Source organism: Rhizobium sp. 268 (assembly GCF_036571585.1).
Taxonomy (GTDB): domain Bacteria; phylum Pseudomonadota; class Alphaproteobacteria; order Rhizobiales; family Rhizobiaceae; genus Rhizobium; species Rhizobium redzepovicii.
Genome location: NZ_JAPPSO010000012.1, coordinates 114,489 through 171,969 on the forward strand (window position 1 = coordinate 114,489; position 57,481 = coordinate 171,969).

50 protein-coding genes and 1 riboswitch (2 of these 51 only partly in view) are annotated in these 57,481 nt (G+C 62.9%); of the genes, 20 read left to right on the forward strand and 30 right to left on the reverse strand.

Annotated elements, in window-relative coordinates:
• On the forward strand, nt 1–289 hold the end of the coding sequence (locus OS035_RS23385; RefSeq protein WP_097627861.1) for a Gfo/Idh/MocA family protein. The gene continues 809 nt to the left of window position 1, outside the view; the window shows 289 of its 1,098 coding nt (coding positions 810–1,098); its start codon lies beyond the left edge, outside the window; its stop codon occupies nt 287–289.
• Between the two features lie 18 nt (nt 290–307).
• Nucleotides 308–718: a VOC family protein gene (locus tag OS035_RS23390; protein WP_047622188.1), complete on the forward strand. Its 411-nt coding sequence runs from the start codon at nt 308–310 to the stop codon at nt 716–718.
• Nucleotides 719–815: 97 nt separating this feature from the next.
• Here the strand turns inward: OS035_RS23390 and atzF are convergent, their stop codons facing one another.
• From atzF to OS035_RS23430, 8 genes are all read right to left on the reverse strand, one after another.
• Entirely contained in the window at nt 816–2,621 is a 1,806-nt protein-coding gene (atzF, locus tag OS035_RS23395; protein WP_097627862.1) for an allophanate hydrolase, read from the reverse strand.
• A gap of 1 nt (nt 2,622) precedes the next feature.
• Nucleotides 2,623–6,162, reverse strand: coding sequence for an urea carboxylase (gene uca, locus OS035_RS23400; RefSeq protein ID WP_097627863.1), 3,540 nt, complete (start codon nt 6,160–6,162; stop codon nt 2,623–2,625).
• Between the two features lie 3 nt (nt 6,163–6,165).
• A complete protein-coding gene (locus OS035_RS23405; protein ID WP_018516560.1) occupies nt 6,166–6,816 on the reverse strand; it encodes an urea amidolyase associated protein UAAP2 in 651 nt (216 codons plus the stop codon).
• A gap of 12 nt (nt 6,817–6,828) precedes the next feature.
• Nucleotides 6,829–7,650: an urea amidolyase associated protein UAAP1 gene (locus tag OS035_RS23410; protein ID WP_097627865.1), complete on the reverse strand. Its 822-nt coding sequence runs from the start codon at nt 7,648–7,650 to the stop codon at nt 6,829–6,831.
• Complete coding sequence (locus OS035_RS23415) at nt 7,647–8,477, reverse strand: ABC transporter ATP-binding protein (protein WP_097627866.1); 831 nt, start codon at nt 8,475–8,477, stop codon at nt 7,647–7,649. Before OS035_RS23415 ends, OS035_RS23410 begins: the two co-directional genes overlap by 4 nt.
• A complete protein-coding gene (locus tag OS035_RS23420; RefSeq protein WP_097627867.1) occupies nt 8,474–9,292 on the reverse strand; it encodes an ABC transporter permease in 819 nt (272 codons plus the stop codon). The genes OS035_RS23415 and OS035_RS23420 overlap by 4 nt, the downstream gene beginning before the upstream one ends.
• 65 nt (nt 9,293–9,357) lie before the next feature.
• Entirely contained in the window at nt 9,358–10,431 is a 1,074-nt protein-coding gene (locus OS035_RS23425) for a putative urea ABC transporter substrate-binding protein (RefSeq protein WP_097627868.1), read from the reverse strand.
• Between the two features lie 74 nt (nt 10,432–10,505).
• A riboswitch (guanidine-I (ykkC/yxkD leader) is annotated at nt 10,506–10,614 on the reverse strand.
• 211 nt (nt 10,615–10,825) lie between these two features.
• Nucleotides 10,826–11,746, reverse strand: a complete 921-nt coding sequence (locus tag OS035_RS23430) for a helix-turn-helix domain-containing protein (protein ID WP_097627869.1) — start codon at nt 11,744–11,746, stop codon at nt 10,826–10,828.
• Between the two features lie 86 nt (nt 11,747–11,832).
• Here OS035_RS23430 and OS035_RS23435 point away from each other — a divergent pair, with 86 nt between their 5' ends.
• The 5 genes from OS035_RS23435 to OS035_RS23455 all read left to right on the forward strand — a co-directional run bounded on the left by OS035_RS23435 (nt 11,833) and on the right by OS035_RS23455 (nt 18,029).
• Entirely contained in the window at nt 11,833–13,107 is a 1,275-nt protein-coding gene (locus OS035_RS23435; RefSeq protein ID WP_097627870.1) for an extracellular solute-binding protein, read from the forward strand.
• 83 nt (nt 13,108–13,190) lie between these two features.
• Nucleotides 13,191–14,051 (forward strand): carbohydrate ABC transporter permease, encoded by an 861-nt coding sequence (locus tag OS035_RS23440; protein ID WP_017992298.1) that lies wholly within the window; start codon nt 13,191–13,193, stop codon nt 14,049–14,051.
• Nucleotides 14,048–14,884, forward strand: a complete 837-nt coding sequence (locus tag OS035_RS23445; RefSeq protein WP_097627871.1) for a carbohydrate ABC transporter permease — start codon at nt 14,048–14,050, stop codon at nt 14,882–14,884. Before OS035_RS23440 ends, OS035_RS23445 begins: the two co-directional genes overlap by 4 nt.
• A gap of 20 nt (nt 14,885–14,904) precedes the next feature.
• Nucleotides 14,905–15,987, forward strand: coding sequence for an ABC transporter ATP-binding protein (locus OS035_RS23450; RefSeq protein ID WP_097627872.1), 1,083 nt, complete (start codon nt 14,905–14,907; stop codon nt 15,985–15,987).
• Between the two features lie 38 nt (nt 15,988–16,025).
• Nucleotides 16,026–18,029: an aldo/keto reductase gene (locus OS035_RS23455; protein WP_097627873.1), complete on the forward strand. Its 2,004-nt coding sequence runs from the start codon at nt 16,026–16,028 to the stop codon at nt 18,027–18,029.
• Between the two features lie 42 nt (nt 18,030–18,071).
• Here OS035_RS23455 and cydX read toward each other — a convergent pair whose 3' ends face one another.
• From cydX to OS035_RS23490, 7 genes are all read right to left on the reverse strand, one after another.
• Nucleotides 18,072–18,194 (reverse strand): cytochrome bd-I oxidase subunit CydX, encoded by a 123-nt coding sequence (gene cydX, locus OS035_RS23460; RefSeq protein ID WP_017957645.1) that lies wholly within the window; start codon nt 18,192–18,194, stop codon nt 18,072–18,074.
• A gap of 100 nt (nt 18,195–18,294) precedes the next feature.
• Nucleotides 18,295–19,449 (reverse strand): cytochrome d ubiquinol oxidase subunit II, encoded by a 1,155-nt coding sequence (cydB, locus tag OS035_RS23465; RefSeq protein WP_097627874.1) that lies wholly within the window; start codon nt 19,447–19,449, stop codon nt 18,295–18,297.
• A 6-nt stretch (nt 19,450–19,455) separates the two neighbouring features.
• The gene (locus OS035_RS23470) at nt 19,456–21,036 is read right to left on the reverse strand and encodes a cytochrome ubiquinol oxidase subunit I (RefSeq protein ID WP_097627875.1); all 1,581 of its coding nucleotides are present in this window, start codon (nt 21,034–21,036) and stop codon (nt 19,456–19,458) included.
• Nucleotides 21,037–21,110: 74 nt separating this feature from the next.
• Nucleotides 21,111–22,799: an amino acid ABC transporter ATP-binding/permease protein gene (locus tag OS035_RS23475; RefSeq protein ID WP_331814105.1), complete on the reverse strand. Its 1,689-nt coding sequence runs from the start codon at nt 22,797–22,799 to the stop codon at nt 21,111–21,113.
• Nucleotides 22,796–24,526, reverse strand: coding sequence for a thiol reductant ABC exporter subunit CydD (cydD, locus tag OS035_RS23480; RefSeq protein WP_183781257.1), 1,731 nt, complete (start codon nt 24,524–24,526; stop codon nt 22,796–22,798). The genes OS035_RS23475 and cydD overlap by 4 nt, the downstream gene beginning before the upstream one ends.
• A 4-nt stretch (nt 24,527–24,530) precedes the next feature.
• A complete protein-coding gene (locus OS035_RS23485; protein ID WP_097627878.1) occupies nt 24,531–25,109 on the reverse strand; it encodes a GbsR/MarR family transcriptional regulator in 579 nt (192 codons plus the stop codon).
• Nucleotides 25,110–25,396: 287 nt separating this feature from the next.
• Nucleotides 25,397–25,996 carry a HupE/UreJ family protein gene (locus tag OS035_RS23490; protein WP_331814107.1) on the reverse strand — a complete coding sequence of 200 codons (600 nt, stop codon included), beginning with the start codon at nt 25,994–25,996 and terminating at the stop codon, nt 25,397–25,399.
• A gap of 269 nt (nt 25,997–26,265) precedes the next feature.
• Here OS035_RS23490 and OS035_RS23495 point away from each other — a divergent pair, with 269 nt between their 5' ends.
• Nucleotides 26,266–27,297 (forward strand): hydroxyacid dehydrogenase, encoded by a 1,032-nt coding sequence (locus OS035_RS23495; RefSeq protein WP_097627879.1) that lies wholly within the window; start codon nt 26,266–26,268, stop codon nt 27,295–27,297.
• Nucleotides 27,298–27,317: 20 nt separating this feature from the next.
• On the opposite strand, the gene OS035_RS23500 is transcribed toward OS035_RS23495, so the two are convergent.
• Both OS035_RS23500 and OS035_RS23505 read right to left on the reverse strand, forming a co-directional pair.
• Nucleotides 27,318–28,325: a Tim44 domain-containing protein gene (locus tag OS035_RS23500; protein ID WP_097627880.1), complete on the reverse strand. Its 1,008-nt coding sequence runs from the start codon at nt 28,323–28,325 to the stop codon at nt 27,318–27,320.
• Nucleotides 28,326–28,408: 83 nt separating this feature from the next.
• A complete protein-coding gene (locus OS035_RS23505; RefSeq protein ID WP_054184262.1) occupies nt 28,409–28,867 on the reverse strand; it encodes a YbaK/EbsC family protein in 459 nt (152 codons plus the stop codon).
• A 344-nt stretch (nt 28,868–29,211) separates the two neighbouring features.
• Between OS035_RS23505 and OS035_RS23510 the strand changes: the two genes are divergently transcribed.
• The 7 genes from OS035_RS23510 to OS035_RS23540 are packed head-to-tail and all read left to right on the forward strand — an operon-like array spanning nt 29,212 to nt 36,395.
• The gene (locus OS035_RS23510; RefSeq protein WP_097627881.1) at nt 29,212–30,558 is read left to right on the forward strand and encodes an extracellular solute-binding protein; all 1,347 of its coding nucleotides are present in this window, start codon (nt 29,212–29,214) and stop codon (nt 30,556–30,558) included.
• Nucleotides 30,559–30,617: 59 nt separating this feature from the next.
• Entirely contained in the window at nt 30,618–31,919 is a 1,302-nt protein-coding gene (locus tag OS035_RS23515; protein ID WP_097627882.1) for a carbohydrate ABC transporter permease, read from the forward strand.
• Nucleotides 31,920–31,921: 2 nt separating this feature from the next.
• Entirely contained in the window at nt 31,922–32,764 is an 843-nt protein-coding gene (locus OS035_RS23520; protein WP_003595691.1) for a carbohydrate ABC transporter permease, read from the forward strand.
• A complete protein-coding gene (locus OS035_RS23525; protein ID WP_097627883.1) occupies nt 32,764–33,819 on the forward strand; it encodes an ABC transporter ATP-binding protein in 1,056 nt (351 codons plus the stop codon). Before OS035_RS23520 ends, OS035_RS23525 begins: the two co-directional genes overlap by 1 nt.
• Nucleotides 33,819–34,598, forward strand: coding sequence for a glycerophosphodiester phosphodiesterase (locus OS035_RS23530; RefSeq protein ID WP_097627884.1), 780 nt, complete (start codon nt 33,819–33,821; stop codon nt 34,596–34,598). The genes OS035_RS23525 and OS035_RS23530 overlap by 1 nt, the downstream gene beginning before the upstream one ends.
• Entirely contained in the window at nt 34,582–35,586 is a 1,005-nt protein-coding gene (locus OS035_RS23535; RefSeq protein ID WP_097627885.1) for a LacI family DNA-binding transcriptional regulator, read from the forward strand. The genes OS035_RS23530 and OS035_RS23535 overlap by 17 nt, the downstream gene beginning before the upstream one ends.
• Nucleotides 35,586–36,395, forward strand: coding sequence for an inositol monophosphatase family protein (locus OS035_RS23540; protein ID WP_097627886.1), 810 nt, complete (start codon nt 35,586–35,588; stop codon nt 36,393–36,395). The genes OS035_RS23535 and OS035_RS23540 overlap by 1 nt, the downstream gene beginning before the upstream one ends.
• A gap of 74 nt (nt 36,396–36,469) precedes the next feature.
• Here the strand turns inward: OS035_RS23540 and OS035_RS23545 are convergent, their stop codons facing one another.
• The 11 genes from OS035_RS23545 to OS035_RS23595 all read right to left on the reverse strand — a co-directional run bounded on the left by OS035_RS23545 (nt 36,470) and on the right by OS035_RS23595 (nt 49,415).
• Nucleotides 36,470–38,128 (reverse strand): tetratricopeptide repeat-containing diguanylate cyclase, encoded by a 1,659-nt coding sequence (locus OS035_RS23545; protein ID WP_097627964.1) that lies wholly within the window; start codon nt 38,126–38,128, stop codon nt 36,470–36,472.
• A 128-nt stretch (nt 38,129–38,256) separates the two neighbouring features.
• Nucleotides 38,257–39,120 carry a glycerophosphodiester phosphodiesterase gene (locus tag OS035_RS23550; RefSeq protein WP_179867144.1) on the reverse strand — a complete coding sequence of 288 codons (864 nt, stop codon included), beginning with the start codon at nt 39,118–39,120 and terminating at the stop codon, nt 38,257–38,259.
• Nucleotides 39,121–39,191: 71 nt separating this feature from the next.
• Nucleotides 39,192–40,286 (reverse strand): aminotransferase class V-fold PLP-dependent enzyme, encoded by a 1,095-nt coding sequence (locus OS035_RS23555; protein ID WP_097627888.1) that lies wholly within the window; start codon nt 40,284–40,286, stop codon nt 39,192–39,194.
• Between the two features lie 11 nt (nt 40,287–40,297).
• The gene (locus tag OS035_RS23560; protein WP_097627889.1) at nt 40,298–41,077 is read right to left on the reverse strand and encodes an ABC transporter ATP-binding protein; all 780 of its coding nucleotides are present in this window, start codon (nt 41,075–41,077) and stop codon (nt 40,298–40,300) included.
• Complete coding sequence (locus OS035_RS23565; RefSeq protein WP_183781260.1) at nt 41,074–41,868, reverse strand: ABC transporter ATP-binding protein; 795 nt, start codon at nt 41,866–41,868, stop codon at nt 41,074–41,076. The genes OS035_RS23560 and OS035_RS23565 overlap by 4 nt, the downstream gene beginning before the upstream one ends.
• The gene (locus OS035_RS23570; protein WP_097627891.1) at nt 41,865–42,698 is read right to left on the reverse strand and encodes an ABC transporter permease; all 834 of its coding nucleotides are present in this window, start codon (nt 42,696–42,698) and stop codon (nt 41,865–41,867) included. Before OS035_RS23570 ends, OS035_RS23565 begins: the two co-directional genes overlap by 4 nt.
• On the reverse strand, nt 42,695–43,684 hold the full coding sequence (locus OS035_RS23575) for an ABC transporter permease (RefSeq protein WP_097627892.1): 990 nt from the start codon (nt 43,682–43,684) through the stop codon (nt 42,695–42,697). Before OS035_RS23575 ends, OS035_RS23570 begins: the two co-directional genes overlap by 4 nt.
• 40 nt (nt 43,685–43,724) lie before the next feature.
• Entirely contained in the window at nt 43,725–45,335 is a 1,611-nt protein-coding gene (locus OS035_RS23580; protein ID WP_331814113.1) for an ABC transporter substrate-binding protein, read from the reverse strand.
• 122 nt (nt 45,336–45,457) lie between these two features.
• A complete protein-coding gene (locus tag OS035_RS23585) occupies nt 45,458–46,855 on the reverse strand; it encodes an LLM class flavin-dependent oxidoreductase (RefSeq protein ID WP_097627894.1) in 1,398 nt (465 codons plus the stop codon).
• Nucleotides 46,856–46,872: 17 nt separating this feature from the next.
• Nucleotides 46,873–47,934, reverse strand: coding sequence for an ABC transporter permease (locus OS035_RS23590; protein ID WP_097627895.1), 1,062 nt, complete (start codon nt 47,932–47,934; stop codon nt 46,873–46,875).
• Nucleotides 47,931–49,415 (reverse strand): sugar ABC transporter ATP-binding protein, encoded by a 1,485-nt coding sequence (locus OS035_RS23595; protein ID WP_097627896.1) that lies wholly within the window; start codon nt 49,413–49,415, stop codon nt 47,931–47,933. The genes OS035_RS23590 and OS035_RS23595 overlap by 4 nt, the downstream gene beginning before the upstream one ends.
• Nucleotides 49,416–49,650: 235 nt before the next feature.
• On the opposite strand from OS035_RS23595, the gene OS035_RS23600 reads away from it, so the two are divergent.
• Nucleotides 49,651–50,697: a substrate-binding domain-containing protein gene (locus OS035_RS23600; protein WP_097627897.1), complete on the forward strand. Its 1,047-nt coding sequence runs from the start codon at nt 49,651–49,653 to the stop codon at nt 50,695–50,697.
• 80 nt (nt 50,698–50,777) lie between these two features.
• On the forward strand, nt 50,778–51,986 hold the full coding sequence (locus OS035_RS23605) for an acyl-CoA dehydrogenase family protein (protein ID WP_097627898.1): 1,209 nt from the start codon (nt 50,778–50,780) through the stop codon (nt 51,984–51,986).
• Between the two features lie 79 nt (nt 51,987–52,065).
• Here OS035_RS23605 and OS035_RS23610 read toward each other — a convergent pair whose 3' ends face one another.
• Complete coding sequence (locus OS035_RS23610; protein ID WP_097627899.1) at nt 52,066–53,283, reverse strand: SfnB family sulfur acquisition oxidoreductase; 1,218 nt, start codon at nt 53,281–53,283, stop codon at nt 52,066–52,068.
• A gap of 322 nt (nt 53,284–53,605) precedes the next feature.
• Here OS035_RS23610 and OS035_RS23615 point away from each other — a divergent pair, with 322 nt between their 5' ends.
• Nucleotides 53,606–54,943, forward strand: a complete 1,338-nt coding sequence (locus tag OS035_RS23615) for an LLM class flavin-dependent oxidoreductase (RefSeq protein ID WP_097627900.1) — start codon at nt 53,606–53,608, stop codon at nt 54,941–54,943.
• A 6-nt stretch (nt 54,944–54,949) separates the two neighbouring features.
• Here the strand turns inward: OS035_RS23615 and OS035_RS23620 are convergent, their stop codons facing one another.
• Nucleotides 54,950–56,008, reverse strand: coding sequence for a substrate-binding domain-containing protein (locus OS035_RS23620; protein WP_097627901.1), 1,059 nt, complete (start codon nt 56,006–56,008; stop codon nt 54,950–54,952).
• 135 nt (nt 56,009–56,143) lie between these two features.
• Here OS035_RS23620 and OS035_RS23625 point away from each other — a divergent pair, with 135 nt between their 5' ends.
• Both OS035_RS23625 and OS035_RS23630 read left to right on the forward strand, forming a co-directional pair.
• Complete coding sequence (locus tag OS035_RS23625; protein WP_097627902.1) at nt 56,144–57,178, forward strand: Gfo/Idh/MocA family protein; 1,035 nt, start codon at nt 56,144–56,146, stop codon at nt 57,176–57,178.
• Between the two features lie 11 nt (nt 57,179–57,189).
• Nucleotides 57,190–57,481 carry the 5' end (the start) of a sugar phosphate isomerase/epimerase family protein gene (locus tag OS035_RS23630; RefSeq protein WP_131711321.1) on the forward strand. Its footprint extends 611 nt past the window's final position, so 292 of the gene's 903 nt are visible here — the first part of the coding sequence; its start codon is at nt 57,190–57,192; the stop codon falls past the right edge of the window.

Sequence of the window (57,481 nt, forward strand, 5' to 3'; positions counted from 1 at the left end):
CGTCGCCGGGACAGAGGAACATCAGGCGCGGATCGACGAAGTGCTCGCCGCCTATGTGCCTGGCGAGGATGGCTACACCCGTCAGTTCGAGCTCTTCCACAAGGCGATCGTCGAGGACACCGACCCACCGGTGACATTGCAGGATGCCCGCAATTCGCTGGAACTGGTAACGGCCGCCTATTTCTCGCAGCGAACCGGACAACCGACGCCGATGCCGATCGCCGCCGATCATCCGCTCTATCGCTCCTGGCTGCCGGCAGGGGAATGGCGTGCTGCGGCTACCGTCTGAACTGGGAAGGGCATTCCCATGCTGAAATCCTTCGAGCATGTCGGCATGACGGTCAGCGACATGGACCGCACCGTCGATTTCTACTGTGGCCTGCTCGGACTCAGCCTGGTGCTGCGCAAGACGATGGCGAATGGCATGCAAGTAGCATTCCTCGATGCCGGCGGCGGCATGCTGGAGGTCTTTGCGCCGCCCGGCGGCGCGTCGAGAGCGGTCGACGTGCCTGAAGATACGGCCGGCGTCCGCCACCTCACCTTTCATTTCGACAGTGTCGACGAGGCCTTCGCCCGCCTTGAACAGGCGGGCGTCGAGATCAAGGAGCGGCCGCGCTTCGCCGTCCACTCCGAGATGCTGAACAAGATCGCCTTCGTTCGCGATCCCGATGGCATCATCGTCGAGCTTGCCGAACGCTCTCAGAACCGCCAGGGCTGACACAGGCGCTGCCGATCGCTTCGCTGCGGGCGGTCAGACCGTACCGCAGCAGATCGATCAGGCGCCTGACAAGTTTTGCCGCCATGCAAAGCTCTCCTCAGCTCGCCAGCTTGGCGCTGATGTAGTTGCGCCAGCCGCCAAGCGCGGTGATTTCCTCCGCACCTTTCACCGCATGGGCCTCGCAGACGAAGCCGGAGACGCTGGAACCGTCTTCGAGCGTCAGCTTACCGATGCCGAGGGGTGCCGGAATCTTCTGGACGAACCTGCCGAAAGCATCGGCCGGCAGTGCCCAGACCTCGACCTCCAGCCCCTGACCCTTGTGGCCGGGTTCGCGCAGCAGCCCTGGTTTCGCTGGCGTGGTATTGGGCAAGACGAAGAGGCGATAATCGCCGGCCGTGCGGCAGGTCTTGACCAGACGCCCGCCGGCGCCTGCCAGTTCGTGATTGAGCGGCATGCCGGTCAGATGCGCACCGACGACCGCGATTTCGATGAAACCGTCATCGCCAGGCACAACACGGCTTGCTTCGGGGATCGCCGCCTGCCGGTCGATGCCCATGCCGGAACCCGCTGCGCGGTGCAGCGCATCGGCAAGCGGCGCCAGCGCATCGTCGGTGAAAGCGGGTGCGATGACGGTGACGCCACCCGGCAAGCCGCCTTTCCCGAAGCCGGCCGGAACGGCGATTGCCGCGCAATCGAGCAGGTTGACGAAATTGGTGTAGCGGCCGAGGCGGCCGTTGAGCACGACGGGATTGGCCAGCATGTCGGCGACCGTATAGGTGGTTGGCGCGGTCGGCAGCAGCAGAACATCAGCCTTTTCCCATTCGGCCTCGGTCTTGCGGCGCAGCTCCTCCAGCCGGTAACGGCCGTTGAAGGCCTCGACCGCGGTCTTGCCCTTGGCGCCTTCGATGATCCCTCTGACCGTCGGATCGAAATCGGCGGCGTTGGTGGCGAGGAAATCCTCGACCGCCGCCAGACGTTCGGCAACCCACGGCCCGTCATAGAGAAGGGCGGCAGCCTCGCGGAACGGCGTGTAATCGAAGGGCACGATGGTCGCTCCGAGCGCTTTTGCCCGCTCGATCGCCTGATCGTAGAGCGCCTCCACCTCCTTGTCCCCGAAGAATTCCCGTTCGGCGCCGGCCAGGACGCCGATGCGCAGGCCCGATACCGGCAGCTTCGCCGGCTTGGCGGGGCGCGAGAAGGGATCTGCGGCATCAAAGCCTTCGGCGACTTTGCGGATCGCAACGCCATCGCCGACGGTTGCGGCAAAGATCGTGATGCAGTCGACGCTCTTGCAGGCCGGAACGGCGCCGGTATTCGGCAAGAGGCCCGGCGTCGGCTTGATGCCGACCAGATTGTTGAAAGCAGCCGGCACGCGGCCGGAGCCTGCCGTATCCGTGCCGAGCGCGAAGGCCGCCAGGCCCGAAGCGACCGTAACTGATGATCCGGAGCTCGAACCGCCTGAAATATAGGCCGCATCGAAGACCGAACGCGGCGCTCCATAGGGCGAGCGCGTGCCGTTGAGACCGGTGGCGAACTGGTCGAGATTGGTCTTGCCGATGATGATGGCGCCGGCTGCCTTCAACCGAGCAACGACCGTGGAGTCCGCCTCCGGCCGATACTCATAGGCCGGGCAGGCGGCCGTCGTCGGCAGGCCAGCGGCGTCGATATTGTCTTTCACGGCGAAGGGCACGCCCCAGAGCGGCAGGCTGTTTGCCTCAGGCGCGCGTGCCATCAAGGCTTTGGCGGCAGCGCGCAGCTCCTCATCCGGCACCGGAGTGATGAAGATTGCCGCATCTCTAGAGGCGGCGCGGCGGGAGATCACCTCTTCGATGGCATCGAGCGGCGTCAGGCCGGATTGATAGGCGGCGCGAAGGGTTGAGAGATCGAGAATGGTCGGCAGCATGTCAGCATTCCTCCAGGACGACGATAATATCGCCGGCTTTGACGTTTCTTCCCGGCCCGGCGCGCAGGTCGCGAACGCGGCCTGCCGCATGGGCGGTGACGTTGATTTCCATTTTCATCGATTCGATGATGGCGAGTGTATCGCCGGCCGCAACCGGGGAGCCCGGCTCGACCAGCAATTTCCAGATATTGCCGGGCACGGCGCTGGCAACACCGAAGCAGCCGTCGGGAATATCCCCATCGGGACTTTCGCCCGTGCCTTCGTCGGTGACGAAACTGTCGAGCCCGGCGTCCTTCCAGCGCTGGCGTTCGGCATCGAAGGCAGCCTGCTGCGTTGCCTTGAAGCGGCTGATCGACGCCGAATTCGCCTGCAATTCCCTCTCATAGGCGGCATAGGAGAATTCCGTCTCCTCGATCCTGATGGGATAACCTCCATGCGGAAAGGCGGCCCGCGCCTCCGTCAACTCCTGGTTACTGACTGGGAAGAAACGGATCTGGTCGAAGAAGTTCAGCAGCCAGGGTTTGCCCCTGGTAAAGGCCGGCGTCTCCCGCCATGTGTTCCACACCTGGATGGTGCGGCCGAAGAGCTGGTAGCCGCCCGGTCCCTCCATGCCGTAAATGCACATATAGGCGCCGCCGATGCCGACGGCATTCTCCGGCGTCCAGGTGCGGGCGGGATTATACTTCGTCGTCACGAGGCGATGGCGTGGGTCGGTCGGGGTCGCAACCGGCGCGCCGAGATAGACGTCACCGAGACCCAGCACGAGGTAGCTTGCGTCGAAGACGATATCGCGGACGGCCTGTTCATCGGGAAGACCGTTGATGCGGCGGATGAACTCGATATTCGAGGGGCACCAGGGCGCATTCGGTCGCACGAGCTCCTGATATTTGCGCATCGCAAGCTCGGCATCCGGATCGTTCCAGGAAAGCGGCAGGTGCACGATGCGGCTCGGCACCTTGACCTCCTGCGCTGCCGGAAGCGTCGCCTCGATCTCGGAGAGCAGCCCAAGCAGGCGCCGGCGCGTCAACTGCGTGCCGTCGTAATGGATCTGCAGCGAGCGGATACCGGGGGTGAGGTCGACGACGCCAGGGAGGCGGGCCTTCACGACCGCCTGCATCAGCAGGTGCACCCGCAGCCGCAGCGCGATATCGAGCGTCATCGGCCCATATTCGACGAGCAGATTGTCGTCGCCTTGGCGGCGATAAACGACAGAAACCGGGCCATCCTCGCTGATACCGAGGATCGGCGAACCTGTTTCTTCCGAGGGCCGCCGCACCGCCGGGCCGGCGATCGGGTCTTCCGGCCGAGCCAGCGCATGAAAACGGATTCTGTCGCCGGGCTTGAACTGGCCCATCTTCCACTGCTCTTCGCGGGCGATCACCGCCGGGCAAGCGAAGCCGCCAAGGCTTGGACCATCGGGCCCCAGAATGATCGGCATATCGCCGGTGAAATCGATCGCCCCGATCGCATAGGCGTTGTCGTGCAGGTTGGAGGGATGCAGCCCCGCCTCACCGCCGTCGCTTCGTGCCCATTGCGGGGCTGGGCCGATCAGGCGCACCCCGGTGCGGGCACTGTTGAAATGCACCTCATAAGCCGTCGAAAACAGCGTCTCGATATCGCTGTCCTGAAAGAAATCGGGAGCCCCGTGCGGGCCATAGACGACGCCGACATCCCATTCGCGCGTCAAGGCGGCTGGCTCCGTCGCCGGTCTCACCGGTTCGGCCGGTACCTGTCGGGCAAAATGCAGCACGTGCCCTGTCTTCAGTGTGCCGGTGGCGTTACCGCCGAATTGGCCAAGGCCGAAGGTCGCGCGCGAGCCGAGCACAACGGGAGCGGCTAAACCACCGGCGACGGCGAGATAGGCGCGCTGTCCCGGTCCTTCGATGGTACCGATCGACAGAACCTGACCGGCGCGGATTGTCACCGGGGCGTCATGCGGCAATTTTACGCCGTCGCATGTCATTGGCATCCGCGCGCCAGCAAGCGCGATCGTCTGGTCGGCATAAAATCGCAATGTCGGACCGGAAACGGTCAACTCCAGCGCAGCCGTCACATCGGCATTGCCGACCAGCCGATTGGCATGGCGGAAGGAGCGCTCGTCCATCGGCCCACTCGGCGGCACGCCGACATGCCAGAGGCCGAGCCGGCCCGGAAGTTCCTGGATGCTTGACTGCGCCCCGGGCGCGAGAACCTCGACGACATCGGGAACGAAGGCGAAGTCGCGTAGAGCCGTCGTTGCCACCTTGGCGCTGGCCAGCAATTCGGAAGCGGCGATCGCCCTCAGGTAAGCGAGATTGGTCTCGATGCCCGATATCGATGTTTCGGCGAGTGCCGCCTTAAGCTTCTCGATCGCCGCCGGCCGGTCTGCCGCCGCCACGATCAGCTTGGCAAGCATCGGGTCGTAGAAGGGCGTGACCTCGGTTCCCGTCTCGATCCAGCCGTCGACGCGGGTGCTTTCCGGAAAAATGACTTCGGTCAAAAGGCCGGCACTCGGGCGGAAATCGGCATGCGGCATCTCGGCATAGATCCGCATCTCGATCGCCGCACCCTTCGGCGTCAGACCCCCAGCACCCGAGAGCACATCCTCGCCGGCCGCCTGACGGATCATCCATTCGACGAGGTCGATGCCGAAGACAGCTTCCGTGACGGGATGTTCGACCTGCAGGCGGGTATTGACCTCGAGGAAATAGAATTCCTGGCGCTGGGGATCATAAATGAACTCGACAGTGCCGGCCGATTCATAGGAGACCGAGCTTCCCAAGTCGACCGCCGCCTTGTGCAGCCGCGCCCTTGTCTCCGCAGAAAGGCCAGGCGCAGGCGTCTCCTCGACGACCTTCTGGTTCCGCCGCTGCAGCGAGCAGTCGCGTTCGCCGAGCGCGATCACGCCGCCCTTGCCGTCGCCGAAGATCTGCACCTCGACATGGCGCGCTTCGGCAACGAAACGCTCGATGTAGACGCGCGCATCGCCGAAGCTGGCGCGCGCGGTCCGCTGCACGCTTTCGAAGGAAGCCTTGAGGCCGGCCGCATCGGCGCAGAGCTGCATGCCGATACCGCCGCCGCCGGCCGTGCTCTTCAGCATGACGGGATAACCGACGGTCTCGGCAGCCGAAAGCGCCTCGTCGACGCTCTGCAAGAGATCGGTGCCGGGCAGTAGCGGCACGCCGCTCGCTTTCGCCAATTCGCGCGCCGTATGCTTCAAGCCGAAGGCCGACAGATGCTCTGGGCGCGGGCCGATGAAGGCGATGCCTTCAGCGGCGAGCCGCTCGGCAAAGCCGATATTCTCCGAGAGGAAGCCGTAGCCTGGGTGCACTGCCTCAGCGCCCGTCGCCTTGCAGGCGGCAATGACGGCGTCGACATCAAGATAGCTTTCGGCAGCGGGCGCCGTGCCGAGGCGCATGGCCTCATCGGCGGTCAGTGCCGGCTTCGAGAATCGATCGACATCGGAATAGACGGCAACGGAGGCAATGCCCATCCTCTTCAATGTGCGGATGACGCGGACGGCGATTTCGCCGCGATTGGCGATAAGGACTTTGGTGAACATCGATCAGTCCTCGCCGTCCCAGATCAGCACCCGGATCGGCGTGGGATCGAAGCCGTTGCAGGGATTGTTGATCTGCGGGCAATTGGAGATGACGCAGAGCACGTCCATCTCCGCCACCAGTTCGACATAATCGCCAGGCGCGGAAATGCCGTCGACGATAGTCATCTCGCCGTTCGGCTTGATCGGCACGTTCATGAAGAAATTGATGTTCGGCACGATGTCGCGCTTGCTCATGCCGTGTTTTGTCACCTCGATCACGAAATTGTCGCGGCAGGCATGCAGGTATTTGGTTCCGTGGCCGAAACGCACCGTGTTGCTCTCGCAGGAGCAGGCGCCGGCTGATGTATCGTGGCGGCCGCAGCTATCGGCCGTCATGACCAGCATGACGTTGCCCTCGTTCGAAATGATCTTCGTGCCGGTGCCGATATAGGCGCCGCCTTGTGCCCGCATCGTATCCTGGTTGGAATAACGCTCGGCAAAGTCATCGGCGCGATAAAACAGCGTATCGATTGCCTGTTGGCCGTAGCTGTCCTCGATGCGGATGGTCTGACCCTTGCGCACGATGCCGGACCACGGCGCTTCGGCCGGGATGAAATGTTCCTGCACGGCGTTTTCGAGGCTGCGCGAAGCTGAAGTCTTGATGAAATCGGTCATCGTCATTCTCCCTCAGGCCAGCATCGAGGCGTTGTTCTCGAAGCCGCGAAGGGCTTCGGCGGTTGCTGTGCGCGAGAGATCGTCCACTGCGGGTGCGGGCGCGCGAAAGCGCGTGACGATCACCGGCTTCGGCGCATAGACCGGGTCGGGATCGAGCGGATGCGGGCAATTCGAGAAGCCGACGATCATGTCCATCTCGGCGCGCAGTTCGGCATAATCGCCGCTGTTGGAGAGTTTGCCGCGCCAGTGGAAGCCACCGTTGTCGTCGACGCGAACCGGGGCGAAGAGATTGAGAATCGCAGGAATATCGCGTCTGGTGAGACCAAGCTTGCCGGCGACGAGCACGAGATTGTCGCGAGTGTTGCGGGTCTTCACGCCAGGATATTTTGCGGCGTTCGAAGCTGCCGTCGAACCACCCATCAGGCAGTCATGGGCGCCGGAACTGTCCTCAATCAGCGAAAACATCACCCGGCCCATATCTGAGAAGATGACGCGGCCCTTGCCGAGGGCGGTCGTCCACTGAACCTTGACCGTATCGACCAGATTGAGCCGTTCGCTTGTATCAGTGGCGTTCCAGGCAACGAGCACCACAGTCGATCCGCCTTCGCCCTGATCGATGCGGAGCGCCTCGCCGCGCTTCAGCGCGGTCGACCAGTACCAGCCGCCGGGGATGGTTTCCTGATGGATGATCGCAGCCGCATCGATGCCGGGGGCGGGCAGGGGGCTCGGCGCCGGTAGGGCCTTCGGCGCGAATTCCAGCCCCTTTTTCTGATGTTCCTCGTAACGCTGCCGGTTGGCGGCGATCTCTTCGGGCGAACGTCTGACATGCATCATGGCTTTTCTCCTGACGGACTGGAAGCCGGGTCGTCCCGGCGAAGGCCCAGAGAAATGACCGGGCCGTCCCGGTCGGGGCTGAAGATGGTGGGCGCGCCGGCAAGCCTCGGCGGCCAGATCGAAATGTCCTTGGTGATCGTCGCGCCGTAGCGCTCCTTTTCCTCCGGGCGGTCACGCTTGCGCTCGAAGGCGACGACCCGCGTCGCCAGCGTGAATGCCTCGCGCATGTCGTGCGTCACCATGACGACGGTCATCTGCGTCTCGTGCCAGAGCCGCTTCATCAATGTGTGGATTTCGGCGCGGATGCCGGGGTCGAGTGCGCCGAATGGCTCATCGAGCAGCAGCACCTTCGGTTTCATGATCAGCGCCTGCGCCAGCGCAAGGCGCTGCTGCATGCCGCCTGATAGTTGCGCCGGATATTTGTCCTCGGCGCCGGAAAGGCCGACTTCGCCGATCAGCCGCCGAGCTTCGTCGACGGCATCGCGGCGGGCAGCGCCAAAAAGCTTGGCCTTGTAGCGGGACGCCGAGAGTTCGCGCCCGAGCAGCACGTTTCCGAGGACCGTCAGATGCGGGAAGACGGAGTAGCGCTGGAAGACGACGCCGCGATCCGGGCCTGGCTCCTGCGGCAGCGCTTCGCCGTCGAGCAGGATCGTGCCCCGCGTCGGCCGCTCCTGGCCGAGCAGCATGCGCAGGAACGTCGACTTGCCACAGCCGGACGGTCCGACAAGGGCCACGAAGGCGCGCGCGGCGACAATCAGCGACACATCTTCGAGGACGATCTGGTCGCCATACTCTTTCCAGACCTTTTCGATCACCAACTCGCTCATGCCTGCTTCTCCAGCTCCGACCAGGGGAAGACGGCGATGCGGATGCGATCGAGGATATAGTTCATGATCACGGCGAGCAGCGTGATCCAGACGACATAGGGAAAGATGACGTCCATCGAGAGATAGCGGCGGACGAGGAAGATGCGGTAGCCGAGACCGGAATCCGACGAGATCGCTTCTGCCGCGATCAGGAATAGCCAGGCAGGACCGAGTTGAAGCCTGAGGCAGGTGATCAGCCGCGGCAAGATCTGCGGCAGCACGACACGAAGGCCGATCTGCCAGGAGGAGCCGCCGAGCGTTTCAGCCTTGACGATCTGCTCACGCGGCAGCTCCAGCGCCTTCAGCGCAAGGTCGCGGATCATCGTTGGCGCAACGCCGATGACGATGAGCGCGATCTTCGAGGCTTCGCCGAGCCCCATGGCGATGAACAGGATCGGCAGCAGCGCCAGCGGCGGCACCATTGAGATAACGGCGACGAAAGGGGAGAGCAGCGCCCTCATATAAGGCAGCATGCCGATCAGCATGCCGATGACGAGCGCGGTGATAGTGGAGATGCCAAGGCCGGCAAACAGGCGCACCAGGCTCGCTCCGGTATCGGACCAGAGCAGGTATTCGCCGGTGCGCGGATCGGCGATGAAGGCCAGGCGATCGATCGCATCGGCAAAACCGGCAAGACCGGGCAGCAGTTTGTCGTTGGCATTTTCCGCCAGCCGCGCCGCCGAGCCGAACGTGTAGGCAACGACCAGCAGCACGAAGGGCAGCAGCGTCAAGGCAAGCTGCGCGCCCCGGCTCGGCTTCGTGTTGATCCAGCGCATAGGGAAAGCTCCGCTGATGAAGGATGGGCGGCGCAGGGAAGGCCGCGTCGCTGCTTAAAAATCGCTCAGAGCGAACCGTCAGCGGCCGCCTTCATGTAGGTCTCGGTGAACCGCAGCTTGACGTTGCCGCTATCGCCGAGGATCTTGCCGTCCGGCATTTCGATGCCGATGACGTCGGCGGACGGCGCGCCATTGCCGAGCAGGCCTTTTTCGAACAGGAAGTTGCGGACGAGATCCATTGTCTTCGGCAGGCTGCCCGAGGCAGTGAAGGCAACGGCATCGGCCGGCTTGGCAAACAGCTTGGTGGCTGCGAGTTGGGATTCGAAACCCTTGAGATCGGTGCCCGATGCCTGGCCCATCGCCTCGCGGGCGGCCTTGCCGTCGGCACTGTCTGATGTCAGCAGTGCTGCGGTTTCATACCAGATGCCGGCGAGCGCCTTGCCGAAATTCGGGTTGTCCTTCAGCACGCCTGAATTGGCGACCATCAGGTCGATGATTTCGCCCGGCACCTGCGAACTGTCGAAAACCTTCTTGGCCGTGGGATCTTCGAGGATGGTCGAGACCAGCGGATTCCACGTGACGACAGCCGTTACGTCAGCCGTCTTGTAGGCAGCGACCATGTCGGCATCGGAAGTGTTGACCACTTTGACGTCGCGCTCGGTCATCTTGATGCTTTCGAGCGCCCGGGCCAGCAGATAGTGCGAGACGGAGAATTCGACGAGATTGACGTTCTGGCCCTTGATGTCGGCAAGGCTCGCCTTGTCTTTCAGGATGACCGCATCATTGCCGTTCGAAAAGTCGCCGACGATCACGGCTGTGGTATCGACGCCGCCGGCGGCCGGGATCGACAGTCCGTCCATATTGGTCAGCGTCACGGCATCGAAGGCACCGGCCGTGTACTGGTTCATCGATTCGACGTAGTCGTTGAACTGGGTGACCTCGATTTTGATGCCGTATTTGTCAGCCCATTTCTTGACGATGCCGTGATCGGCCGCGTATCCCCACGGCATCCAGCCGACATAGATCGACCAGGCGACCTTGAAATCGGTCTTCTGTTCGGCTTTCGCGATGGAGCCGACGCCCAGCGCCAAGGATGCCGTCAGTGCGGTGATTGAAAGAAGCTTCGAAAAAGTCTGCATTGAAATTCCCCTTTTGCTTTTCGTCAAAAGGGATCGGCAATGACCATCGTGCCGCCAATCCCTTGGCTTACGAGGTCTCCCGGGCTTTTGTCCCGCCGTGCACCCGGCGGGATGTCTCCCCCGCCGGTGGCAGCTCTCGGACCAGCCGCGCCCTGCGACGCCGGAACCCTAGCCACCAACTCTGCAGCTATCGAAGCAAAGGGCGTGCCAAACTATAAATTGTTGAATTCATTGACGGTGAACAGGCTGTCTTTCGCCCGCAGCCTGAATAGTGCATGCACTTGCACAGTAAATGCGCACTTTCTGCCACCATCTTAAGCGCCGACGTCTTTCTGCTCAGAGGAAAGGCAAGCGGCAGAACAGGTAAAACGCCGAAGTGCGACACGTCCCCGATCTAGTTCCGGAAGGCGCCGGCGGGGACCGTCGTCACCAGCCGGATATCGCGGCGGAAGTCCGATGGGGACATGCCGGCGATATGGCGAAAGGATTTGTTGAACGCGCTGATCGAGCCGAAGCCGCTGTCCATCGCCACCTGCAGCACGTTGGCGCCTTCGCTCATCAGCATCGCCTGGGCGCGCGACAGCCTGAGCAGCGTCACATATTTGCTCAGCGTCATGCCGGTCGATCGCTTGAAGAGGTTCATCGCATATTTCGGATGCAGGTCGGCGGCGCGGGCAATGTCGACCGAATCGATGTCCTGCAGGAAATTGGCGGCGATGAAATCGCACATGCGTGCAACGTTGCGCGAGGAATTCGGATGCGGCTGATCGCCTTCAAGGCTGGCGACCGTCTTCGATGTCGTCATCGAATAGGGTTCGAGCGCGATACGCTCGATGCGCAGCAGCAATTCGTCGACCGCGTGCTGAGCCTTGGCGGAATCACCGGACTTGGAATAGCGGAACCAACGGGCGAAATTCTCGTTGTCGGCAGCATCGGTCGCCGAGGTCAGCAGCGTCTCGCCCTTCATCAGCCGGCTGGAAATGCTGATCGGCAGGCGCAACCGGAAGAAATAAATGAGCGGCAGATGGGCGCCGGCATAGAGCGAATCATCCGAGGATTCATCCATCTGATGCGGCTGGCCACCCCAGAAGAGGCACATTTCGCCGGCGTTCAGCCGAAATTCGTGGTCGCTCATCCGATAATGGACAGTGCCGCGCATGACGAAGTTGACCTCAACCTGCGCATGCCAGTGCGGCATAGCCATGACCAGCGGATGGTCATGAAACATCTGCAGCGCCGTCGGCGAACCCTCTATGCTGCTTGCGCCGGGCTGATAGATTGCACTCGTGCCGACCTTACTTTCCGCCAAATCCATGTTCCCTTTTTAGGAGACAGCCGCTCCCTTGCGGATAGTCTAACCGCGTTCGTGAAAAATCGGCAATTGAAAAGGGAGGATTTTCAATGCGCTTCAAACTTCTCGCTGCGACCGCAGCTGTCGCACTGCTTGCTTCCGGCTCCGCATTCGCTGAGTCGGCCAATCTGACCATCTGGAGCTGGAATGTCGCCGCATCGGCATTGAAGTCCACGCTTCCAGGCTTCAACAAACAGTTTCCCGATATCAAGATCACCGTCGAGGACCTCGGCAACAGCCAGGTCTTCGACAAGACGCTGGCTGCCTGCGCCGCCGGCGGCGACGGCCTGCCTGACATTGTCAGTATCGAAAATTTCGAGGCTGAAATCTTCTGGAGCCGTTTCCCGGATTGCTTCGCCAATCTGAAGGAGCTCGGCTACACGCCCGAGATCCAGGCGAAATTCCCTGATTTCAAGCGCACCGAGCTTGAAGTCGGCGATGTCGCCTATGCCATGCCGTGGGATTCCGGTCCTGTCGCCGTCTTCTACCGCCGCGATCTGTACGAAAAGGCCGGCGTCGATCCGAGCACGATCAGCACCTGGGACGATTTCATCGCTGCCGGCAAGAAGATTTCCGCCGCCAACCCCGGCGTCGTCATGGCGCAGGCCGACTTCAACGGCGACAGCGAATGGTTTCGCATGATCGCCAACGAACAGGGCTGCGGCTATTACTCGACCGACGGTCAGAACATCACCATCAACCAGCCGGCCTGCGTCGCCTCGCTGCAAAAGGTGAAGGAGATGAAGGATGCCGGGACGCTGACGTCGGCCAACTGGGACGAAAAGATCCAGGCCAATACCGCCGGCAAGGCCGCAAGCCAGCTGTATGGCGGCTGGTATGAGGGCACCGTGCGCTCGACCTCTCCCGATCTCAAGGGCAAGTGGGGCGTCTACAGAATGCCGAGCCTGACCGCCGATGGCCCGCATGCGGCCAATCTCGGCGGTTCGTCGCTCGCCATTTCGGCGACATCCGCGAATAAGGAAGCCGCCTGGAAATTTGTCAATTACGCCCTCGGCACGGATGAGGGTCAGATCACCATGCTGAAGGAGTTCGGTCTGGTTCCGTCGCTGCTTTCGGCTGAGAAGGATCCCTTCGTCAATGAGCCGCAGCCCTATTGGGGCGGCCAGAAGGTCTGGGCGGATATTCTGGCGACACTGCCGAAGATCGTACCGAGCCGCGGCACCGCCTTCCAGAGTGATGCGGAAGCCATTTTCAAGGCGACGCAGACGAAGTTCTTCGCTGGCGGCTATCCCGATGCGAAGGCGGCTCTCGACGACGCCGCCAAGCAGATCGCTTCGGCGACCGGCCTCCCTATCGCGCAATGAATGACGATGCCGGGCGCTTCAGGCGCCCGGCTTTCCCCCGGTTTGCAAAGCGGCCGGTCATTCATTCGTGAGGAGGAGGCTTGATGCCGTTCAGAACCCGGAGCGCCTACGCGTTCCTCGCCCCCTATCTGCTGGTCTTTGCCACCTTCTGGGTCTGGCCAATCATCAATTCGTTCCTGATTTCGTTTCAGAACACGCGAATCAATCCGTGGAAATTCAGTTTCCAGGCCAATTGGGGCCGGCTCTTCTATGACCCGGCCTTCTACAATGCTCTTTACAATACGCTGATCATCCTGCTGATTCAGGTGCCGGTGATGATCGCACTCGCGACGGTCATGGCGGTAATGCTCAATTCGCCGCTGCTGAAAGCGCGGCCGCTCTTCCGCTTCGCCTTCTTTGCGCCCGTCGTCGTCGGCGAGGTCGCCTATGCTGCCGTCTTCCGGCTGATGTTCAGCCTCGATTTCGGCATCATCAACAAGCTGATCTCGGCCGTCGGTCTCAGCCCGGTCTCCTGGTTCGACAATGCAAATGCCGCCATGGCGCTGATCATCCTTGCCGTCACATGGCGCTGGGCGGGCTACAACGCCATCATCATCCTCGCCGGCCTACAGTCGATTCCTGACGATGTCTATGAGGCGGCGACACTCGACCGGGTGAGCAAGATCCAGCAATTCTTTCATATCACCCTGCCGCTTCTGAAACCGATCATCCTCTTCTGCGTGGTTCTTTCAGTGATCGGCACCATGCAGCTCTTCACCGAGCCCTTCCTGATCACCAATCGTGGCGGTCCCGGCGGCGGCACCGAGACGCTCGGCCTGCTACTTTATCGCCAAGGCTTCACCTCGCTGAACTTCGGCTATGCCTCGGCGATCGCCTATACGATGGCTGCCCTTGCCGTGGCGATCTCGCTTCTCAATCTCTGGGTCGGGAGGGATCCGAAATGAGATCCAAATCGCAATCCCTTCTGCTGCGTCAGATCGCGCTGCATGCCGCACTGGCACCGCTTGCTCTGATCTGGCTGTTTCCGCTGTGGATGATGTTCGTCTTCTCGACGATGCCCGACAACGGCATCTTCAGCCCTGACATCGTGCTCTGGCCATCGACCAACTTCATCGAGAATTTCAAGAACCTGCAGGCCGATACCGATTTCATCGGCGCCATGGTGATCTCCGTCGGCGTCGCGCTCATCTATACGGTCCTGTCGGTACTGCTGACCTCGATGGCGGGCTGGGCGCTGGCGCGGTACCGTTTCGTCGGCCGCTCCATCGTCATCGCCATCATCCTCGGCACAATCACGCTGCCGTTTTCGGTGGTCGTCATCCCGCAGTTCATCATGGTGGCACGCGAATTCAAGCTGGCAAACACCTGGGTGGCGCTGATCGTGCCGCCGCTGTTCAATTCGCTCGGCGTTCTGTTCATGCGGCAATCCTTCTCGATGATGCCAGGCGAGCTCTTTGATGCCGCTCGGGTCGAAGGCGTCAAGGAATGGCAGATCTTCCTGCGCATCGCCCTTCCGCTGGCGCGTCCGACCATGGCGGCACTGTCGATCATCCTCTTCCTCGCCTCGTGGAACAACTACCTCTGGCCGCTGCTGATCAATTCCAAACCGGGAATGATGACGGCGCCGGTGGCATTGGGAACGCTGATCGGCCTCACCAAGGTCTCCTGGGGCGGCATCATGGCCGGCGCGGTGCTGCTGACAGCGCCGATCCTTGTCGTCTTCGTGGCTCTCCAGCGCCATTTCATCGCCGGCATCGCGGCCGGCGCAATCAAATAATCGAACAATAGGGAGGCTGCATGGCAAAGCTTTCACTCAGCAATATCGTCAAGCGCTTCGGCGGCTTCGAGATCATCCATGGCGCCGATCTGGAGGTGAAGGACGGCGAATTCGTCGTCTTCGTCGGCCCCTCCGGCTGCGGCAAGTCCACGCTGCTCAGGATGATCGCAGGTCTCGAGGACATCACCTCAGGCGAGCTTCGGATCGGCGGCAGGGTCGTCAACGACGTCGAACCGGCCGATCGCGGCATCGCCATGGTCTTCCAGTCCTATGCGCTCTATCCGCACCTCACCGTCGAGGAGAATTTGAGCTTCGGCCTGCGGATGAACGGCAACCCGAAGGCCGATACCGAGCGGCGTGTGCGCCACGTCGCCGAGATCCTGCAGATCACCGAGCTGATGAAGCGGCGGCCGAAGCAGCTTTCCGGCGGCCAGCGCCAGCGCGTCGCAATCGGCCGCGCCATCGTGCGCGAACCGGAGGTTTTCCTGTTCGACGAGCCTCTGTCGAACCTCGACGCCGAACTGCGCGTCCAGATGCGCGTCGAAATCTCCAGGCTGCACAAGCAGCTCGGCACGACGATGATCTACGTCACCCACGACCAGACCGAGGCGATGACGCTTGCCGACAGGATCGTCGTGCTGCGCGCCGGCAATATCGAACAGATCGGCGCCCCGCTCGACCTCTATGACGATCCCGCCAACCAGTTCGTCGCCGGCTTCGTCGGCTCGCCGAAGATGAATTTCCTCAAAGCCGTGGTGGTCGAAACGCAGCCGGGCGGGGCGGTGATCGCGCTGGAAAGCGATGCCAATATGCGCCTGCCGCTGCCCGTCACCGAACCCATCGAAGCCGGCACGAAGGTGACGCTCGGCATCCGTCCCGAACATTTCGTCGATGCAGGCATGGGTGACGCCGATCTCACCGTCGCCATCGACGTCGCCGAACATCTCGGCAACACCAGCTACATCTATGCCGCCATCGGCAGCGAGCAGCTGATCATCGAGCGGCCGGAATCGCGCACCGCCGGCAATCGCGAGACGCTGACCGTCGGCCTTCCTGCACGCCACACATTCCTTTTCGACGGCGTCGGCAAACGGCTTCGCTAAACCACAAATCCCAAGGCAGAAAGACGAGAGAGGTTTCCATGACTTCCGATCAACCGATCCGCTGGGGCATCATCGGCCCCGGCACCATCGCCCGCACCTTTGCAGACGGCGTCGCTCATTCGCGCACCGGCAAACTGGTGGCGATCGCCACCCGCGACCCTTCAAAGCCGGGACTGGCAGAAAACTTCCCCGGCGCCCGCATCGTCAACGGTTATGAGGCGCTGCTTTCCGACCCCGAGATTGATGCGGTCTATATCTCCGTGCCTCATACCGGTCATGCCCAATGGGCGATCAAGGCCGCGCGCGCCGGCAAGCATATCCTTGTGGAAAAGCCGATCGCGCTTTCGGCCTATGATGCCGAAGCCGTTTATTACGAGGCCAAGAAGGCCGGCGTCTTTGCCGGCGAGGCCTTCATGTACCGCGTGCATCCGCAGACGGAGAAGCTGGTCGAACTGATCAAGAGCGGTGTCATCGGCACGCTGCGCATCATTCGCTCGAGCTTCGGCTTCAATATGGGCAGCTACAGGCCGGAGCACCGGCTGTTCGCCAACGATACCGCCGGCGGCGGCATTCTCGATGTCGGCGGCTACCCGGTCTCGATGGCAAGGCTGATCGCCGGCGCCGCGGACGGCAAGGCCTTCCTCGACCCGGAGAAGGTTTCGGGCGTCGCCCATCTCGGCCAGAGCGGCGTCGATGAATGGGCCTCCGCCGTGCTCAAATTCCCGAACGAGATCATTGCCGAGGTCTCCTGCTCGATCATGGCGCAGCAGGACAATGTGCTGCGTATCATCGGCTCCGAGGGCCGGATCGAAGTCGCCGACTTCTGGTTCGCCTCCGGCCATAAGGGCGGCGTGGGCAAGATCGAGATCTTCAAGGGCGGCAGCCGAGAAACCGTCGAACTCAGGGAGGATCGCTGGCTCTATTCCTTTGAGGCAGATGCGGCGGGCGATGCCATCCGCGCCGGCAGAACCGAGTTCAGCTCTCCCGGCATGAGCTGGGCGGATTCGATCGGAAACCTGCGCGTGCTCGACCAGTGGCGCGCCTCGGTCGGCCTCGAATACGGCGTCGAGAAAGCGGCAAAGCGAACGGCCAACATTGCCGGCGGTGCTGTCACGCGCGGCAACAGCATTCCGCAGCGTGAGATACCCGGCATTTCCAAGCCGGCCTCGGTCGTGACACTCGGCTTCGAATTCTTCCCGAACTTCGCCGCCGCCTCGCTGACGCTCGACGCCTTCTACGAGGCCGGCGGCAATGCCTTCGATACGGCCTTTGTCTATGGAGCCGGCAAGACGGAAGCCATCTTCGGCGACTGGCACATGAGCCGAAAGGTCCCGCGCGAGGAGATCGTGCTGATCGGCAAGGGCGCGCATTCGCCCCTCTGCTATCCCGACATGATCGCCAAGCAGCTCGACCAGTCTCTCGACCGGCTGAAGACCGACTATGTCGACATCTACTTCATGCATCGCGACAATACCGACGTGCCCGTCGGCGAGTTCGTCGATGCCATGGATGCCGAGGTCAAGCGCGGGCGCATCCGTGGCATCTTCGGCGGATCGAACTGGACGCGGGCGCGCTTCGACGAGGCGATCGCCTATGCCGAAAAATCAGGCAAGGCGGCGCCGGCGGCTCTCTCCAACAACTTCTCGCTTGCCGAGATGCTCGATCCGATCTGGGCCGGCTGCGTCGCCGCTTCCGATGACGACTGGAAAAAGTGGCTCAACGAGAAGCAGATTCCGAACTTCGCCTGGTCGAGCCAGGGTCGCGGCTTCTTTACCGACCGCGCCGGCCGCGACAAGAGAGATGACGAGGAGATCGTCCGGGTCTGGTATTCCGAGCGCAATTTCGGACGCCGCGACCGCGCCATCGAGCTTGCCAACAAGCTTGGCCGCAATCCGATCCACATCGCGCTCGCCTATGTGATCGCCCAGCCTTTCCCGGTCATTCCGCTGATCGGGCCGCGCACCGTCGCCGAGCTGGAAGACAGCCTCTCGGCGCTCGACATCAAGCTGACACCTGATCAGGTGAAGTGGCTGGAAGGCTGAAGCAATAGAGAGGGCGCGGTTCAAACCGCGCCCTTTGCTTTTCTACTTGCGCGGCTCGGAAGCTTTCTTCCTGGCCGCATCGTCCATCAACTCGTACCACATGGCGTTGAGGACAGCGAAGGCCGCGGCCAGCGGCAGGCCGAGGATCCATGCAAAATACCACATCGTTTGGTCTCCCTCAGAGCAATTCCAGGAAAAGTGCGAAGCGGTTTTCCGTCCGGAATTGCGTAGAAACAAAAGGTTAGAGCGGTTCTCCTGAATCGCTCTAGTAAGCGTGACTGTTCTTGTCGGTGATCGACTTCTCATCGACCTTGCCCCACAGAACCTTGTAGACCCAGGCTGTGTAGGCGAAGATGATCGGCAGGAAGATCACCGTCACCACAAGCATGATGAACAGCGTCATGTGGCTGGAGGATGCATCCCAGACCGTCAGGCTCGATCGCGGATCGAGCGAGGAGGGCAGGATGAACGGGAACATCGACAGGCCGACCGTCGAGATGATGCCAAAGATCGCCACCTTGCTGAAGAGCAGCGTCATGACCTCGCGCCTTGCCCGCATGGCAATGAAGGCCAGTGCCGCGCCGACGAAGCCGAGGACGGGCGCGATGATCATCCACGAGTGGGTGGTGTAGTTGGTGAGCCACGCGCCTTTCTCCAGCGCCACGGTCTTCAGCAGCGGATTGGAGGGACCGATCGGGCTGATATCGCTGGTGATGCGATAGCCACCGACGCCGATCCACAGGAAGAGGCCGCCGAGTGCGAAAAGCACGATAACGGCAAGGGCGGCGATGCTGCCATAGCTTCTGGCACGCACCGCGACCGGGCCACTCGACTTCAACACCAGCCAGGCCGCACCATGCATCGTCAGCATGGCTAACGAAAGCAGGCCGCAGAGCAGCGCATAGGGGTTGAGCAGGGCGAAGAACGAGCCCTCGTAGAAGATCCGCATATCGTCGGCAAAGCGGAAGGGCACGCCCTGCAGCACATTGCCGACGGCGACGCCGAAGATCAGCGACGGCACGAAACCGCCGACGAAGAGCGCCCAGTCCCAGCCGTTCCGCCAACTGGCGCTTTCCCGCTTCGAACGATATTTGAAGCCGACCGGGCGCAGGATGAGCGCGAAGAGGATCGCGAACATCGCTAGATAGAAGCCCGAGAAGGACACCGCATAAAGCGGCGGCCAGGCGGCGAAGATGGCGCCGCCGCCGAGGATCAGCCACACTTGGTTGCCCTCCCAGGTGGCGCCGATGGTGTTGATCGCCACGCGCCGTTCCGTGTCGGTCCGGGCGACGAAAGGCAGAAGGGTGCCGACGCCGAGATCGAAACCGCCTGTTGTCGCAAAGGCGATCAGCAGCACGCCGAGCAGCAGCCACCAGATGAGACGCAGGGTTTCATAGTCGATGAGTTCGTGAAGGATCATGGCAGGTCACTCCGCGGCCGAGACGAGGGTTTCGGAAATCAGAACCGCTTCCGGCTCGTCGTCCGGCTCCGGTCCTTGCTTGATTGCCTTGATCATCAGGCCCATCTCGATGACGATCAGCGTCGTGTAGAGTGCCGCAAATCCGATGATGGTCAGAAGCACGGTGCCGGCGCCAAGGCTGGAGACGGCGGCGGCCGTCGGCAACACGCCTTCGATCACCCAGGGCTGGCGGCCGAACTCGGCGACGACCCAGCCGAGTTCAATGGCAACCCAGGGCAGGGGGATCGCCAGCACGGCAATCTTCAGAAGCAACGGATATTTGTCGAGATGGCGGCGCGCCGACAGCCAGAAGAAGGTGGCGGTCAGCAGGATGAAGAAGATACCGAGGCCGACCATGATGCGGAAGGACCAGAAGAGCGTCGGCACGTGCGGGATGGTATCGCGCGCGGCCTGAACGATCTGCTCGTCGGTCGCCTGGCGAGGATCGTCGACGTAGCGTTTCAGAAGAAGAGCATAACCAAGATCATGGCCGAGATCCTCGAAGGAGCTGCGCACTTCCAGCGCAACCTGATCCTGCGCCGGTGCCGAACGGATCTGCATCAACGCGTCGTAAGCCTTGATGCCATCGCGGATGCGGGTTTCGGCCTGCTGTTCGAGCTTGTCGATGCCGGGGATTTCGGTGGTCAGCGACCGCGTGCCGATCAGGCCCATGACCCAGGGAATGTGCACGGCAAAATGCGTTTCGCGGGCTACCTGGTCGGGGAAGCCGAAGGCGGTGAAGGCGGCCGGCGCCGGTTCCGTCTTCCACATGCCCTCGATTGCCGCGAGCTTCATCTTCTGGTTCTCGGTCGCGAGATAACCGCTCTCATCGCCAAGGACGACGACCGAAAGCGCCGAAGCGAGGCCGAAGGAGGCGGCGACCGTCATCGAACGCTTGGCAAGCTCGATATGCCGGCCCTTGATTATATACCAGGCCGAGACGCCGAGCACGAAGATCGAAGCGCAGACGTAACCTGCCGATACCGTATGGACGAATTTCGCCTGGGCCACCGGGTTGAAGACCACATCGAAGAAGCTTGTGATCTCCATGCGCATCGTTTGCGGATTGAGCGCCGATCCCACCGGGTTCTGCATCCAGCCATTGGCAATCAGGATCCACAGCGCCGAGAAGTTCGAGCCCAGCGCCACCGCCCAGGTGGCGACGAGATGGCCGACCTTCGACAGCTTGTCCCAGCCGAAGAAGAACAGGCCGACAAAGGTCGCCTCGAGGAAGAATGCCATCAAGCCCTCGATCGCCAGCGGCGCACCGAAGATGTCGCCGACATAATAGCTGTAATAGCTCCAGTTCATGCCGAACTGGAATTCCATGACGATGCCGGTGGCGACGCCGATCACGAAATTGATGCCGAAGAGCGTGCCCCAGAATTTCGTCATCTGCCGCCAGATCTGGCGGCCGGTCATCACATAAACCGTTTCCATGATCGCCAGGAGCACGGACAGGCCGAGCGTCAGCGGTACGAACAGAAAGTGGTAAAGCGCCGTCAGCGCGAATTGGAAGCGCGAAAGTGCTACGATATCTAGTTCCATTGTCTTTCTCCCACGGTCCCACGGGGCCGGAGCGTTCCTCAAGCGCCGGATGGCGTGAGGGCATGCGGTTTCGCTCAATCCGGCCGAAGCCGGTCGAGTGCCTTTTCGAACGCCGCCTCTCCACGGCGCGAAACCTCTGTGATGCGGCCGCCTTCGATGACGGCGATGCGGTCTGCGATGGCAGCCTCGCGGCGGATATGGGTGGCGATGACCAATGAGCGGCCGGCCGCCATTGCCGACAGGCGGCCAAGCACATCGCGGGCGGTGGCGCCATCGAGGCCCTCTGTGGGTTCATCTAGCAGCCAGAGCGGCGTGTCCCGCAGGAAGAGCCGGGCAAGCGCCACCCGGCGCGACTGGCCGCCGGAAAGACCGAGCCCGCCTTCACCGAGCGGCGTATCGATCCCACGCGGCATGGCCTCGATATCGGCAAGCAGACCGGCAGCGGCGAGCGCGTCTCGAAGGCGGGCCTCGCTCGCATCCGGGTTGGCCAGAGCGAGATTGCCGCGCAGGCTGTCCTCGAAGAGTTCCGTCCGCTGTGTCAGCAAGGTCGCTCTTGTCGCCGCAACACGCCCCGCGCTCGCCGGCAATTCGCCGGAAAGCAGGGCGAGCAGGCTCGACTTGCCGGCGCCGCTGCCGCCGACCACGGCCAGCCGCTCGCCTGGCCGGAGCATCAGGTCGATGGTTTGGAGTGCCGGCACGGCGGAATTTTCATGGAAGGCGGAGACATCCTTCAGCGATAAAGTATATCCCGGCAACGCCGCCGCCAATGGCTCGGGTGCCCGCGCGACGGCAAGCCGCGGCGCGACCCGCTTTGCCGCAAGCAGCGTCCGCCCAAGTTCCAGGGCGCCGCGGCGCAGTGCCGCGAACGGTTCGGTCGCCGCGAAGGCAACCAGCAGGCCAAGCGCTGCCACGGGAGCGGTAATCGCCTTCGTCTCCGCAAGAGCGGCGACGGCAAGCAGCGATGCCGTCAACAGCAGGGTGGAGACCAGGCCGAAGCCAAAGGTCAGGCCGGTCTCGACGCGGTTCAACCGATCGTCGGCGCCGGCGGTGTAGTGGTCTGCCGCAGCGATGGCCTGCCTTTGCGCCGCAAGCCGTCCGGCCATCAGCAGGTCGGTCTGGCCGGCGACGAGATCGATCGTCCGCGACCGCAGCGCCTCGATGCCATGGGTGCGCCGGCGTGCATATTTGCGCGCCGCCCGGGCGGCGATCAAGGGCAGACCGAGGCCGGCACCAATGAGAAAGAGACCGGAGAACAGGCCGAACAGGGGATGCATAAACCCCAGCACCAGGCTTGCCGCGAAGGTAGCGCCGAGCGCTACCGCCCCCGGCACGAGGATCCTGAGATAGAGGCTGTCGAGCGCATCGATGTCGGCCGTCAGACGGAAGAGCAGCCGTGCCGGACGATGCAGAAGCATGCGCGCCGCGCCCGGTTCGGCGAAGCCGCGAAACAGTCTTTCGCGCAAGGCTGCGAGCACGCCGAGCGTCGCATCATGGGTCGCAAGCCTTTCCCCGTAACGCGCCGCGGTTCGGACGATGGCGAGCAGGCGGATGCCGGCCGAGGGCGCAAAGACATCGAAGGTGATGGCTGCGGCGGAAAGGGCGGCAAGCGAGGTGGCGGTGATGAACCAGCCGGACAGGCCCAGCAGGGCGATGCCCGCCGTCACCGTCGCCGCCGAAAGTGCGGCGCCGAGCAGCAGAGCGCGCCGGCGCTCAGCCAAAAACAGACGCAGGATCGGCTTGAGGTCTGCAGCAAATGTGCTCATTCGGCGGCCTCCCTGATCATGATGTCGGCGTCGATGCGGATGCTGCGCTGCATGCGCGCGGCCAGCCGCGGATCGTGGGTGGCAACGATCAACGTCCGCCCCCTCGCGAGCGAAAGCAGGCTCTCGGTCACTTCGGCGGCGGTGGCGGCATCGAGATGCGCGGTCGGCTCGTCGGCGAGGATGATCCTCAGATGCGGATTACAGGCCGCTCGCGCGATCGCCAGCCGCAACGCCTCGCCGCCGGAAAGCCCGATACCGCCTTCGCCGAGGGACCGGCCGCCATAGGCCTCGGCCGCCTTTCCGAGTCTCGCGGCATCCAGTGCGTCGGTCACATCGCCGCGCAGCACGCCGGGTCTGCCAAGCGCGATATTCCCCGTTATGGTGCCGGCAAAAATATGCGGCTTCTGACCGATCCACGCCATACCGTCCCGCAGGTTGGCGGCAGTCTCATCCGCGAGCTCGACGCCGCCGATGACGATGCGGCCGCCGGTGCAGGGTGCCAGCCCCGCCATCAGCGACAGAAGCGTCGATTTGCCGGAGCCGCTGGCACCGAGAAACGCCAGATGTTCCCCGGCAGCGATATCGAGGTTGAAACCGTCATAGATCAGCGGTTCGTCGGAGCCATAGCGAAAAGCGAGATTTTCAAGGCGGATGGCCGGCGCCTCCGTACCGGCAGCTGTCGCGGCTTCGGCCGACCCTCGGATGGGCAGGCCACCGGCGGCAAGGGCATCCAGCGCTTTCAGCGCCGCTTCGCCGGCCGCCCGGTCGTGCCAGACGGCCGAAAGCTCGCGCAATGGCTCGAAGAAGGCCGGCGCCAGCAGCAGGATGAACAATCCCTCAGTCAGGTCGAGTCGGCCTGCCCAGGTGCCGAAGCGGATTTCGCCAAGCAGGCTGAAACCGACATAGACGGCAATCATAGCCACGCCGAGTGCGGCGAAAAGCTCGAGCACGGCCGAGGAGAGAAAGGCGATCTTCAGCACCGCCATGGTTCGCAGCCGCAGCGATTCCGCCTCGCGGCGCAGTCTGAGCGCGGTGGCATCCACCGCGCCGAGCGCCCGGATCGTCGCCAGTCCGCGCAGCCGATCGAGCAGGAAGCCATTGAGGCCACCGGTCGCAACAAGTTGTTTTTCGCTGGCTGCCTGGGCGCGCCAGCCGATCAGGGCCATGAAGATCGGGATCAGCGGCGCAGCGAACAGCAAAACCAGCGCGGCGATCCAGGAAACCGGAAGGACGAAGGCAAGGATGACGAGCGGCACGAGGCTCGCCTTCATCCGCGCCGGCTGGAAACGGGCGAGATAGGGCACGATCAGTTCGGCCTGCTCGCCGATGACGCTTGCGGCTTTGCCGGACGCCGGCCGGCCGCGATCGATCGGCGACGACAGGGAAAGGGCGGCGACGGCGGCCTGCCGCCTGCGGCTGAGCTCGGCGCGCGCCACATGAAAGGCCAGGCGGCCGCCAGCCGCGTCGAGACAGCTTCTTGCCAATCCGAGGAGGAGGATGCCGAAGGCCGGCCAAAGCACGTCGTGCAATCCGCCGCCATCGGCAATGCGGCCGACCGAGATGGCGAGCAAGCCGGCCTGTGGGATCCAGATGGCGGCGGCTAGCGCCTGCAGTATCGCCGCCCTGCGCAGTCCAACAATCGCCGCGTCACTGCGAGGCGAAACGGCATCGCCGTCCAGCGACCGCGTTTCTTGTTTGTCTGTCGCGTCGAAGAAAGCATTGCCCATGGCGCTAACTCTTGCTCGCAGGATTCGGCCGGCGGCTGCGGCCGAGCGAAACGACCCGGTCCTTGGCCTCCAGAAGCTTTGTCACTTTCGCGCCCAACGAGAGTAGCGTTGCGAGCCTTTCGGTTTCAAGTTGTTTTACGTCTTCATACCAATGGGTCAGTTGCTCGATCAACGTGTGCATTTCGCTCATGCGCTGCTGCGCATGGCGTTCGGCCTCGCTGGCGGGGCGCTGCATCAGGATTTCGCGCAGAACCGACAGCGTCGGATCGACTTCACGCTTCTTTCGTTCCTCGGCAAGCGTCCGCAAGATCAGCCAGACATCATCCGGCGTCGTGAAGAAATCGCGGCGATCGTCCGGCTTGTGTTTGAGAAGGACAAGGTTCCAGGCCTGCAATTCTCGCAGGCTCATCGACACGTTGGAGCGGGAGATGCCGAGCGACTCGGCGATCTCCTCGGCGCAGAGCGGCGCCGGCGAGACGAAGAGCAGAGCGTAGATCTGGCCAACCGTGCGGTTGATTCCCCAGCGCGATCCCATTTCGCCGAAATGGAGGACGAAGGACTGGACGAGAGGCGGAAGGTTCATCGTTGTTTCCGTTGTGTCTGTGATTTCATAAATTTCTGAAATCACTATACTGACTTTCGCGCCTCGCCGACAATCGGCAAGGCGGCCCTGCGTCAATTTGGATGTCCGTTCGTTGATCGTGGGTCGGATATAGCCCGCCGCAGCATGGCTGGATTTGATTTGGATCAAGTCCGCCGCACTTTGCCGCGATGACGCAGAAAGGCCCGGTTATGGGTTACCGGGCGTTCTGATCGGAATGCGATGATAGATAGGATACCGCTTTCGCAGGCGGCTCAGATATTGTCGGCTCAAATCAAGTCGGCCAGGATACCGACGCCTGCAATGGCGGCAACACTGCCAGCCGCGCGCGTTACGAAGGCGCCCTGACGTTCACCGGCGCGGCCGATGATATAGCCGAGGGCGAGGCCGGCGGCATGCAGCAGCGCGGTCGCGACCATGAAACCAGCGACATAGGCGGCGCCGCTCGCATCTTCCGGCATTTCGGCGCCGTGCGCATGACCATGAAAGACGGCGAAGAGGTCGATGACGCCGAGCGCTGCGGCAAGCGGCGCCTTGACATCAAGGGCAATGACGGCGCCGAGAACGACGACGGAAAGCGCAATGCCGGTCTCAACGAAGGGAAGATCAGTCCCGGCAACGCCGAGAGCGCCGCCGAGCGCCATGACCAGAACGAAGGTCGCCGGCACGAGCCAGGTGGCGCGACCGCCGAGCTGAAATGCGAAAACGCCGACCATCACCATCGCGAGGATATGATCGACGCCGGACATCGGATGGGCAAAACCATGGCTGAAGCCCGCAGCCTCGCCGGTCGCGGGATGGGCGTAGGCTACGGCTGGAAGCGCGGTGGCAGCCAAAGCAAGCAGGCCGCTCTTGAGTGCTGATTTCATGCTCATCCCTCGTAAGTTTTCGAATATCCTGCGGCCGTCGAAGACCGCCGCGATTTCAAGCTGCGCGGATCACGCTAATTCAAGGAGCCCGTTCCGTCAACGTAAATGCCATAAAATAGCAAGGCAATTCAATTGCTTATCTGATAGGCAAATGCCGTTTTCGATAGCTTCTTCCATTGCTCCAAGATCCGCCTGGAAACCTCCCGGCACAGGGGCTATCAATCATCCGGCGGAGCCAGCGCAAATCGCCCGCAATGGAGGAGACGCCCATGACGAACAACGAGCGGCCGCTGGCGATCAGCGCGCCCGAACCGCGCACGCTCGATCTGATCTTCAGCGATCAGGCGCGCGCCGAGCTGCATGCGAAATACGATATCGTCGAGGCCGACCCCGACAATATCGCCGGCCTCGGCGACCAAATCCTCGGCAAGACCCGTTACATTATCGGCCAGCCACCGCTTTCGAGGGAAACGCTCGCGAGAATGCCGGCCCTGCGCTCGATCCTTAACGTCGAGAGCAATCTTCTCAATAATATGCCTTATGAGGTGCTTTTTGAGCGCGGCATTCATGTCGTGACGACAGGCCAGGTCTTTGCCGAGCCGGTCGCCGAAATCGGTCTCGGCTTCGCACTGGCCTTGGCGCGCGGCATCGTCGATGCGGATGTCGCGTTCTGCCAGGGAGACGAACTCTGGGGCGGGGAGGGCAATGCGGATGCGCGGCTGATCGCCGGCTCCGAGATCGGCATTGTCGGCTTCGGCGATCTCGGCAAGGCGCTGCGCCGGCTGCTCTCCGGCTTCAGGGCCCGCATTAGGGTGTTCGATCCCTGGCTGCCCCGCTCGATCCTCGAGGAAAACGGCGTCGAACCCGCAAGCCTGGAGGAGGTGCTGACGAAGAGCGATTTTGTCTTCGTCGTCGCGGCCGTCACCAGTGAAAACAAGGGATTCCTCGGCGCCGATGCCTTCGCCGGCATGCGCAGGGGCGCCGCCTTCATCCTGCTCAGCCGCGCCGACGTCGTCGATTTCGAAGCGCTGATGGCAGCCGTCTCGTCCGGTCATATTGTCGCGGCAAGCGACGTCTACCCGGAAGAGCCGCTGCCGCCCGACCACCCGGTGCGGAGCCTGAAAGGCTTCATCCGCTCGGCGCATCGGGCCGGCGCGCTCGACAGCGCCTTCAAGAAGATGGGCGACATGGTGCTCGAGGACATGGACCTGATGGATCGCGGCCTGCCGCCGATGCGCTGCAAGCGGGCGGAACGCGAAACGGTTTCGCGCATGCGTTCCAAGCCTGTCGCAGTGAATTAAGCCGGCAGACGCGCGCCGCCTCAGGCGGCGCGCTGCTCGCTTCCCTGGATCGCGGCGAGCTTCCAGTCGGCGCCGGGCTTGCGCACGAAGGTCCAGACCTCGATGCTTTCGCTCGGGCGGCGATCGTCGCCGGAAACGACGCGACCGCTGTCGCGTTCGACCATGGCATCGATCGAGGAGTAGCGCATGGCAAGCGTCGCATACTCCTGGCCGTCTTCGCGCCAGGCCTCGGCAATGTCGCCCTGCAGCAGCTTGACGTCGGAGACTCGGTTGCGCACGCCGTTGGTGGCGTTTTCGCCGAGTTCCTCGGCAAGATAAGACATCGCCTCAGGCGTCGTCAGCCGGCGCAACGCGGCGTAATCTTCGGCACCGTAAGCGGTCTGAATGCTGGTCAGCAATTCCTCGAACTGATCGAGATCGGCCTGCGCCAGCCCAATCTCGTCGCTCGGCCGGTGGCCGCGTGAGGACGCCCCTGAACCGGCACCCGAACCGATCGCCGGGATATGGAAGGACGAATTGTTGGCGGGCGACATGTTGTAGGACCGGCTGAAGGAGCCGCTCTGGCCGCCGGCGCCGTAGGAGGGCTGGCGGCGATTGGCGAAATAACGCATGGCGAGCATGACGGCGCCGCCGATCAGCGCGATCTGCAGCAGCATGCCGAGAAAGCCGAAGCCGCCGCCGAAACCGTGACCGAGCAGCATGCCGAGGAGGCCGCCGGCAATCAGGCCGCCGATCATCGAACGGCCGAAGCCGCCGAAGAGACCGGGGCGCTGGGCGCCGAAGGACTGCTGCGCGGTCGCTGGTGCCGTGGTCTGCGGGCGCGGCGTCATCGACCGTTCGATCGGCGCGGCGGGGCCGGGCGCCGTGCTGGTGACAGGCGGAGCCTGGAAGGTGCGGGTACCGCGGCTTCCGAAACCGCTGCTGCCGGCCCGGCGCGCTTCTGCATCGTCAAGGGAAGCAAAAACGGTAGCGCCCGTCAGAGCGGCAATTGCCGCGAACTTGGCAAAACGCGAAATGGCACTCGGCATTCCTGATCTCCTGTCATGCGCAGTCACGGCATGTCGGGAAAGAATATAGGTACTCTTTCCGCCGTTTGAAGTTCTTTTGCCGCTTACTGGCAGACATCGACCCAACTGGCGCCGGTCAGCTCGGCCAGCCGTCCGGTTTCGATGCGCACGGCCGAATTCGTCGAGCCGGCCGCCGGCACGACTTCATCGAAGCGTTTCAGCGAGATATCGCAATAGATGGGTAGCGGCGAGGGCAGGCCGAACGGGCAGACGCCGCCGACCGGATGGCTGGTGACCGCCACGACCTCCTCGGCGTCGAGCATGCGCCCCTTGGCGCCGAACGTGTCCTTGAACTTGCGATTGTCAAGCCTTGCCGTGCCGCCGGCAACGACCAGCATCATCTGCTCGCCGACACGCAGACAGATCGTCTTGGCGATCTGGGCCGGCTCGACGCCATGGGCCTCGGCAGCAAGCGCCACCGTCGAGGAGCTCTCGGCGGTTTCGATGATGTCGATATCGGGTGCGTGCGCACGCAGGAAAGCGCGGACAGATTCAAGGCTCATGGCGACATGCTAGCGCATCGGCCCAAAAATCGGAACCGCTTTTCGGAAGGGACGCGAGGATCGAAAGCGTGGAAGCCTGCTTTGCGCGTCTCGAAAGACATGCAGGTCCGCAGGAGGGCAAGCACGATTTGAAGCGTAAAATGCACTCCCGAAAACCGCCGCTTGCAAGTCTTAAAGACATCGTCATAATAATTTTGCACACGTGCTCAATTTTGTCATTCGGCCGTTACAACAAACCCCTAGAGCGGACATCGTCACGTTTTCGTGGGGTTTCGGAGCGGCCATCATCAGCAGTGCTGACCCGCCAAGAGGCTTCACACTGCTCTTCTAGGGAGACGAAGAAGATGACCATTTTGCCGACACTGAAATCCCTCACCATTGCTGCCACCATCCTGGCCTCGAGCTCTGCAATTGCGCTTGCCAAGGACGTTCACATCAGCGTCTGGGCCGGCGGCACCGGCCCGAACGACGTCTATCGTCTCGACGCCATCGAAATCGCAGCCCAGCAGCTGCAGCGCGAAGCCGCCCTCAAGGGCGAAGACCTGAAAATTACCGTCGAGAAGAAGCCCTATTCCGCCTGGGAAGACTTCAAGCAGGCGCTGACCCTTGCCGCCGAAGCCAAGACCGCCCCGAATATCGTCGTCAGCGGCCATGAAGACATCGCACCCTGGTCGCAGGCCGGACTGATCGTCCCGATCGAGGATTACGTCGATCTCGACTCATGGCCGCTCAGCGACATCTATGAAAACCTGTTGAAGATCGCATCCTACAACGGCACCGTCTACGGCATTCCGCAGGATGCCGAATCCCGCCCGATGTTCTTCTGGAAGCCTTACATGAAGGCGATCGGTTACAGCGATGCCGATCTGGACGCGCTGCCGCAGAGCGTCCAGGACGGCAAGTACACCATGAAGAACCTGCTCGAAGACGCCAAGAAGATGCAGGACAAGGGCCTCGTCCAGCCCGGATACGGTTTCTATCCGCGCACCAGCAACGGCCCCGACTACTGGCAGTTCTACACCTCGTTCGGCGGCACGATGGAAGAAGACGGCAAGCTCGTTTTCGACAAGGCGGCGATGACCCGCACCTATCAGTTCTTCGCAGACGCCGTTAAATCAGGTGTCACCAAGAAGAACCATATCGGTATGCCAGGCGACCAGTGGTGGAAGGAAGTCGCCACCGGCAAGGCCGGCATCTGGGACGGCGGCACCTGGCACTATGCCCGTCTTGTCAACCAGGAAGGCCTGAAGGACTTCTTCGGCAACGTGATCTTCACGCTGATCCCCGCCGGCGAAGGCGGCAAGGCCAACACGCTGACCCATCCGCTTGTCTACCTCTTGACCGCAGGTCACGACCAGGAAGACACCGAGATCGCCGCCCAACTGGTCAAGATCGCCTCCGAGCCGCGCACCAATGCGCTGCATGCGGTCAAATCAGCCCATCTCGGCATCTCCAAATCGGAATCCACCGTCGAATTCTACTCGGCCGACCGCTGGACCCGCGAAGCCACCGAGCGCCTGCTGCCGCATGCCAATGCGATGCCGAACAACTCCGATTTCGGCAAATATTGGAACATCATGTGGAAGAACCTCGAAGCATCGTGGACCGGCGCCAAGACCGTAGACGCTGCGGTCGGTGACGCAGAGAGCGAGCTGAAGAGCACGCTCGGCGACAAGATCGTCATTCGCTGAAACACGCCTCCGGGTGGCGGCAAACCCGCCGCCCGGTCGGTTCCGCGAGGAGGCCTCCCATGAAATCGTCCAGAACGCTCGGACTGATCATGATCACCCCTGCGGCGATCATGATCGTGCTGTTCTTCCTGATGCCGGTGGTTCTGACGGCGGTCTTTTCGATGACCAACATGACGACGGCGACCGGCATTTCCGGCGGCGTCTACCAGATCGCGCCGAACTCCCTGATCGCGCTGAAATCGGCGATGCCCGAGATCGCCACCGAGATGGCCGAACCGCGCTACACCATCGACGAGGCGGGCCTCACGGCCGTCGAGGGTCTCGGGCTTGCGCCGGGGATTGCCGCGGAATTGCGCGCCAAACATGCAGGCGAGGTCTTCCCGGCACGCCGCGATGTCGAGCGGATGATCAAGGATCTTGCCGAGCGGCCTTCGACACGTGAGGTCAAGCAGATCTCCGAACAGTTCAACCGCTCCGTCCTCAACACCCGCTTCGACAGCAAGGAGCAGCTGTTTTCGGCGCTGGACAGTCTGGGGTTCAGGCTGACGCCGGAACAGAAGGAAACCGTCGCCAAGACCACCTATACCGGCTGGACCTGGACGACAGACAATTTCGCACGCATGGCCAGGTCGCCCGATATGGCGCGTGTGCTTTTCAACACCGTGCTCTATGTCGCGCTGGTGCTGACGCTCTTCAACGTCGGTTATGCCCTGCTGCTCGCGATCTGGACGCATTACATGCCGCCGACGCCCGCCTCGATCTTTCGCGGCATCTGGCTCCTGCCGCGCATCACGCCCGTGGTCATCTACGTACTGCTGTGGAAGTGGCTTGCCTGGGACAGCGGCTTCATCTCTGTCCTGATGGGCAAGTTCGGCTACCCCCCGAAGAACTACCTGCTCGATACCGCCTATAATGCCTGGTTCTTCGTCGTGCTGATCAACGGCTTCATCGGCGCTTCGATGGGCATGCTGGTGTTCTCCTCGGCGATGAAGGCCATTCCGAAGAGCCAGTTCTACGCAAGCGAGGTGGACGGCGCTTCGCGCTGGCAGCAGATCCGCTATATCATCCTGCCGCAAATGCGCTGGCCGATCCTCTTCGTCACCTGCTACCAGACGCTGTCGCTGCTCGCCTCCTTCAATGAAATCCTGCTCGCCACCAATGGCGGCCCGGGCAACGCCACCGAGGTCTGGGCGCTCTCCGCCTATCACACCGCGCTCAGGAATTATGCCGGCAACCTCGAATACGGGTTGGGCGCGGCCATGGCGCTGGTGCTCGTCGTCATCGGCGTGATGCTGTCGCTCCTTTATCTGCGCGTCTTCAACTACGGCACGCTCGTCGCCAAGCCCCTGATCGAGGACTGACCATGGCCGAACGCTCGCAGCCCTCGGCAAATTATCGCAGCTGGCCCGTCATCACGGCGCTGACGATCGTCAGCCTGCCGCTGCTCCTGATGTATGTTTATCTCTTCCTCGACACCGTGACGGTGAAACAACCGGATGCGTTGCTGCCCTCCGGTTTGACGATCAATCACTGGCGCTTCCTGTGGCAGACGACGGCAGGCAAGGCAAATATCTGGCACGTGACGCTGAATACGCTGCTGTTTTCGGCCTGCACCACCAGCCTGGTGCTCATCGTCTCGTCGATGGCCGGTTACGTGCTGTCGCGGCTGAACGTGCCGGCGCGCGGCTTCTTCCTCGCCGGCGTCATGGTGCTGCACGCCTTCCCGTCGGTGACGCTGATCATCGCCATCTTCATCGTCCTGCAGATGATCGGCCTCTATAATTCGCTGATCGGCGTCATTCTGGTGAAGGCGGCGATCGACCTGCCGCTCGGCATCTGGCTGATGAAGGGTTTTTACGACACGGTGCCCTGGGAAATCGAAATGGCCGGCGTCGTCGACGGCGCCTCGCGTTTCCGCGTCTGGCGCAGCCTCGTGCTGCCGCAGGTCAAGCCCGGCATCATGGCGCTCGGCCTGTTCTCTTTCCTCGCCGGCTGGGGCGAGTTCATCCTGCCGCAGGTGCTGGCGCCGGGCAATCAGGTGCAGGTGCTGTCGGTCTATCTCGCGGGCTTCCTCGCCGACGACAACAATTACGATTTCAATATGTTCAAGGCGGTCGGCCTCTTCTACCTCATCCCGGTGCTGATTGCTTACGCACTCTTCAACAAATATCTCATGAACATCTACGGCGGCGGGAGCAAAGGCTGATGCGCATCCTCCTCGACAATTTCTCGAAGAGCTTCGGCTCCACCAAGGTCATCGAAAACATGCAGCTCGAAGTCGGCGACGGCGAGATGCTGGCGCTGCTCGGCCCTTCCGGCTGCGGCAAATCGACGACGCTTTTTGCGGTCTGCGGCATTCACCGGCCGACCAGCGGGCGCATCCTCTTCGGCGACCGCGACGTCACCGACCTGCCGAGCCAGGCCCGCAATGTCGGCGTCGTCTTCCAGTCCTATGCGCTCTACCCGCACATGACGGTTGCCGAAAACATCGGTTTTCCCCTGAAGGTGAAGGGCGTGCCTGCCGCCGACATCCGCAAGGAGGTCGAGCGCATTTCCGAGCTTGTTCATATCAGCAACCTCATGGAGCGCCGTCCGGCGCAGCTTTCTGGCGGCCAGCAGCAGCGCGTGGCACTGGCGCGCGCGCTGATCCGCAAGCCCGACGTGCTGCTGCTCGACGAACCGCTCGCCAATCTCGACGCCAAGCTGCGCCTCGAAATGCGCTCGGAAATCCGCCGGCTGCAGCGTGAGACCGGAATCACCGCCATCCTCGTCACCCATGACCAGGTGGAAGCGATGAGCATGTGCGACCGCATCGCCATCATGAAGGAAGGCGAGATCGTCCAGATCGCCACGCCGGCCGAAATGTACAATGATCCGAAGACCGCCTTCGTCGCCGGCTTCCTCGGCAACCCTCCCATCACCTTCCTGCGCGGCATCGTCGACAAAGGCGTCTTCGTCATCCCGGAAAGCGAAATCCGCGTGCCGCTGCCGGGATCCATCGGCGCCGCCGAGGGCACCAAGCTGATGCTTGGCGTCCGGCCGGAGCATTTCACGCCTTCAGGCGATACACCGGTGTGCGGCAAGGTCACCTTCGCCGAAACGCAAGGGCGCGAAAACCTTTACGATGTACGTCTTGCCGGCGGTCCGCTGCTGCGCTCGATCCAGCCGGTGCGCAACGATATTCACGTCGGCGACGATGTCCGTTGGGCGATCGACAGCCGTGGCGTCTTCGTCTTCGACGAAAATGGCAGGAGGCTCTGATGAGGCGCGATTTCCAGGCATTTTTCGAGCGTAACGGCTGGCCGTCGGCCAAGGGCCGGCTGCCCTTCTGCATTGGCCATCGCGGCGCAAGCGGCCATGAGCGCGAGAACACGATCGCCGCTTTCCGCCGCGCTGCCGAACTCGGCGCCGAGATGTGGGAACTCGATACGCAGCTGACCCGCGACGGCGTGGTCGTCGTCTCGCATGACGACTATCTCGAGCGCGTCTTCGGCATCGACCGCCGCATTTCGGAAATGACGGCCGCCGAGCTCGCCGCCCTCGACGGCGTCGATGTCCCGAGTTTTTCGGAGGTCGCCGCCCTCGGCCGCGAGACCGGCACCGGTCTCTATGTCGAGCTCAAGGCGCCCGGAACCGGCCTGCTCTGCTGGCGCCATCTTGCCGAGATGAACCAGCGATTTGCCTGCCTCGGCTCCTTCGACACGGCGCAGGTGCGGGAACTCCGCAACGCCGGCTGCGACTTCCCGCTTTCGGTGCTGATCCGCGTCGGCCATGATCCGCATGCACTAGGTGACGAGGCCGGCGCCGATATCCTCCATCTCTGCTGGGAAAGGGCAGGCGAGCGGCCGCAGGATCTGGTGACCGAGGCACTGATGCACCGCGCCTTCGAGGCCGGCCGCGAGATCGTGCTCTGGCACGAGGAACGGCGGAGTATTCTCGACGACATCATGAAGCTTCCGGTTCTCGGCATCTGCACGGATTTGCCCGATCTGATGCGGCCGTCGGCAGAGAGGGAAAAAGCAGTTGGCAGACAGGGATAAGGGACCGCGCAAGGTAACCTCCTTCGACGTGGCGCGTGTGGCCGGTGTTTCGCGCGCCGCCGTGTCGCGCGCCTTCACGCCGGATGCCAGCGTCTCGCCGAAAACGCGTGAGAAGGTCTTCCAAGCCGCCAAGGATCTCGGCTATCGGGTAAACTATCTTGCCAGAAGCCTCACCAACAAACGTTCCGATCTCGTCGGCGTCGTTGCCGCCGGCCTCGACAACCCGTTCCGGACGCTGCAGATCGAGAACCTGGCGAGAGTGCTGATCGCCCGCAATTTCCGCCCCATCCTGCTGCCGACCTCTCAGGAGGCGGATACCTCGACAGTCATCGGCCAGCTGCTGCATTACGCCGTCTCCGGCGTCATCGTCACCTCCGACGCACCGCCGACCGAAATCTGCGAACAATGTGCTGCCGAAGGCGTGCCGATCGTGCTGATCAACAAAGGCAACGATATCCCCTTCGTCGACCGCATCATCTCCGACGATCGCATGGCCGGCTATCTCGCCGCCGCCCATCTGATCGACAGCGGCGCGCGAAAGCTCGCCGTCATGGCCGCACCCGCAATATCCTATACGGCGCGGCGGCGGAGCGAAGCCTTCATCGCGCGGTGCAAGCAGCTTGGCGTCGATGCGCAGCTGCTGCAGGTCAGGATCAACGACTACAAGAGCGGCTATGATGCGGCCGGCGAGCTTGCCGCATCCGGCATCGACGGCTTGTTCTGTGCCAACGACTACATGGCCTGCGGCGTTGTCGACCGGGTCATGCAGGGCCGCAGCCGCGACGATGCGCCGCCGCTCGCCATCATCGGCCATGACGACATCCCCCAGGCGAGCTGGACCGCCTACGACCTCACGACCATCCGCCAACCCTGCGATCTCCAGGCCGAACAAACGGTCGATCTGCTGATGAGCCGGATGGCTGAACCGGACCTGACGGCGCGCGTCGAATTCACGCCGATAACGCTGATAAGAAGAAGGACTGCCTGATGAATCCCGCATTCGATGCCGCCGCCATCCGTGAACGGGCGGAGGTCGCCGTCACAGCCGCCCTCGAGGCCGGACGGGAAGCGGCCCGGTTTCGGCGCGACTCCAATCCCGGCACGCTGACCGTCGAGAACAAGGGATTGCAGGATTTCGTCACCATCGCCGACAGGAACGCCGAACAGGCGCTCCGTGACGGGCTGCTTTCACGCTTTCCGGGCGATATGTTCATGGGCGAGGAAAGCGGCGGGCGATCGGGCGAGGGCGGCACATGGGTCGTCGATCCGATCGACGGCACGACCAACTATATCAGGGGCTTCCGGCATTGGGCCGTCTCGATCGCCTTCGTCGCCGCCGGCAAGGTCGAGATCGGCGTCGTCTACGACGCCACCGAGGACAAGGTCTTTCACGCCGTCCGCGGCGGCGGCGCCTTCAAGGACGGGGTTCCGGTCCATGCGGCGGCGACCGCCGATCCAGCCAATGCGCTTGTCATTCTCGGCCATTCCCGGAAGACGAGCTTCGACGACCATCTCGCGCTCTCGCGGCGGCTCCACGAACGCGGCATGGATTATCGCCGCATGGGCGCGGCCGCGATCGACCTCGTTCGTGTCGCCGAGGGTGCTGCCGATCTCTATTACGAACGCCACCTCAATGCCTGGGACATGCTCGCCGGCGCGCTGATCGCCGAAGAGGCCGGCGCTGTGGTGGCGATGCCGCCGGTCGATAGGCTGCTTGCGCAGGGCGGACCCGTCATCGCCTACTCGCCGGGGCTTGCCGGCGAATTCGCGTTCATTCTCGACATCGAGGGGCTATAGATACACCTCTCCCCAGACGCGATCCGCCCGATTTGTGAGACTGCAAACTTCGCCCGAAAGTTACGGAACGCCCGTTACGCAACAACGCGATTGCGGCCGCTCTTTTTCGCCGCATAAAGATTCTGATCTGCGATCGCCAAAATCTCGTTCGGAGAATTGGTGGATAGAGTACTACCGGCGACACCGATGCTGATCGTCACATGCAGCCCGTTGCAGACCTCGGACCAGTCCCACCGCTCAATGGTCGAACGCAACTTCTCGCAGATATCGGTAGCGCCTCGGGGAGTGCCGGCGAGCAAGACGACGAATTCCTCGCCGCCAAAGCGAATTGCCTGATCGGTAATGCGCAGCTGGCCGCGCAGTATAGTTCCAATGGCACTCAGGACCCGGTCGCCGATCATGTGAGAGAAGTTATCGTTGATCGACTTGAAGTGATCGACATCCAGCATCGCGATCGAATATGGACGTTTCTCAGATGTCAGCGCTTTAAAGCGGCTGTCGAGATATTTGCGATTATAGAGCCCGGTCAGTGCGTCCAGATAGACGGCATTGGCAAGGATATCGGTTTGCTCCTGCAATTTCTGATAGGAGGCCTCCAGCGTTTCTGCGCGCTTCGACTCCGTTTCGGCAACTTCCTTGAACCGTTTGGTTTCATAGTAGATTTCGGCGAGACGTGCGCGCCGCTGGGTACTCTCGGCGCTATTGCGCAAATAGGCCTGGTGGTATTTCTTATGGGCCTCCAGCGCCTGATCGAACTGCCCCAGCCCCTCATAGGCCTGCGACAGATAAAGATAGATCTGCACATAGGAATCGAAACTGCCGCCGGCGTCGATCAGCTCCACCGCCTCGAGAAGCGGCGACAGGGCTTCGGTGAATTTTCCGGAATTGTTGTAGATCTGGCCCAAAGTGTAGAGATATTGCTGCCTGTCCCTGACATAGCTGTTCTCTTGAAACAGCCTATAGCGGCCCATGCATCGGAGCGCCTTGTCATGCTCGCCCAGGTGGCTGTAGAACTCGGCTTGGTTGCCGAGACAGAGGCGAGCGGCCCAGCTGTCGCCGATCTCGATTGCGATGTCGAGCGCTTGTTCGGTCAGTTCCAGCGCTCTGACCAGCATCTGGTGTTCTTCCTCCGGCTGGCCGAGCGCCCGCGCGATATACCCGCCTTCCGAATGAGCGCCGCCGAGATTGATGAGCCACCAGCATTCATAGTTCTTATTTCCGATCGATCTGGCGAGCTCGACGGACCTCTCGCTCATTAAGATGGCCCGATCGGGCTGTTTGTTGCACCAGAAGATAATTCCGATGACGTTAGTGGCCAGGCTTTGTGCTTGCGGGTCCGCGGCTTTGTCGGCCAGATCCAAGGCGCGGGTCGCTTCTTCGATTGCTTCCTCCGGCAAGCCCAGTTCCAAGAGCAGCCATCCGAAATAAGCGCGGGCACAGGATTCCTGTTTGCGCTCCCCGGTCGATTTCCAGAAGTCTACCGCCCGGCGGACATGCGTCAGTCCAAGTTCGGCCTTGCCGATCTGAAAACAATACCAAGCAATGTCGGTGTCGCATTGCGCGGCGAGCCGATCGTCGCCCCGCGCTTTGGCATCCGCAAGAATTTCGCCGGCCAGTGTGAGTGCCTCAACCGATCGGCCCGTACACCCAAAATGCCACGCTTCCTGCAAGCTGGAATTTGCTTGTTGCGCAATTGCTTTAGTATCAACAACTTGCATATCGGGCACCAACAGTTGTCTGCTGGTTATGGATAGCATCAGAAGTTTAAAATGATGCAAATTACGCAAAACATGCGACTAAGTGCATGATGCTGAAAAGTGTGATCAGTTTTTGGACGACATCATGCTCCAACGCTCGCCGGTTAAACCGCCATGCGGCGGCGCCAGGCGCGTTCGGTCGCCGGCGCCTCGTCGGTGGTGATCTGATCCGGCTTCAGGGCCGTCAGCGCCGAAAAGCTTTGCCATTCCTCTTCGCTGAAGCCGGCCTCCCGATCCTTCAGGGTGAAAGTCCAGGCATCGACACGTTTGCCTTCGTCCTGGCAAAGCGCGATCATATCCAGCCCCGCATTGGCGGCATCAAGGATCAGCGGCCAGTGCAAATAGATCGTGTCCGGTTCGGACGGGCCGCGCAGGTCAGCGCGCAGTTCCGTCTCGACCGCCTTCCAGCCGTCGGCCATCCTGATATCGTAGAGTTTGTTGGTCGGATCGATGCCGCGCAGGAGATGGGGAAGCTTCTCCTTGACCGCGACGATGAGGTCGAGACTGTCGCCACTGACGATCACCGAGGCGGCGATATCGCGGAAATGCGTGGCCAGATGCGCGACGCCCCTGGCGCCGATCGCTTCGTAGTCGTCCTTCATGTCGAATTGCAGCAATGCGGCTGGATGCGTCGATTGCATCATGGCAGCCAGATCCTCGCTGAGGATCAGCGGCCGGTCGCCCTCTTGCATCTTGATATCGCTGAGGTCACTGACGCTCTTTTCGGCGACCGGTCCATGTCCTGTCGTCTCGCCTTCGAGTTCCCTGTCGTGCAGCACGACGAACCCACCGTCGGCGCGGACGCGCAGATCGAGCTCCATCGAGGCGCCCGCCGCAAAGCCCTCCGCCATTACTTCGGCGGAAAACAGCGGGTCGGAAAACCGCTTGCGCAATCGGTGCCATTTCAGGCGGGTGCGATGCCCCTCATGTGAAATCTCCAGGCCCTGCGCATCCAGCAATTTCGTCATTTGCACCAAGTCTCCGCGATACCACTCTCCTGCCTTGATGAGCCATGATTATCAAGGGCCGAATACCGCTTTCATCGGCTGTAGGCTGCGGATATTGCCTCCGCAGCGGCTGATATATCCGAGGGATGGCCGGTCTGCCTGAGGGCCGCGCCATACGCCACGACGTTCGAGAGCACCGTCTGGAATGCGGCGCGCGGACCAGTGTGGTTCAGCCGCAAGAGACGGGCCGGCCCAGTTCCGACGCCTTCGGTCAGCTCGACTCCCAACTGCCCGGCGGCTGCGATCAGCGCGGCAGGCGCCAGTGCCTCCGGCACCGGTACCGCCGTCACCAGGTTCGACGCCCTTGCTGCCGGCACCCAGGCCGGGGCTCCGAGTGCGGCAAGTCCCGCCCGTGTCGCCGCTGCCGCAAGCACATGACGGGCGACGATATTCCCCATGCCCTCAGCCTCGACGCGGTCGAGCGCCGTTTCCAGTGCGAAGAATTCCAGCGGCGCCGGCGTTCCCGGCAGGCCGCGTCGCCCGCTGTCGACCCAGGTCTTCAGATCGGCCAACGACAAGATCGAATCGCGCGGTGCACCATCTCTGAGAATCAGATCCCAGGCGCTACGGCTGACCGAGAGCGCGGAGACGCCGGCCGGCCCGCCGAGCGCCTTCTGCGGACCGATCACGGCGATGTCGATGCCGAGGTCGCCGACATCGAGCCCGTGGCCACCGACCGAGGCGACGGCGTCGACGACGGTGACGATGCCACGAGCCCGGGCAAGCGCCAGTATCTCGGGCAGCGGATTGAGAATGCCGCTCGCGGATTCCGCGTGCACAAGAGCGAGCATATCGAACTTCGGACCCGTCTGGAGCGCCTTGGCGACTGCTTCGATCTCGATCGGCAGGCCCGGTTCGGCGACGATATCGGCGACCGCCGCGCCACCCCGTCGCAGCCATTGCCCGAACCAGCCGCCATAGGAGCTGGTGATGATGTTCAGTGCTGTGAGGCCCGGGCGCGCAAGGCTGACCGCCGCCGCCTCCAGCGCCACCACCGCCTCGGCCTGCACCAGCAATATATCGTTGCGGCTGCGCAAGATGCCGCCGATCCTGTCGGCAAGGACGGCGTAGCGCTCCGCGGGATAGGAGGGCACGCCATGCAGGGGATTCCAACCAAGATCGGACATGGATACTTCCTTCAGCAGGGATCGGTCACGAGACGGGGGACGGCGGCAACGAGCGCACGGGCAGCCTCGGATTGCGGCGCTGCGACGACCGCCGCGGCCGGACCGGTCTCGACGATCCGCCCGCCATCCATGACGGCGATACGGTGGGAGACGGCCCGGACCACGGCAAGATCGTGCGAAATGAACAGACAGGCAATGCCCTGTTCTTTCTGCAGATCGACCAGGATCTCGAGGATCCTGCCACGCACGGTCACATCGAGCGCCGAGACTGCCTCGTCGAGCACCAGCAACGAGGGCCGTGTCGCAATCGCACGCGCAATCGCCACACGCTGCCGCTGGCCGCCGGAGAGTACCCGCACCGGCCGGGCGGCATGATCTGCGGTAAGGCCGACGCGCTCCAGCAGCTCGACGATCTCGCCCGAGCGCCGGTTTTGTGCGACGCCGTGGATGCGAAGCGGATCGTCGAGCACCGCACCAACGCTCGCCAACGGATTGAAGGCGGCGAGCGAATCCTGAAACACCATCTGCATACGCGCCCGCCGGCGGCGCAACGGCGCGCCATTCAGCGCGAGCCAATCCTCTCCCTCGAAGCGGATCGAACCGGCATCGGCCGAGAGGAGCCGCAGCAGGATGCGCGACAATGTCGATTTTCCGCTGCCGGAAGCGCCGACGAGGCCGAGCGTTTCCCCGGCCGCGATGGTGAGCGACACATTATCGAGAGCGGCAATCCGGCGTCCCGCAGACCAAAAACCTTTCGACAGGTTTTCGATGGAAAGCAGCCTGTCGTTCATGACGGCACCTCCACGATCAGCGGCGGCGTCGCGAGGTCTCGATGGCTGGCGATCAGGGCGGCGGTATAGTCGCTCTTGGGCGCCGAAAGCACCGAACGGACGGGGCCTGCCTCGACCAGCCTCGCATTGCGGAAGACGGCGATGCGGTCGACGAAGCCGGAGGCCAGCGCGATGTCGTGGGTGATGAAGAGCAGCGTCATGCCGTCCTCGCGCACCAGCCCGTCGAGCAGGCGGACGATCTCGGCCTGGACGACAACATCGAGCGCGCTGGTCGCCTCGTCGGCGATCAGCAGCGCAGGTCTAGCGGCAATGGCTGCGGCGATCGCCACGCGCTGGCGCTGGCCGCCGGAGAGCTGATGCGGAAAGGCCCGCATCGCCTTGTCGGGCTGCGGTATCCGTATCCGCTCAAGCAATTCTTCGGCCCTGACATAGGCCTGTTTCCAGCTGAGGCCGAGATGGCGCCTGGCGCCCTCGGCGATCTGCTCGCCGATCGTCAAAACGGGATTGAGGCTGGAGCCCGGATCCTGGAAGACGAAGCCGAAATCGCGGCCTGCGCGGGTCGGATGGCCAAGGCCGGGCCAAAGTATCTCGCCGCGGACTGTCGCTCCCTCCGGCAGCAGACCGGCAATCGCGCGGGCAAGCGTGCTCTTGCCGGAACCGCTTTCGCCGATGATCGCCAGCCTTTCGCCGGCGACGATATCAAGGTCGATATCGTCGAGCGCGGCCGCACCGCTGCTGCCGCGCCCATAGGTGACCGAAAGCTGTCGCAGGCTCAAAAAAATCCCGCTCATGCCGCCCTCACGCCGTCATCGCCAAGCGCCTTGCCGAGACCCTCGCTGAAGAGATGGACGCCGAGCACGGTGACGGCGAGTGCCGCACCCGGTATGACCGAGAGATAGGATGCCGAACGCAGCACGCTGCGGCCCTCGGCGATCATCGAACCCCAGGTGGCGATATTGGGATTGCCGAGGCCGAGGAAGGACAGCGCAGCCTCGGTGAGGATCGCACCGGCGACGATGGTGGCCGAAAGCGCCAGCACTGGCGGCAGCGCGTTGGGTAGGATTTCCCGGAAGGCGATCTCGGCCGGATGCATGCCGATTACCCTTGCCGAGGCGACGTAATCCTGCTCGCGGATCGCCAGCACCTGCGCCCTCGTCAGCCGCGCCGGATCGGCCCAGGTGCCGAGTGCGATGGCAAGGACGACAACCGGCGTCGACACGCCGATGGTGCTGACGAAAGCTAAGGCGAGCAGGAAGGCCGGCACGATCTGGAAGGCGTCGACCACTCGCATCAGCGCCTCATCGATGAGCCCGCCGGCAAAACCGGCAGCCAGGCCGACGCAAAGCCCCAGCACCATGGCCGCAAACGCCGCCGCCATGCCGACGGCCAGCGAGGTTCGCGCGCCATAAAGCAGGCCCGCCAGCAAGTCGCGGCCGAGACGGTCGGTGCCGAGCGGAAAGGCGGGATCGGTGAACGGCGCCAGCAGGGCGCGGCCGGCAATTTTCAGCGGATCGCCCGGCGAAATAACCGGAGCGAGCAGCCCGGCCGAAAGCAGGACGAGAAGGATCACAAATCCTGCAGCACCTTCCGGCGTGCGCAGCAGTCGCCGCAGCCAGCTCATGCGCCGCCCTCCGATGCGCCGATGCGCGGGTCGAGTGCGGCATAGACGAGATCGACGAGGAAATTGACCGAGATGACCAAGACGGCGCTGGTGACGATGATGCCCATCAACAACGGCGCGTCGCGGCCGTTGACCGCCTCCTGCGCCAGCCGCCCGAATCCCGGGATCGCAAAGATGCTCTCGATCACCACGCTGCCGCCGAGCATGGCCGCCGATTGCAGCCCGAGCATGGTGACGAGCGGCAGCAGCGCGTTGCGCGCGACATGGCGCAGCACGATCCGGCTGCGCGACAGACCCTTGGCCCGGGCGAAGAGCACGAATTCAAGCTTCCAGGCCTCGGCCATGCCGCTGCGCATCACCCGCAGGAACAAGGCGAGATAGATCAGGGCGAGCGCGCCGACCGGCAGAACCAGATGATCGGCGATATCGAGCGCGCGCGAAAAACCCGTCTTGCCGGAAGCGATCGTCTCGACGCCGGCGATCGGAAACCAGCGCAGCTTCACCGAAAAGGCGATGCTCAGCACCAGGCCGAGCCAGAAGCTCGGAATGGCATAGACGATCAATGAGCCGATCGACAGCAGCCGCTCACGCAGACCGCCCGGCCGCGCTCCGGCAAGGATGCCGAGCGCTGAGCCGAGGCCGAAGGATAGCGCCGTCGCGCTGCCCATCAGCAGCAGCGTATTGGGCAGGCGTTCGGCAATGAGCGCACCGACCGGCCGGCCGAAGGCGACCGACCAGCCGAGATCGAAGCGTGCGAGCGAGGAAAGATAGAGCCAGAGGCGCGCGAACATCGATTGGTCGAGGCCGTAGCTCTCGCGCAGCGACTGCCTAAGTGCGGCATCGCCGCCGCCGATCGAGCCAAGATAGGCGTCGACGGCATCGCCCGAGGCGGATTCAAGCAGGAAAAAGGTGAAGATCACCACGATCAGCAGCACAGGAATGCTGCTGATCGCCCTGCGCCTCAGGAGGATGATTGCACGTCTCACGCCGGACAGGGCCTCTGGAAGAGAATTGCCGCCGATCCTATCACAATTGCAGCGCCGTATCGCCCCAGTTCGAGACAGCCCAACGCGGGTTATCCGCGACGTTGAGCACGCTGTCGCGTGCGACGGTGATGAAACCCCATTCCGCGACGTTGATCAGCGGCAGATCGGCGACGACGAGCTGCTGGAACTTGCGGTACAGATCGGTGCGCGCCGCCGTGTCGACAGTCTCCGAGGCCTGCTTGATGATCTTGTCGAGCTCCGGATTGACGTAGCCGCCCTGATTGGAGAAGGGCACGCCGGCTGGCGTCCCGGACTGGACGAGAATGGTGGTGGAGATCGCCGGATCACCGCGGAAGACCGGCGGACCGACGGCAAGGTCGAAGTCGTGGTCGGTATAAACAGCCTTCTGGTGCGCGGCCGCATCGGCATTGACGATCTCCGCATTGATGCCGATCACGGCGAGCGCCTGGCGAAGGTAATCGCCGAACTGCCGGGTCTCGTTGAAATAGGGCGCGGGGCGAAGCTTCAGCGAAAAGCGGTTGCCGTCAGGCCCTTGGCTGTAACCCGCCTTGTCGAGGATTTCGTTGGCGGCAGCAGGGTCGAACGCATAGGTCGCGACATCGGGTGTATAGAACTCCGGCGCATTCTTCGGCACCGGGCCGGTCGAGGCTGCGGCGTAACCGAGGAAGATCGTGTCGACCACGAATTTCTTGTCGATCGCCTGGGCGATTGCCTGACGGACCCTGAGGTCGGAGAGCTCCTTGCGGCGGTGATTGATCTCGACGACGAGCTGGTAGGTCAATGCCTCGTAGCCCTTCGAAACCACCTTGATCCCGGCGACCTTCGAGATGCGGTCGAGATCGGCGAGCGGCACCGCCGAGAAGGCGGCAAGCTGGATTTCGTCTGCTTCGAGCGCTGCACCCGCCGCTTCGCGATCGGGCAGCACGCGGAAGATGATCTCGTCGAGTTTCGGCTGCTCCTTGTCCCAGTAATTCTCGTTGCGCGTCAGCCGGTAATATTCGCCGGGCTTGTGTTCGGCGAACTTGAACGGCCCGGTGCCGATCAGCGTGTTATTGGCAGGGTTGGTCGCGATGTCGGTGCCGTCGAAAATGTGCTTGGCGACGACGCTGGTGACAACAGGCAGCGCGTTACGGATCAGCTGGAACGGCGTCGGCTTGGAGAAGCGGAAGATGGCGGTGTAATCGTCAGGTGTATCGACGGCTTGAAGATTGGCGAAGACCAGGCGGCCGAGATTCTGCAGCGGCTTCCAGACGTTGAGCGCCGAGAAGGCGACATCGACCGAGGTAAACGGCTTGCCATCATGCCAGGTGACGCCGTCGCGGAGCTTGAAGGTGACGGAGAGGCCATCGGCCGAGCCTTCCCAGGAGGTGGCGAGACGCGGCGAAAGCCCATCCTTGCCGTCGAACGACGCTTCGGCGAGCGGCTCGATCACTTTGCTGGCGACGAAGAAGACGCCGTTCGAGGCGACGATGGCGGGATTGAGGTTCTTCGGCTCGGAATCGGCTGCAACGATCAGCCGGCCGCCGGCGGGCGCGGTCTGCGCGAGCGCCTGCCGGGCGAGCGCCGTCGAGGCAAGGAGCAGGGCGGTGCCCTTCATCAGCGTGCGCCGCGAGATAGATGGTACGGTCATGACCTCTCCTGATCGGTGAAATTCGAGTGCCCATATTCAGGGCGAAATGCAAATTGTCATAGAGGTTAGATTCGAATAGTCGGACTGGGCGAGATATTTTTTGTCACCCAGCCATTATTCGCTCAGCCGTTGGCGGCGACACGTGCGGGCGCGTCGAAGAGATTGCGATATGCGGCGCCGGGATGTGGCGCGACGAGCCGCGGCCCTGCTCCCCCGAGCTTTTCGCGCAGCGTTCCTTTGGCGTATTCGGTCTTGTAGACACCGCGCTTTTGCAGTTCCGGTACCAGCAGATCGACCGCGTCCTCGAAACTTTCGGGCGTCACAGCATAGGCAAGATTGAAGCCGTCGACATCGGTGTCTTCGATCCATTCCTGCATCAGATCGGCGACCGTCTGCGGCGAGCCGACGAAAACCGGGCCGAAACCGCCGATGCCGACCCAGTCGGCCATTTCGCGCACCGTCCATTCCTTGGTGGGATCGATGGTGGTGAAGGTTTCGACGGCCGATTGCACCGCATTGGTATGGCGGTGCCGCAGCACCTCGTCCGGCCCGAACTGGCCGAAATCGATGCCGGTCCAGCCGGAGATCAGCGTCAGCGCACCCTCGAAGGAGGCGTATTTGCGGTATTCATTAAACTTCCGCTGTGCCTCCGCATCCGTTTCGCCGAGGATGACGGTCTGCAGGTTGAAGGCAAGGATTTCGCGCGGGTTGCGGCCGACGCGTTCGGCCGCCTCGCGGACATTGGCGACGTAACGCTTCAGCACAGGCTTCGACGGGGATGCGACGAAGATGCACTCGGCATGGGCGCCGGCGAAATCCTTGCCGCGGCTGGAGGCGCCGGCCTGGTAGAGCACTGGCGTACGCTGCGGCGAGGGTTCGCTCAAGTGAATGCCGGGCACGTTGAAATGCTTGCCGGAATGGCGGATCGGGTGGACCTTGTCAGGATGGGTGAAGATACCGCTTTCCCGGTCGCGGACGACGGCGCCGTCCTCCCAGCTTCCCTCCCAGAGCTTGTAGCAGACCTCGAGATATTCCTCGGCAAGATCGTAGCGGTCATCATGCTTCGTCTGCGCCGGCTGGCCGATATTGAGCGCCCCGCTGTTGAGGTAGGAGGTGACGATATTCCAGCCGACACGCCCTTTCGTTAGATGGTCGAGCGTCGATATGCGGCGGGCGAAGGTGTAGGGGTACTCGAAGGAGAGCGACGCCGTCAGGCCGAAGCCGAGGTGCTCGGTCTCGTAGGCCATGGTGGGGATCAGCTGCAGCGGATCATTGACCGGCACCTGCGCCGAATGGCGAAGTGCGGCGTCGACATTGCCGTTCAGCACATCGTAGACGCCGAGCACGTCGGCGATAAACAGTCCATCGAACTTGCCGCGCTCCAGCGTCTTTGCCAGATGCACCCAATAGTCGAGATCCTTGTAGGTCCAGGACTTGTCACGCGGATGGCGCCAGAGCCCCGGCGACTGGTGTCCGACGCAATTCATATCGAAGGCGTTCAGCCTGATTTCGCGGGTCATGTCTTTCTTCCTTGGAATTAGGGATTGCTGCGGCCGAGGCCATAGGTGAGGGCGAGTGCGCCGACGAGCACGGCGCCCTTGACGAAATCCTGGGTGTAGTAGGGAGCGTTCAGCATGGTGAGGCCGTTCAGCAGGACGCCGACGAAGACGGCGCCGGCAATGGTGCCGAGCACGTTGGGACGCCTGAGATTGAAGACCGCGAAACCGATCAACGCGGCAGCAACAGAATCCATCAGCAGCGAACCGCCGGAGGAAATGTCGCCGCGCCCGACGCGGGCGGCGATCACGATGCCGCCGAGCGATGCCAGCGTGCCCGATAGGACATAGGCGAGCGTCTTCAGCCGCACCGTCGAAGCGCCGGCAAGCCGGGTCGCGACCTCGTTGCCGCCGGTCGCAAACAACAGCCGACCGATGCGGGTGCGTTCGGTGAGGATGAAGAGTGCGATGGCGACCACCGCCATCAGCACCACGGAAACGGGCAGGGTGCCGAGGATGCTGTAGCGGCCGATCAGCAGGAAGGCCGGATCGTAGGCGCCGGTCGCCTTCGACCCGTCGGGTAGAGTGAGGCCGGCCGAAATCGACCGGCCGGCGGTCGGGATCAACTGCAGGCCGGAAAGCAGAAACATCATCGCCAGCGTCGCCAAGAGATCCGGCACCTTCAGGCGGACGATGAGGAAGGCGTTGACGAGACCGACCAGAGCGCCAAAGGCGAGCACCAGCGGCACCGTCGCATAGGCATCAAGGCCCCAGACGATCATCGCATAGCTGGCCGCCATCACGCTGGATGCGGCGACCGCGCCGATCGACAGGTCGAAACCGCCGACGGCCAGCGTGACCGTGACGCCGGCGCCGAGAATGGCGACGACGGAAACCGCCTGTAGGATGCTCATCAGATTGGCGATATTGATGAAAGCGGGCTGGGCGAAGGTGAAACCGACGACGAGCAGTGCCAGCAGGATGAACACCGCGCCCGCCCGCAGGAACGCCCCGAGGGCGGCGAGACGGCCGTTATCGGCTTGCGGCGATGCCTTCGGCCGGACGCTTGCCTGTGGAAGTGTGTCGTCGTCGATCGTCGTCATGCGGATATTCCCTGGATGGCAGAGGCAAGAGCGGCCCCGTCTGCCGCGGGCCTCAACACGTGGCGGTCGATGACGAGGAAGCGGTCGGCCACCTCATAGGCCTCCTCCGGGTCGGAGGTCGCAATCAGCGTCGCCCGGTCGGTGCGGGCCCGGATTGCCCGGATGATGTCGTGACGGGCACCGACATCGACGCCCTGGAAGGGTTCGTCGAGCAACAGAAGCCGGCTCGGTTCGGCCTCCCAGCGAGCGATCACCGCCTTCTGCTGGTTGCCACCGGACAGCGACCAGACCGAGGCGAGCGGACCCGCGGCCTTGATGCCGAGACGCGCGATTGCCTGTTCGGCCTCGCGTCGTTCACGGCCGCCGACAAGGAAGCCGCTCGGATACCATTTGCCAAGGTGCGGCAGGCTGATCGTCGCCGACAGCGAATGGCCCGGCCATGCCGGCGGCATCAGCGAGGAGCGATGACGGTCTTCGGCGGCCATGGCGACACCCGCCGCGATTGCATCAACCGGGCCTTTCGGCCGGTACGGCCGGCCATCGAGGAACATTGTGCCGCCGGCAAGCGCCGTCACGCCGAAGATCGCCTGGAGCAGCCGGCTCTTGCCGGCGCCGAGCACACCGGTCACCGCCACCACCTCACCCTCATGTAATGACAGATTGAAGGAGGTGGCCCCAGAGAGCAGTCTAATATCGCGCATCTCGAAAATCGCCGGACCGGTCGCAGGCCGCGCATCCGGCCGAGCCGCCTCCAGTCTGCGGCCGATCATCGTCTCGATGGCGCTCGAAAAATCCATCGGCCGCGAGAAAGTGCCGACGACGCGGCCGCCGCGCATGACGAGCGCGCGGTCGGCGATGGCTTCGAGATCGGCGGTACGATGCGAGATATAAAGGATCGCCAGTCCGCGCTTGCGAAGCCTAAGCAGAATATCGAAGAGGCGCCGGCTTTCCTCTCCGGAAAGGCATGCCGTCGGCTCGTCGAGAATGAGAAGATCGGCGTGGTTGGCAAGCGCCCGGGCGATCGCCACCAGCTGCCGATCGGCGCTGGTGAGTTCACCGAAATCACGGTCCAGCGGCAGACTGAAGCCGGCGGCATCGAGCATGGACTGCGCGGCACGGCGGATGCCGACACGCGAGACGAAGAAGGGCGTGCTGCGATCGGCGAACCGGTTGAGCAGCAGGGCATCGGCAACCGTCAGGCCGGCGGCACCGACGAGATCCGTCGACTGATGCACGGTGACGACGCCGGCCTTTGCCGCTTCGGCCGGACTGCGCGGCGCAAACGGACGACCATCCAGATTGATCGCGCCGCTATCGGCCGGAAGCACGCCGGAAAGAATCTTGACCAGCGTCGATTTGCCCGCACCGTTTGCACCCATCAGCGCCACGATCTCACCGCGCTCTATCGAAAGATCGGCACCGGCAAGCGCCCGCGTCGACCCGAAACTGCGGGTGATATTTTCAATGTGAAGAAGCGGCATCGATAGTGTCCGGGACTGCATTCGAAGCCGGAGTGTGCCCCGTCCGGGCGGTCGAACTCCAGGCACGGCTTTCCCCGGCGAGCGGCGCTCGGGGAACAAAGAATCTCCCGCAGCCGGTAAAATCGGATCATTTACTCTACTAAATACATAGAGATTATATCTAATAATTCAACACGTCGCGAGGGCTTCCAGACCTGTCAGACGACGCCTCCGATTTGCTAGAAGGAACGCGACGATGAAATCCCTCGCACGGCTCGCACTGTCTGCCGCCGTCATTCCGTTCATTTTCATTCAAGGCGCAAAGGCCGACGGCCTGTCCGGCGCCCCGGCCCCCTTCGACAAGGGCGGCGTCAAGGTCGCGCTGATCAGCTACATCTCGGCCGGCGACTTCTTCCAGGCCTATCAGGCGGGCGCTGAAGCCCAGGCCAAGGCGCTGGATATCGACCTGCGCATCTTCCCGGGACGGCAGGATGCCGCAGAACAGCGCGAACAGATCCTCCAGGCGATCAATCTCGGCGTCTCCGGCATCGTCATCGACCACGGCCTGCCGGAATCGCTGGGCGACGTCGTGCAGCAGGCGCTCGACAAGGGCATCAAGGTCGTGGCCTTCGACGTCAACCTCAACAATCCCAAAATCCCGCAGGTGGAGCAGAGCGACCACGAGCTTGCCTCGCTGGCACTCGAGCAGGTGGTGAAGGACAACGGCAACAGCTTCAACGCCGGTTATGTCTATGTCGCCGGCTTTGCGCCGCTCGACCGCCGCAACGAGGTCTGGGACAAGTTCAAGTCGGACAATTCAGGCGTGGTCGAAAAGGCCCGCTTCGGCAATGTCAGCGACACGACCGCGACCTCGACCGCCGACCAGGCGAAGGCCGCGCTCACCGCCAATCCGGATATATCCGTGGTCTTTGCCCCCTATGACGAATTCGCCCGCGGCGTGAAGCTTGCCGCCAACGACCTCGGCATAGCAAACAAGCTCAAGATCTATTCGGCCGACGTCTCGACGGCCGATATCCAGGAAATCACCGAGGAAGGCAGCCCTTGGGTTGCGACCGTCGCGACCAATCCTGCCGTCGTCGGCGCCGTCTCCATTCGCGCCGCCGCCCTCGAAATCGCCGGGCAGACGGTTCCTCACCAAATCACCGTGAAGCCGACGCTTCTGACGCAGGAAAGCCTGCGCGCAGCCGGCGTCAAGACGGTCGAGGAACTGGCCGAAAAGATCCCGGCCTTCAGCACGAGCGATGCGGCGACCGCCAGCTGGATCCCGGACAAGCTGTTCTGAGACCACGCACTTCGATCCTTCCGGCGGAAGCCTCTGCGGCTTCCGCCGGATCATCTTTTTGGAGAATTGGAGTTCCGCCCATGAGCCAATCCAATGTCATCTTCGCGGCCAGCCGCAACCCGACGCGCGAAGACCTCTTTGCCCGTGCCGAGGAGATTTCTGCCGACCTGTCGCGGCGCGCCGCAGACCTCGACCGCGAAGGCCGCACGCCGCTTGGCGAAATCGTCAAATTGAAGAATGCCGGGCTGCTCAATGCGCTGCACCCCCGCGAAATCGGCGGCGGCGGCCTTGATTGGGTCGACGGGCTGAAGCTGGTGCGCATTCTCTCCCGCGGCGAAAGCTCGATCGGCCAGTTGCTCGGCTACCACTATGTCAACAGCCAGTATATCTACTGGGCGCTCGATCCGGCACGCGCCCATGCGCTGGGCAGCGAGACGGTAGCGAAGAACCTTTATTGGGGTGCCGCCGTCAACCCGCGCGATCCCGGGCTGGTGCTGACGAGGCGCGGCAACGGTTATGTGCTGAACGGGCGCAAGTCCTTCTCCACGGCGGCACGGGTTTCCGATTACATCAATGCCAATGCGGCGCTCGACGACAAGATCGCCGGCTTCGCCGTGCCGACCAATCGTCCAGGCTACGTCGCCAACGACGACTGGGACAATATTGGCCAGCGCCTGTCGGACAGCGGCAGCGTCGAGTTCCGCGACTTTCCCGTCTACGAGGAGGATTTCGTCGACGCGCCGGCTGCACCCGATGTGGCGCCGCCGGTGCTGTCGACCTTCAATACGCCGTTCATCCAACTGGTCTTCGTCAATTTCTATCTCGGCACCGCGGAGGGCGCGCTGCAGGCGGCCGTCGATTACGTCCGCAACACGACCCGGCCATGGATCACCTCGGGTGTCGAGCGGGCGGCGGATGATCCTTATATCCTCGAACGCGTCGGCGAATTCACCGCCGCGCTGAAGGCATCGGCGGCCCTTGCCGACAGTGCGGCAGCCGCCGTGCAGGCGGGCCTTGCCCGCGGCCGCGATGTGACGGCGCGCGAGCGTGGCGAAGCGGCGGCGGAAGCCTATGCCGCCAAAGTCCACGCCACTCATGTTTCGCTCGACATCACCTCGCGCGTCTTCGAGCTGACGGGCGCACGCTCAACGGCCGACAAATACCGTTTCGACCGGTTCTGGCGCAATGTCCGCACCCATACGCTGCACGATCCCGTCTTCTACAAGGCGAAGGAAGTCGGTGAATTCGCGCTGAACGACAAGATACCGGAGGTCAGCCTCTATAGCTGAGGCGGTCATCTTTCATCGAAAGCAAAAACCCCACTGCCGGCACCGGCGGTGGGGTTTTCGGTTGAAAGAGGGGAAGATTTCAGAGCGCGCCGTTCTTCGGTGGCGTTACGCCGTTCAAATGGTAGTTGCCGACGACGTGATATTTCCACCGCACGGGATCGTGCAGCGTATGGGTGCGGGCATTGCGCCAGTGGCGGTCGAGGTTGAGGCCTGTCTGTACCGACGAGGTTCCGGCAAGCTCGAAAAGCGTGTTCGAGGCCTCAAGCGCCACTTCGGTCGTCAGCACCTTCGCCGCAGCGACTGCCAGCGTTGCCTCGATCACTTTTTGCTCCGTCGTCTCGATCTGCGCGGCATCGACCTTGTGGCCGGCGCGCTCGACAAGAGCGGTTGCCGCTTCGAGCCGGATGGCGATCTGGCCGACCCTAGCGATCGTCAGCGGATCGTCGGAAGCCCGGTCGAGGCCGCTATCCATCCAGGGGCGCGATTTCGTCCTGACGAAATCAAGCGTTTCGGCGAAGGCAGCCCTGGCGATGCCGAGATCGACGCCGGCATGGATGATCTGGCCGACGGAGCCGATCGTCGTCGGCCGCTCGAAACCCTTGTGATGGAAGACGACGGAATCGGCGCTGACATAGACATTGTCGAGGATCGTCGTGCCGCTGCCGGTGGTGCGCTGGCCGAAACCGTCCCAATCGTCGACGATCTCGACACCTTCGGTGCCCTTCGGCACGAAGGCCATGGTCAGCCGCTCCTCCGGATCGAGGGCGAAGACAGTGATCCAGTCGGCGAAGAGCACGCCTGTGGAATAGAACTTGCGGCCGTTGATCCGGTAACCCGGACCGTCGCGGGTGATGCGCGTATTGTAGTGGCCGACCGTCTTGGTGCCGCGCTCGGATAGCGCGTTGCCGAAACGATCGCCGGCCAGCACGCGACCAAAGAAATAGCGCTGCTGCTCCTCGCCGCCGTCGGTTCTGAGCGCCTCGAGGATATAGAAATGGTTCTGCGGGATCTGGCCGATCGAACCATCCGCCTCAGACAGGATCGCCGTGATCTCGGCAAGCACGGCGTTGGAGACGTCGAGCCCGCCATATTGCGCCGGCACGGTGATCGCCAGAAGGCCGGACTGGGCGAGAAGATCCAGTTCGCTAAACGGCAGGATCCGGTCGGCGTCGCGCTCGGCTGCGCGTGCGGCAAATTGCGCCGCCAGTCTGCGGGCGGTGGCGATCGCCTCATCATCGCTGCCGATACGGTCGGCCAGGGGCCGGATCTGATCTGCTTGCCTCAGCACGGTGTTCATCGATGTCTCCAATTCTGACGAGCCTATCGGTGAAAGAAATTAAGCGTCGAGATAAGAGCACAAATTCTATAGATGCGATAGAAAATGAAAAGTGTTTGCTCATCGGGCTTGGATCGCCGCGATTAGTGTTGCGGTCGGACACTCGTGCGACGACATCGCCTGGGAAGCGATAAAATTCCTGCCCAGAACCGGCGTTCCCGGTCTCGATTTGACGACGGCGACCTCCTACGTAACCGATGTCAGGTGCGTCACCGCGCCGGTTGCAGAAAGAACGCCCAATGCGGGGCAGGGCGGCCGCCTTGCCCGATCCATGAGGAAAATCATGACCCGTTCACGGCAGTTGCGCCTCGGCGCCTTCATGCGCCCCGTCAGCCTGCATACCGGCGCCTGGCGCTATCCCGGTTCTTATCCCGACGCCAATTTCAATTTCGCCCATCTGAAGTCCTTCGCGCAGGCGCTGGAACGGGCGAAATTCGACGCCTTCTTCATGGCCGATCATCTTGCTGTGCTCAACATGCCGGTCGAGGCGCTGAGGCGCAGCCACACCGTGACCTCCTTCGAGCCCTTTACGCTGCTCTCGGCGCTGGCGGCGGTGACGGAGCGCATCGGCCTCGTCGCCACGGCCTCCACCACGTTCGACGAGCCCTATCACATTGCCCGGCGTTTCGCCTCGCTCGACCATATCAGCGGCGGCCGCGCCGGCTGGAACATCGTTACGACGTCGAACCCTGATGCCGCGCTCAACTTCGGCCTCGACGAACATGTGGAGCATGGCGAGCGCTATCATCGCGCCCGGGAATTCTATGATGTGGTCACCGGGCTTTGGGATAGTTTCGCCGACGATGCCTTCATCCGCGACCGGAAAAGCGGCCTGTTCTTCGATCCGGAGAAGATGCATGTGCTCGGCCACAAGAGCGAGGAACTGAGCGTCCGCGGACCGCTCAATATCGCCCGGCCGCCGCAGGGCTGGCCTGTCATCGTCCAGGCCGGCCAGTCGGACCCCGGCCGCCAGCTTGCCGCCGAGACTGCCGAAATGGTCTTCTGTTCGCCGCGCGATCTTGCCGCCGGCAAGGCGCTTTATGCCGATATCAAGGGACGCATGGAAACGATCGGCCGCAACCGCGACCATCTGAAGATCCTGCCCGCCGCCTTCGTTATCGTCGCCGATACGATCGATGAAGCGCGGGCCAAACGCGCCACCCTCGACAGCCTGGTGCACTACGACAGCGCCATCGCCTCGCTTTCGATCGCGCTCGGCCATGACGTTTCCGGCTTCGATCCCGACGCACCGCTACCATCAGATATTCCCGACACCAATGCCAGCAAGACCGGCCGCGCCCAGGTGCTGAAGCTTGCCGCCGAGGAGAAGCTGAACGTCCGCCAGCTGGCGCAGCGTTACGGCGGCTATGCCGGCCTCGCCTTCGTCGGCACGCCGGCAAGCATTGCCGACGAGATGGAACGCTGGTTGGAGGAGGAAGGCTCGGACGGCTTCAATATCGTCTTCCCCTATCTGCCGCAGGGTCTTCTTGACGTCACCGAGCGACTGGTTCCGGAGCTTCAGCGCCGCGGCCTGTTCCGCAGCGAATATGACGGCACGACGCTGCGTGAGCATCTTGGTTTGCCGCGGCCGGAGAACCGGTTTTTCGCACCCCCCACGTGAGGCGTGTCAACCGCTCGAACTCCTTTTCGCCGTCGCGATCTCAAACGCGTCGCTTTCCCCCGGCACCAGTTCGAGCGGCCAGACAATATTGCGCCCCCCTTCGGGATAGAACGCGCGATAGGCCGGCACATGGGCGAGAAGCGTCTGTCCGAGCGCGACGCCGAGATCGTAGAGCGACATACGGAAGCAGCTGAGCGAAGGGTTTAGGAACCGTGCGCGCGGGGCATCGCGGAAGCCGATCACGGCAAGGTCGCGGCCGGGCATGACGCCCGATTCCATCAGGCGGCGGTAAAGGCCGATCGCCATCAGCTCGTAGATCAGGATCACCGCCGTCGGCCGCTCTTCGAGCAGCAGCAGCTCATGGGCCGCCTGGTAGCCGCCCTGTTCGCTCGACTTGACGCGAATGACGAGAGACGGATCGAAAGCGATACCGTGCCGCGCGAGCGCGCGGCGATAACTCTCTAGAAAGACATGGCCCAGGTTGACATCGCTCGACGGCGCCGTGATCGCGATCCGGCGGTGGCCGCGCGCGACCAGCCGGTCGACGGCGCGTTCGGCCACGCCTTCGAAATCGAGGTCGATCCAGGGGAAATTGCCTGGGGAAAGGCTGCGGCCGACCGCAACGAAGGGGATCTTTGCCCGCGACAGAAGATCGATGCGCCGGTCGAAGCGCTGCGTATTGGAGATGATCATCGCATCGACGATCCGGCGCGCCACCATTCGCTTCAGATATTCGTGCGGATCCTCGTCGCTCGGGCAGGGTAGCATGATCAGGTCGAGTTTGTGGCAGGCAAAGACGCTTTGCAGGCCGCTGGTGACGCCGAGGAAGAAGTTGTCGGCATTTTCGACCGCCTCCATGCTGGATTCGATCATCAGCCCGATGACCTTCGTCTCTCCTTGTCTGAGACTCCGTCCCGACTGGTTGGCGACGTAACCGAGTTCCTCGGCCGCCGCCAACACCCGCCGGCGGGTTTCCTGATTGACATCGGGCTTGCCGTTCAGCGCCCGGGAGACCGTGCCGATCGAGATATTCAACTGTTCGGCAAGCTGGCGAATCCCCTTCATCGCTGACGATTTTCCTCCCGTCCGTAATTTCCCATTTGGCGTCTATTGACACCGCAAAATGTTTTCGCCTACAGTCGTAAACGTTTACGGAGTGCGTGTCACGAGGAGAGTTGGCGCCATTCCCTGGAGGAAATCGTGAAATTCGGTGCCATTCTGTGCGGGTGCGGAGCTATGTCCAAAGGTTGGTTGCGCGCCATTGCGTCCAACCCTCAACTGGCTGACTCCATCGATATCGTCGGCCTCGTCGACCTCAACCGAGAGACGGCGGAAAAGCTCGCTGCCGAGTTCGGACTCGAGAGCGCCGTCATCGGCTCGGATCTCTCCGAGGTCATCGCCGCCACCAAGGCCGATCTGGTCTTCGACATCGTCATTCCGGCCGCCCGTTACGATGTCGTTTCGACGGCGCTCAAGGCTGGCTGCCACGTGCTTAGCGAAAAGCCGATGGCCGCCTCGCTTGCCGAGGGCGCCGCGCTGATCGACCTTGCCGCCGAAACAGGCCGGATCCACGCCGTCATCCAGAACCGCCGTTTCATCTCGGGCATCCGGCGCCTGCGCCGCTTCGTCGACAGCGGCGCGATCGGCGAACTCACCGGCATTCATTGCGATTTCTTCCTCGCGCCGCATTTCGGCGGCTTCCGTGAAGAAATGGACAATGTCCTGCTGCTCGACATGGCGATCCACACTTTCGATGCGGCTCGTTACGTCGCCGACCGGAAACCGCTCGCCGTCTATTGCGTCGAGCGCAATCCGAAGGGGTCGTGGTACCGGCACGCAGCCTCGGCGAACGCCATCTTCGAATTCTCCGACGACATCGTCTTCACCTATCGCGGCTCCTGGTGCGCCGAGGGCGAGCGCACCAGTTGGGAAAGCCAATGGCGTCTCGTCGGCTCGAAGGGCATGCTCACCTGGGACGGCGAGGAAAATTTCAAGGCGACCGTTGCCGGCGAGGAGCCCGGCCTGTTGCGCGGCTCTGCCGCCGTAAACGTTCCCGGTCCGGAACATGAGGCGGAAACCCACGGCCATGCCAGCGTCATCGCCGATTTCATCGCGGCGATCCGCACCGGCAAACATCCCGAAACGGTCAATTCCGACAATATCCGAAGCCTCGCCATGGTCTTCGGCGCGATCGAAAGCGCCAAGACCGGCAAGCGTATCGAAATTTCAGCATAGGATGACGTGACGTGAGCAACCCTGCAAAATCCATTCGCATCGGCACCATGGTCAGCGGCAACAAGGGCGATGCCGCCACGCGCATCGGCGAGATTGCCGACATGGGCTTCGAAAGCTTCGAACCCTTCTTCTGGCAGACGACCAAGGGGCAGAACCTCGCCGAACTCGGCAAGCGCTGCCTCGAGGTGATCGGCGACCGCGACATCACCATCTCGACGCTCGGCATGTTCGGCAATCCGCTGGAAGAGAGCGCCATCGACCTGGAAACACTGCAGGGCTGGAAGGACTGCATCGACAATGCCC

Excerpts from the sequence above, each read along its gene's own strand:
- cydD (WP_183781257.1), bottom strand. The coding sequence starts at position 24,526 with ATGGGCAATGCTTTCTTCGACGCGACAGACAAACAAGAAACGCGGTCG.
- OS035_RS23580 (WP_331814113.1), bottom strand. The coding sequence starts at position 45,335 with ATGACCGTACCATCTATCTCGCGGCGCACGCTGATGAAGGGCACCGCC.
- OS035_RS23455 (WP_097627873.1), top strand. The coding sequence starts at position 16,026 with ATGACTTCCGATCAACCGATCCGCTGGGGCATCATCGGCCCCGGCACC.
- OS035_RS23405 (WP_018516560.1), bottom strand. The coding sequence starts at position 6,816 with ATGACCGATTTCATCAAGACTTCAGCTTCGCGCAGCCTCGAAAACGCC.
- OS035_RS23595 (WP_097627896.1), bottom strand. The coding sequence starts at position 49,415 with ATGCCGCTTCTTCACATTGAAAATATCACCCGCAGTTTCGGGTCGACG.
- OS035_RS23530 (WP_097627884.1), top strand. The coding sequence starts at position 33,819 with ATGAGGCGCGATTTCCAGGCATTTTTCGAGCGTAACGGCTGGCCGTCG.
- uca (WP_097627863.1), bottom strand. The coding sequence starts at position 6,162 with ATGTTCACCAAAGTCCTTATCGCCAATCGCGGCGAAATCGCCGTCCGC.
- OS035_RS23570 (WP_097627891.1), bottom strand. The coding sequence starts at position 42,698 with ATGAGCTGGCTGCGGCGACTGCTGCGCACGCCGGAAGGTGCTGCAGGA.
- OS035_RS23515 (WP_097627882.1), top strand. The coding sequence starts at position 30,618 with ATGAAATCGTCCAGAACGCTCGGACTGATCATGATCACCCCTGCGGCG.
- OS035_RS23610 (WP_097627899.1), bottom strand. The coding sequence starts at position 53,283 with ATGAACACCGTGCTGAGGCAAGCAGATCAGATCCGGCCCCTGGCCGAC.
- OS035_RS23500 (WP_097627880.1), bottom strand. The coding sequence starts at position 28,325 with ATGCCGAGTGCCATTTCGCGTTTTGCCAAGTTCGCGGCAATTGCCGCT.
- OS035_RS23470 (WP_097627875.1), bottom strand. The coding sequence starts at position 21,036 with ATGGAACTAGATATCGTAGCACTTTCGCGCTTCCAATTCGCGCTGACG.
- OS035_RS23600 (WP_097627897.1), top strand. The coding sequence starts at position 49,651 with ATGAAATCCCTCGCACGGCTCGCACTGTCTGCCGCCGTCATTCCGTTC.
- cydB (WP_097627874.1), bottom strand. The coding sequence starts at position 19,449 with ATGATCCTTCACGAACTCATCGACTATGAAACCCTGCGTCTCATCTGG.
- OS035_RS23425 (WP_097627868.1), bottom strand. The coding sequence starts at position 10,431 with ATGCAGACTTTTTCGAAGCTTCTTTCAATCACCGCACTGACGGCATCC.
- OS035_RS23520 (WP_003595691.1), top strand. The coding sequence starts at position 31,922 with ATGGCCGAACGCTCGCAGCCCTCGGCAAATTATCGCAGCTGGCCCGTC.
- OS035_RS23445 (WP_097627871.1), top strand. The coding sequence starts at position 14,048 with ATGAGATCCAAATCGCAATCCCTTCTGCTGCGTCAGATCGCGCTGCAT.
- OS035_RS23430 (WP_097627869.1), bottom strand. The coding sequence starts at position 11,746 with ATGGATTTGGCGGAAAGTAAGGTCGGCACGAGTGCAATCTATCAGCCC.
- OS035_RS23475 (WP_331814105.1), bottom strand. The coding sequence starts at position 22,799 with ATGAGCACATTTGCTGCAGACCTCAAGCCGATCCTGCGTCTGTTTTTG.
- OS035_RS23585 (WP_097627894.1), bottom strand. The coding sequence starts at position 46,855 with ATGACCCGCGAAATCAGGCTGAACGCCTTCGATATGAATTGCGTCGGA.
- OS035_RS23510 (WP_097627881.1), top strand. The coding sequence starts at position 29,212 with ATGACCATTTTGCCGACACTGAAATCCCTCACCATTGCTGCCACCATC.
- OS035_RS23420 (WP_097627867.1), bottom strand. The coding sequence starts at position 9,292 with ATGCGCTGGATCAACACGAAGCCGAGCCGGGGCGCGCAGCTTGCCTTG.
- OS035_RS23560 (WP_097627889.1), bottom strand. The coding sequence starts at position 41,077 with ATGAACGACAGGCTGCTTTCCATCGAAAACCTGTCGAAAGGTTTTTGG.
- OS035_RS23410 (WP_097627865.1), bottom strand. The coding sequence starts at position 7,650 with ATGATGCATGTCAGACGTTCGCCCGAAGAGATCGCCGCCAACCGGCAG.
- OS035_RS23440 (WP_017992298.1), top strand. The coding sequence starts at position 13,191 with ATGCCGTTCAGAACCCGGAGCGCCTACGCGTTCCTCGCCCCCTATCTG.
- OS035_RS23505 (WP_054184262.1), bottom strand. The coding sequence starts at position 28,867 with ATGAGCCTTGAATCTGTCCGCGCTTTCCTGCGTGCGCACGCACCCGAT.
- OS035_RS23620 (WP_097627901.1), bottom strand. The coding sequence starts at position 56,008 with ATGAAGGGGATTCGCCAGCTTGCCGAACAGTTGAATATCTCGATCGGC.
- OS035_RS23540 (WP_097627886.1), top strand. The coding sequence starts at position 35,586 with ATGAATCCCGCATTCGATGCCGCCGCCATCCGTGAACGGGCGGAGGTC.
- OS035_RS23525 (WP_097627883.1), top strand. The coding sequence starts at position 32,764 with ATGCGCATCCTCCTCGACAATTTCTCGAAGAGCTTCGGCTCCACCAAG.
- cydX (WP_017957645.1), bottom strand. The coding sequence starts at position 18,194 with ATGTGGTATTTTGCATGGATCCTCGGCCTGCCGCTGGCCGCGGCCTTC.
- OS035_RS23450 (WP_097627872.1), top strand. The coding sequence starts at position 14,905 with ATGGCAAAGCTTTCACTCAGCAATATCGTCAAGCGCTTCGGCGGCTTC.
- OS035_RS23390 (WP_047622188.1), top strand. The coding sequence starts at position 308 with ATGCTGAAATCCTTCGAGCATGTCGGCATGACGGTCAGCGACATGGAC.
- OS035_RS23490 (WP_331814107.1), bottom strand. The coding sequence starts at position 25,996 with ATGAAATCAGCACTCAAGAGCGGCCTGCTTGCTTTGGCTGCCACCGCG.
- OS035_RS23495 (WP_097627879.1), top strand. The coding sequence starts at position 26,266 with ATGACGAACAACGAGCGGCCGCTGGCGATCAGCGCGCCCGAACCGCGC.
- OS035_RS23485 (WP_097627878.1), bottom strand. The coding sequence starts at position 25,109 with ATGAACCTTCCGCCTCTCGTCCAGTCCTTCGTCCTCCATTTCGGCGAA.
- atzF (WP_097627862.1), bottom strand. The coding sequence starts at position 2,621 with ATGCTGCCGACCATTCTCGATCTCTCAACCCTTCGCGCCGCCTATCAA.
- OS035_RS23590 (WP_097627895.1), bottom strand. The coding sequence starts at position 47,934 with ATGACGACGATCGACGACGACACACTTCCACAGGCAAGCGTCCGGCCG.
- OS035_RS23555 (WP_097627888.1), bottom strand. The coding sequence starts at position 40,286 with ATGTCCGATCTTGGTTGGAATCCCCTGCATGGCGTGCCCTCCTATCCC.
- OS035_RS23615 (WP_097627900.1), top strand. The coding sequence starts at position 53,606 with ATGACCCGTTCACGGCAGTTGCGCCTCGGCGCCTTCATGCGCCCCGTC.
- OS035_RS23550 (WP_179867144.1), bottom strand. The coding sequence starts at position 39,120 with ATGACGAAATTGCTGGATGCGCAGGGCCTGGAGATTTCACATGAGGGG.
- OS035_RS23435 (WP_097627870.1), top strand. The coding sequence starts at position 11,833 with ATGCGCTTCAAACTTCTCGCTGCGACCGCAGCTGTCGCACTGCTTGCT.
- OS035_RS23565 (WP_183781260.1), bottom strand. The coding sequence starts at position 41,868 with ATGAGCGGGATTTTTTTGAGCCTGCGACAGCTTTCGGTCACCTATGGG.
- OS035_RS23415 (WP_097627866.1), bottom strand. The coding sequence starts at position 8,477 with ATGAGCGAGTTGGTGATCGAAAAGGTCTGGAAAGAGTATGGCGACCAG.
- OS035_RS23605 (WP_097627898.1), top strand. The coding sequence starts at position 50,778 with ATGAGCCAATCCAATGTCATCTTCGCGGCCAGCCGCAACCCGACGCGC.